Origin of the sequence: Xylophilus sp., from assembly GCA_009914555.1 — a bacterium.
In the GTDB taxonomy this organism is placed as follows: Bacteria; Pseudomonadota; Gammaproteobacteria; order Burkholderiales; family Burkholderiaceae_C; genus WNDY01.
Genome location: WNDY01000026.1, coordinates 1 through 55,264 on the forward strand (window position 1 = coordinate 1; position 55,264 = coordinate 55,264).

General features: G+C 70.7%; 51 protein-coding genes and 2 pseudogenes (1 of these 53 cut by a window edge). 28 read left to right on the forward strand and 25 right to left on the reverse strand.

The window, feature by feature from the left end; genetic code table 11:
* Positions 1-131: pseudogene (locus GAK38_RS12695) on the forward strand (IS481 family transposase); the annotation flags it as partial.
* Here GAK38_RS12695 and cas9 read toward each other — a convergent pair.
* The 5 genes from cas9 to GAK38_RS12720 form a co-directional block, all read right to left on the reverse strand.
* Entirely contained in the window at positions 77-2,929 is a 2,853-nt protein-coding gene (gene cas9, locus GAK38_RS12700; RefSeq protein WP_325344647.1) for a type II CRISPR RNA-guided endonuclease Cas9, read from the reverse strand. The pseudogene GAK38_RS12695 and the gene cas9 overlap by 55 nt on opposite strands.
* Before the next feature lie 228 nt (positions 2,930-3,157).
* Entirely contained in the window at positions 3,158-5,884 is a 2,727-nt protein-coding gene (gene metH, locus GAK38_RS12705) for a methionine synthase (protein WP_325344649.1), read from the reverse strand.
* Positions 5,885-5,891: 7 nt separating this feature from the next.
* Positions 5,892-6,308, reverse strand: a complete 417-nt coding sequence (locus tag GAK38_RS12710; protein WP_325344650.1) for a type II toxin-antitoxin system VapC family toxin — start codon at positions 6,306-6,308, stop codon at positions 5,892-5,894.
* Entirely contained in the window at positions 6,305-6,562 is a 258-nt protein-coding gene (locus GAK38_RS12715) for a FitA-like ribbon-helix-helix domain-containing protein (RefSeq protein ID WP_325344652.1), read from the reverse strand. Before GAK38_RS12715 ends, GAK38_RS12710 begins: the two co-directional genes overlap by 4 nt.
* A 76-nt stretch (positions 6,563-6,638) precedes the next feature.
* Entirely contained in the window at positions 6,639-7,379 is a 741-nt protein-coding gene (locus GAK38_RS12720) for a hypothetical protein (protein ID WP_325344654.1), read from the reverse strand.
* 51 nt (positions 7,380-7,430) lie between these two features.
* On the opposite strand from GAK38_RS12720, the gene GAK38_RS12725 reads away from it, so the two are divergent.
* The 3 genes from GAK38_RS12725 to GAK38_RS12735 all read left to right on the forward strand — a co-directional run bounded on the left by GAK38_RS12725 (position 7,431) and on the right by GAK38_RS12735 (position 9,144).
* On the forward strand, positions 7,431-7,859 hold the full coding sequence (locus GAK38_RS12725) for a YeeE/YedE family protein (RefSeq protein ID WP_325344656.1): 429 nt from the start codon (positions 7,431-7,433) through the stop codon (positions 7,857-7,859).
* Positions 7,856-8,311, forward strand: coding sequence for a DUF6691 family protein (locus tag GAK38_RS12730; protein WP_325344658.1), 456 nt, complete (start codon positions 7,856-7,858; stop codon positions 8,309-8,311). The genes GAK38_RS12725 and GAK38_RS12730 overlap by 4 nt, the downstream gene beginning before the upstream one ends.
* A gap of 80 nt (positions 8,312-8,391) precedes the next feature.
* Complete coding sequence (locus GAK38_RS12735) at positions 8,392-9,144, forward strand: SDR family oxidoreductase (protein WP_325344746.1); 753 nt, start codon at positions 8,392-8,394, stop codon at positions 9,142-9,144.
* Between the two features lie 70 nt (positions 9,145-9,214).
* On the opposite strand, the gene dinG is transcribed toward GAK38_RS12735, so the two are convergent.
* Positions 9,215-11,437, reverse strand: a complete 2,223-nt coding sequence (gene dinG, locus GAK38_RS12740; RefSeq protein ID WP_325344660.1) for an ATP-dependent DNA helicase DinG — start codon at positions 11,435-11,437, stop codon at positions 9,215-9,217.
* A gap of 172 nt (positions 11,438-11,609) precedes the next feature.
* Positions 11,610-13,223 carry a gamma-glutamyltransferase family protein gene (locus GAK38_RS12745; RefSeq protein WP_325344662.1) on the reverse strand — a complete coding sequence of 538 codons (1,614 nt, stop codon included), beginning with the start codon at positions 13,221-13,223 and terminating at the stop codon, positions 11,610-11,612.
* Positions 13,224-13,285: 62 nt separating this feature from the next.
* On the opposite strand from GAK38_RS12745, the gene GAK38_RS12750 reads away from it, so the two are divergent.
* From GAK38_RS12750 to GAK38_RS12760, 3 genes are all read left to right on the forward strand, one after another.
* On the forward strand, positions 13,286-14,011 hold the full coding sequence (locus GAK38_RS12750) for a glutathione S-transferase N-terminal domain-containing protein (RefSeq protein ID WP_325344663.1): 726 nt from the start codon (positions 13,286-13,288) through the stop codon (positions 14,009-14,011).
* An 8-nt stretch (positions 14,012-14,019) separates the two neighbouring features.
* Entirely contained in the window at positions 14,020-14,406 is a 387-nt protein-coding gene (gene crcB, locus GAK38_RS12755; protein ID WP_325344665.1) for a fluoride efflux transporter CrcB, read from the forward strand.
* 181 nt (positions 14,407-14,587) lie between these two features.
* Entirely contained in the window at positions 14,588-15,178 is a 591-nt protein-coding gene (locus GAK38_RS12760) for a uracil-DNA glycosylase family protein (protein ID WP_325344667.1), read from the forward strand.
* A 14-nt stretch (positions 15,179-15,192) separates the two neighbouring features.
* Here the strand turns inward: GAK38_RS12760 and GAK38_RS12765 are convergent, their stop codons facing one another.
* Positions 15,193-16,728, reverse strand: coding sequence for a CoA-acylating methylmalonate-semialdehyde dehydrogenase (locus GAK38_RS12765; RefSeq protein WP_325344669.1), 1,536 nt, complete (start codon positions 16,726-16,728; stop codon positions 15,193-15,195).
* 82 nt (positions 16,729-16,810) lie between these two features.
* Here GAK38_RS12765 and GAK38_RS12770 point away from each other — a divergent pair, with 82 nt between their 5' ends.
* The 3 genes from GAK38_RS12770 (at position 16,811) to GAK38_RS12780 (ending at position 20,032) form a co-directional block, all read left to right on the forward strand.
* Positions 16,811-17,758 carry a LysR family transcriptional regulator gene (locus tag GAK38_RS12770; protein ID WP_325344671.1) on the forward strand — a complete coding sequence of 316 codons (948 nt, stop codon included), beginning with the start codon at positions 16,811-16,813 and terminating at the stop codon, positions 17,756-17,758.
* 104 nt (positions 17,759-17,862) lie between these two features.
* Entirely contained in the window at positions 17,863-18,834 is a 972-nt protein-coding gene (locus tag GAK38_RS12775) for an aliphatic sulfonate ABC transporter substrate-binding protein (protein ID WP_325344673.1), read from the forward strand.
* A gap of 16 nt (positions 18,835-18,850) precedes the next feature.
* Complete coding sequence (locus tag GAK38_RS12780; RefSeq protein WP_325344675.1) at positions 18,851-20,032, forward strand: SfnB family sulfur acquisition oxidoreductase; 1,182 nt, start codon at positions 18,851-18,853, stop codon at positions 20,030-20,032.
* Between the two features lie 38 nt (positions 20,033-20,070).
* Here GAK38_RS12780 and GAK38_RS12785 read toward each other — a convergent pair whose 3' ends face one another.
* The 7 genes and pseudogenes from GAK38_RS12785 to GAK38_RS12815 form a co-directional block, all read right to left on the reverse strand.
* On the reverse strand, positions 20,071-20,322 hold the full coding sequence (locus GAK38_RS12785; protein ID WP_325344748.1) for a DUF3297 family protein: 252 nt from the start codon (positions 20,320-20,322) through the stop codon (positions 20,071-20,073).
* 80 nt (positions 20,323-20,402) lie between these two features.
* Positions 20,403-20,819, reverse strand: a complete 417-nt coding sequence (locus GAK38_RS12790; RefSeq protein ID WP_325344750.1) for a DUF4143 domain-containing protein — start codon at positions 20,817-20,819, stop codon at positions 20,403-20,405.
* A gap of 13 nt (positions 20,820-20,832) precedes the next feature.
* Positions 20,833-21,615: pseudogene (locus GAK38_RS12795) on the reverse strand (ATP-binding protein); the annotation flags it as partial.
* A 46-nt stretch (positions 21,616-21,661) separates the two neighbouring features.
* Entirely contained in the window at positions 21,662-22,639 is a 978-nt protein-coding gene (locus tag GAK38_RS12800; RefSeq protein WP_325344677.1) for a tripartite tricarboxylate transporter substrate binding protein, read from the reverse strand.
* 41 nt (positions 22,640-22,680) lie between these two features.
* Positions 22,681-23,664 carry a Bug family tripartite tricarboxylate transporter substrate binding protein gene (locus tag GAK38_RS12805; protein ID WP_325344679.1) on the reverse strand — a complete coding sequence of 328 codons (984 nt, stop codon included), beginning with the start codon at positions 23,662-23,664 and terminating at the stop codon, positions 22,681-22,683.
* Positions 23,665-23,732: 68 nt separating this feature from the next.
* Entirely contained in the window at positions 23,733-24,542 is an 810-nt protein-coding gene (gene iolB / locus GAK38_RS12810) for a 5-deoxy-glucuronate isomerase (protein ID WP_325344680.1), read from the reverse strand.
* On the reverse strand, positions 24,539-26,509 hold the full coding sequence (locus GAK38_RS12815; RefSeq protein WP_325344682.1) for a bifunctional 5-dehydro-2-deoxygluconokinase/5-dehydro-2-deoxyphosphogluconate aldolase: 1,971 nt from the start codon (positions 26,507-26,509) through the stop codon (positions 24,539-24,541). Before GAK38_RS12815 ends, iolB begins: the two co-directional genes overlap by 4 nt.
* 62 nt (positions 26,510-26,571) lie before the next feature.
* Here GAK38_RS12815 and GAK38_RS12820 point away from each other — a divergent pair, with 62 nt between their 5' ends.
* Positions 26,572-27,513 (forward strand): MurR/RpiR family transcriptional regulator, encoded by a 942-nt coding sequence (locus GAK38_RS12820; RefSeq protein WP_325344684.1) that lies wholly within the window; start codon positions 26,572-26,574, stop codon positions 27,511-27,513.
* Here the strand turns inward: GAK38_RS12820 and GAK38_RS12825 are convergent.
* The gene (locus GAK38_RS12825) at positions 27,446-27,883 is read right to left on the reverse strand and encodes a PACE efflux transporter (RefSeq protein ID WP_325344686.1); all 438 of its coding nucleotides are present in this window, start codon (positions 27,881-27,883) and stop codon (positions 27,446-27,448) included. The two genes, GAK38_RS12820 and GAK38_RS12825, sit on opposite strands and share 68 nt — an antisense overlap.
* A 105-nt stretch (positions 27,884-27,988) precedes the next feature.
* Between GAK38_RS12825 and GAK38_RS12830 the strand changes: the two genes are divergently transcribed.
* Positions 27,989-28,897 (forward strand): LysR family transcriptional regulator, encoded by a 909-nt coding sequence (locus GAK38_RS12830; protein ID WP_325344687.1) that lies wholly within the window; start codon positions 27,989-27,991, stop codon positions 28,895-28,897.
* On the opposite strand, the gene GAK38_RS12835 is transcribed toward GAK38_RS12830, so the two are convergent.
* A complete protein-coding gene (locus tag GAK38_RS12835) occupies positions 28,875-29,948 on the reverse strand; it encodes a homocysteine S-methyltransferase family protein (RefSeq protein ID WP_325344689.1) in 1,074 nt (357 codons plus the stop codon). The genes GAK38_RS12830 and GAK38_RS12835 overlap by 23 nt on opposite strands.
* Positions 29,949-30,250: 302 nt before the next feature.
* Between GAK38_RS12835 and GAK38_RS12840 the strand changes: the two genes are divergently transcribed.
* From GAK38_RS12840 to GAK38_RS12870, 7 genes are all read left to right on the forward strand, one after another.
* Entirely contained in the window at positions 30,251-32,488 is a 2,238-nt protein-coding gene (locus tag GAK38_RS12840) for an NADP-dependent isocitrate dehydrogenase (RefSeq protein ID WP_325344691.1), read from the forward strand.
* Between the two features lie 706 nt (positions 32,489-33,194).
* Complete coding sequence (locus tag GAK38_RS12845) at positions 33,195-33,695, forward strand: YciE/YciF ferroxidase family protein (protein ID WP_325344693.1); 501 nt, start codon at positions 33,195-33,197, stop codon at positions 33,693-33,695.
* 289 nt (positions 33,696-33,984) lie between these two features.
* Positions 33,985-35,046 (forward strand): sensor domain-containing diguanylate cyclase, encoded by a 1,062-nt coding sequence (locus GAK38_RS12850; protein ID WP_325344694.1) that lies wholly within the window; start codon positions 33,985-33,987, stop codon positions 35,044-35,046.
* Between the two features lie 331 nt (positions 35,047-35,377).
* Positions 35,378-36,448 carry an MlaE family ABC transporter permease gene (locus GAK38_RS12855; protein WP_325344696.1) on the forward strand — a complete coding sequence of 357 codons (1,071 nt, stop codon included), beginning with the start codon at positions 35,378-35,380 and terminating at the stop codon, positions 36,446-36,448.
* A complete protein-coding gene (locus GAK38_RS12860; RefSeq protein WP_325344697.1) occupies positions 36,445-37,311 on the forward strand; it encodes an ABC transporter ATP-binding protein in 867 nt (288 codons plus the stop codon). The genes GAK38_RS12855 and GAK38_RS12860 overlap by 4 nt, the downstream gene beginning before the upstream one ends.
* Complete coding sequence (locus tag GAK38_RS12865; protein WP_325344699.1) at positions 37,311-38,294, forward strand: MlaD family protein; 984 nt, start codon at positions 37,311-37,313, stop codon at positions 38,292-38,294. The genes GAK38_RS12860 and GAK38_RS12865 overlap by 1 nt, the downstream gene beginning before the upstream one ends.
* A 20-nt stretch (positions 38,295-38,314) precedes the next feature.
* On the forward strand, positions 38,315-38,989 hold the full coding sequence (locus GAK38_RS12870; protein ID WP_325344700.1) for an ABC-type transport auxiliary lipoprotein family protein: 675 nt from the start codon (positions 38,315-38,317) through the stop codon (positions 38,987-38,989).
* On the opposite strand, the gene GAK38_RS12875 is transcribed toward GAK38_RS12870, so the two are convergent.
* Entirely contained in the window at positions 38,986-39,942 is a 957-nt protein-coding gene (locus GAK38_RS12875; RefSeq protein WP_325344702.1) for a LysR substrate-binding domain-containing protein, read from the reverse strand. The genes GAK38_RS12870 and GAK38_RS12875 overlap by 4 nt on opposite strands.
* Before the next feature lie 115 nt (positions 39,943-40,057).
* On the opposite strand from GAK38_RS12875, the gene GAK38_RS12880 reads away from it, so the two are divergent.
* From GAK38_RS12880 to GAK38_RS12890, 3 genes are all read left to right on the forward strand, one after another.
* The gene (locus GAK38_RS12880) at positions 40,058-40,819 is read left to right on the forward strand and encodes a sulfite exporter TauE/SafE family protein (RefSeq protein WP_325344705.1); all 762 of its coding nucleotides are present in this window, start codon (positions 40,058-40,060) and stop codon (positions 40,817-40,819) included.
* A 9-nt stretch (positions 40,820-40,828) separates the two neighbouring features.
* On the forward strand, positions 40,829-41,323 hold the full coding sequence (locus GAK38_RS12885; protein ID WP_325344707.1) for a DUF1543 domain-containing protein: 495 nt from the start codon (positions 40,829-40,831) through the stop codon (positions 41,321-41,323).
* Positions 41,324-41,510: 187 nt separating this feature from the next.
* A complete protein-coding gene (locus tag GAK38_RS12890) occupies positions 41,511-42,830 on the forward strand; it encodes an MFS family transporter (RefSeq protein WP_325344709.1) in 1,320 nt (439 codons plus the stop codon).
* A gap of 47 nt (positions 42,831-42,877) precedes the next feature.
* Here the strand turns inward: GAK38_RS12890 and GAK38_RS12895 are convergent, their stop codons facing one another.
* Entirely contained in the window at positions 42,878-43,801 is a 924-nt protein-coding gene (locus tag GAK38_RS12895; protein WP_443089212.1) for a LysR family transcriptional regulator, read from the reverse strand.
* Positions 43,802-43,874: 73 nt separating this feature from the next.
* Here GAK38_RS12895 and GAK38_RS12900 point away from each other — a divergent pair, with 73 nt between their 5' ends.
* The 6 genes from GAK38_RS12900 to GAK38_RS12925 all read left to right on the forward strand — a co-directional run bounded on the left by GAK38_RS12900 (position 43,875) and on the right by GAK38_RS12925 (position 51,121).
* Positions 43,875-45,263 (forward strand): acyclic terpene utilization AtuA family protein, encoded by a 1,389-nt coding sequence (locus GAK38_RS12900; RefSeq protein ID WP_325344714.1) that lies wholly within the window; start codon positions 43,875-43,877, stop codon positions 45,261-45,263.
* A complete protein-coding gene (locus GAK38_RS12905; RefSeq protein WP_325344716.1) occupies positions 45,260-45,622 on the forward strand; it encodes an AtuA-related protein in 363 nt (120 codons plus the stop codon). Before GAK38_RS12900 ends, GAK38_RS12905 begins: the two co-directional genes overlap by 4 nt.
* A gap of 40 nt (positions 45,623-45,662) precedes the next feature.
* The gene (locus GAK38_RS12910; RefSeq protein WP_325344718.1) at positions 45,663-46,640 is read left to right on the forward strand and encodes a Bug family tripartite tricarboxylate transporter substrate binding protein; all 978 of its coding nucleotides are present in this window, start codon (positions 45,663-45,665) and stop codon (positions 46,638-46,640) included.
* A gap of 138 nt (positions 46,641-46,778) precedes the next feature.
* Entirely contained in the window at positions 46,779-48,398 is a 1,620-nt protein-coding gene (locus GAK38_RS12915; protein WP_325344720.1) for a tannase/feruloyl esterase family alpha/beta hydrolase, read from the forward strand.
* Positions 48,399-48,425: 27 nt separating this feature from the next.
* Positions 48,426-50,534, forward strand: a complete 2,109-nt coding sequence (locus GAK38_RS12920) for an alpha/beta hydrolase domain-containing protein (protein WP_325344722.1) — start codon at positions 48,426-48,428, stop codon at positions 50,532-50,534.
* A gap of 89 nt (positions 50,535-50,623) precedes the next feature.
* Positions 50,624-51,121, forward strand: coding sequence for a hemerythrin domain-containing protein (locus GAK38_RS12925; RefSeq protein WP_325344724.1), 498 nt, complete (start codon positions 50,624-50,626; stop codon positions 51,119-51,121).
* 85 nt (positions 51,122-51,206) lie between these two features.
* On the opposite strand, the gene GAK38_RS12930 is transcribed toward GAK38_RS12925, so the two are convergent.
* The 6 genes from GAK38_RS12930 to GAK38_RS12955 form a co-directional block, all read right to left on the reverse strand.
* Positions 51,207-51,812, reverse strand: a complete 606-nt coding sequence (locus GAK38_RS12930; protein ID WP_325344726.1) for an OmpW/AlkL family protein — start codon at positions 51,810-51,812, stop codon at positions 51,207-51,209.
* A gap of 89 nt (positions 51,813-51,901) precedes the next feature.
* Positions 51,902-52,189 carry a hypothetical protein gene (locus GAK38_RS12935; protein ID WP_325344728.1) on the reverse strand — a complete coding sequence of 96 codons (288 nt, stop codon included), beginning with the start codon at positions 52,187-52,189 and terminating at the stop codon, positions 51,902-51,904.
* Complete coding sequence (locus tag GAK38_RS12940) at positions 52,081-52,482, reverse strand: hypothetical protein (protein ID WP_325344730.1); 402 nt, start codon at positions 52,480-52,482, stop codon at positions 52,081-52,083. The genes GAK38_RS12935 and GAK38_RS12940 overlap by 109 nt, the downstream gene beginning before the upstream one ends.
* Positions 52,483-52,922: 440 nt before the next feature.
* The gene (locus GAK38_RS12945) at positions 52,923-53,729 is read right to left on the reverse strand and encodes a class I SAM-dependent methyltransferase (protein WP_325344732.1); all 807 of its coding nucleotides are present in this window, start codon (positions 53,727-53,729) and stop codon (positions 52,923-52,925) included.
* The gene (locus GAK38_RS12950) at positions 53,729-53,998 is read right to left on the reverse strand and encodes a hypothetical protein (protein ID WP_325344734.1); all 270 of its coding nucleotides are present in this window, start codon (positions 53,996-53,998) and stop codon (positions 53,729-53,731) included. Before GAK38_RS12950 ends, GAK38_RS12945 begins: the two co-directional genes overlap by 1 nt.
* A 60-nt stretch (positions 53,999-54,058) precedes the next feature.
* Positions 54,059-55,264: the 3' portion of a TonB-dependent receptor gene (locus GAK38_RS12955; protein WP_325344736.1), read on the reverse strand. 978 nt of this gene lie beyond the right edge of the window; 1,206 of the gene's 2,184 nt are visible here — the last part of the coding sequence; its start codon lies beyond the right edge, outside the window; the stop codon is at positions 54,059-54,061.

Sequence of the window (55,264 nt, forward strand, 5' to 3'; positions counted from 1 at the left end):
TGTACAACCAGCAACTGCCGCAGTCAGCGCTGGGCAGCAAGACGCCCATGCAGGCCATGAAGAACTGGTATCAGACTCACCCGCATCTGTTCCATAAGCGGCTATATGATCGTCCGGGATGCGACACGTAGGCTTGAAAAGTGGAAATCACTTCGCCTTCCCACCGCCCTTTGTCGTTCACCGTGATCTCGATGCAGTAGTTGCTGCCGCCGACGTAGCCTTTGTAGGGTAGCGGCCGACCCTCGGCGTCCACGCCGTGGCGCGCCGGCTGGCCGGCTTCGGCGATGCGCACGAGGTTGCTGATCTCGCGCCCGGCGCTGCCGTCGGCCCGGCGGCGCTGCTTGATGGAGCCGTCGCGGCGAATGCCGTACGAGGTTTCCTCCATCATCGCCCCCTCGTAGCCGTGGTCGGGCCGGTGGCTCACCCAGATGTGGCGCACGGCCCGCTCCACGTGCTCGCGGTAGGTAGGCCAGGGCAACGGCATGCTCTCGACCAGCCGCGTCAGCCCCTTGTCGCGGGCTTCGGCACTGGCGCGCGCAAAGCGCTGCAGCAGGCCCTGGTCGGTCACGCCGATCACGCAGGCATCGACCGCATGGTGGCGGTGGTCGTTGCGATTCTTCTCGCCGTCGAGACCCAGCACATCGTTGAGGCCGAACTTGCCGCGCAGCAGCGCCGTCATCTGGCCGGGAATCACACGCGTCGCGCTGCCGGGGCAGACGAGTCGCAGATATTCGGCCGCGACGCGCGAGAGGTAGCGCGTATCGTTGAGAGCACGCGCCAGAAAGCCCTTGTCCTCGCCCAGCCAGCGCTCGTAGCCGTCCGGTGCGAAGCGGTAGCGCTTGCGCAGCGGCATGCGCTCGGCACGTTGCAGGATGCCGTCGTAGTTCCAGCCTTGGGATTCGAAGTCCGCACGGGCCGCCCACGGCGTGCGGTTGCGCTTGATGCGGTTGGCCTGGCGCATCGCCACCGTGCGGTTGTTGAGGCTGTCGTCGAGGGTGTCGGAGAACGGCAGGATGTGCTCGATCTCGACCTGGTCGCTCAGCAGCAGATCCACGCCGATCTGCACGCCGCTGTAGGGGCAGCGACGGTCGGCCACGTCGAAGCTCAGTTCCTCCCACAGGATCCACTTCTGGATGTCGCCGGTGCGCACCTGCTCCTCGTCGATGCCGCGCGCCTGGGCGATGGATCGGCGGATGCGGACATTGCGCCGCTGGTTCTCGGCCTGCTTCTTCTGCGCGTCCTGCTTCTGCTCGCGGCTCTGCTTGAAGTCGCGCGCGAGTTCGATCACCACCTCGGTCGGCCGCCCGTAACGGCGGATCAGCGCGTTGACCACCGTGCGAACCTGGTTCAGCCCGATGTGCACCGTGGGGTTGGCGATCTTGCCGTAGCGTTCCTCCTCGGTCTTTGGATCCTCTTTGGCGAAAGCGACGTGGCGCTGCAGCGCACGACCGTAATAGGGCAACTGTTTGAAGGCGAAGATCGGCTTGATCTCTCCAGTTGAAGCAATGGTCCGCTCGCCGATGCGCTCCACCTCGTCGCCTGCATGCTCGAAGTCGAACCCCAGGTCGCTGTGGTGCGAGAAACCCGCGGCCTGCACGGCCTTGTCGTAGGTGATGACGTCCGCGCGCAACGCGGGCAGGATGCGCGCCAGCGCGTGGCGGCTCAGGCTGCCGTAGCCCTCGGGCAGGCCGGTGTCGGCGATCGCCTGCGCCCGCGCCTCGTCCACGCCGGCGTGCGCTTGCAGCCAGGCGACGAGGGCGGCTTCGCTTTCCTCGGTCACCAGATTCCAGACGATCTCGTCCTGTCGCGCTGCGTCGAAGCGGCTCCAGGCCGGGCCGAACAGTTCCTTGCGGCCCAGCACCGCGCTGGTGGCATTGCCCTTGAGTTCGGTGCGCTTGGCGTCCTCCAGGTTGAACTGCACGCTGCCGCCGAGTTGGAGCAGCTTGCGGATCTGCTCGAAGGTCACCCGGGCGCGGCCTTCCAGCAACGCGGCCACGGCATCGCGCTGCGCGCGGGAGAGTTGCGCTTCACTGAGGTCGTCGCGCAGCAGGCGCAGATGGTTGACCTCCTGGTAGATGCGGAAGCGCTGCGTGCTCGGCAGCGCCAGCGGCGCGCGCGGTTCTTCCGGAATGAGCGTGCAGCGGCCCGGCTTCACCGGACGCAGCGGGCGCTGATGCAGCAGCGTGTCTTTCAGGTCGGCCCGTGCCGCGTCGTTGAACAGCGCTGGGTTGAAGCCGGCCTGCGCGGTCCAGATCGCGTCGAACTCCTGTTCGACCATGCGGCGGTCGATGTACAGGTCGTAGCTCTTGTCGATGCGCTTCTTGCCCTTGTCGGTGGTGTAGGGCGTTTCGCGGTAGCGGGCGCGCACGCCCTGGCCGACGACGCCCTCGGGCTTGCGCTCCAGGCGCTGCGTCCAGAACCATTCGCCCACGGTGCGGCTGCCGCTGGCCTCCAGCTGCTGCCGCAACTGGCCGATGGCCTTCTTGAGCGCGCCGCTGTCGTTGTCCTTGCGGTCCGTCTTGCGGTTGCTCTGGAAGCCGCGCCGCTGGTTCAGGTGGAACAACGCGCGGCCGAATTCGCCCGGCTGCAAGGGTTCGCGCAGTCCGCGCGCCCGCAGCTCGTAGGGGTTGAGCCGCTCCAGCGTCTTGCGCCCTGCCTCGTCGGCCGGGAAGAAGCCATGTTCCACCAGCTTGCGCAGCATGCGGTCCTTGCGCCGCAGCAGCCGGTCGCGCCGGCGCCGCATCGCGCGTGCGGCGCGGCGGGTGACGGCGAGCGAAGAACCGTCCTTGGGATTGCGGCCGTCGCTGAAGATGCGCACACCGGCCTTGATGATGGCTGTTGGCGCATGGTGATCATCGAGCCGCAGGACCGCCCAGCCCAGCGATGTCGAACCCAGATCCAGCGCGAGCCGGTGGCGAAGACTTCCCATACATTTCCCTCCGCGAAAAATACTTGCACTTTGTAACTCAATTCCGTACAGTCGCAAGCATTCAGTTCACTGGGATATGTGCTCTGGACGCTAACAAGCAGAAAGATGCACCAAATGGAAGGCCCCGCATGCGGGGCCTTCGTCTTTCCAGCAGTTGCACATCCCGAATACACGCGGGGGTAGATCCCTGGAGTGCTTATCCCCCAAGGATTATGGGCGCATACTCCCTTATAGATTCGGCGCCAGCGCCCTGCGCAGCTCCTCCTCCGCCACGCCGCGCCGCCGCGCCATGTCCTGCAGCTGGTCCTCGCCGATCTTGCCGACGTTGAAGTAGGTGCTCTGCGGATGGCTCAGGTAGAAGCCGCTCACGCTCGCGGCCGGCGTCATCGCGAGCGATTTGGTCAGGTCCATGCCGATGTCGCGCGCGCCGAGCAGGTCGAACATGCCGCGCTTGACGGTGTGGTCCGGGCAGGCCGGGTAGCCCGGTGCGGGGCGGATGCCCTGGTACTTCTCGGCGATCATCTCGTCGTTGGACAGCGCTTCGTGCGGCGCATAGCCCCAGAGGTCGGTGCGCACACGCTGGTGCAGCGCCTCGGCGAACGCTTCGGCCAGCCGGTCGGCCAGCGCCTTGAGCATGATGGCCGAGTAGTCGTCGAGGTCGTCGATGAACTGCTGCTCCTTCTTCTCGACGCCGATGCCGGCCGTGACCGCGAAGACGCCGACGTAGTCCTTCAGCCCGCTCTCGCGCGGCGCGACGAAGTCGGCCAGGCAGCGGCTCGGGCGCATCACGCCGTCCACCGCCTGCTTTTCGGTCTGCTGGCGCAGGCCGTGCCAGGTCAGCACGCGCTGCTCGCGGGCCTCGTCGGCATAGAGCGCGATGTCGTCCTCGTCCACCGCATTGGCCGGCCAGAAGCCGACCACGCCGCTGGCACTGAGCCAGCGGCCTTCGATGAGGCGCTGCAGCATGCGCTTGCCGTCGCTGAACACGCGCTGGGCCTCGGTGCCGACGATCTCGTCCTTGAGGATCGCGGGGAACGGGCCCGCGAGGTCCCAGGTCTGGAAGAACGGGCCCCAGTCGATGTACTTCGCCAGCGCGTGCAGGTCGTAATTGCGGAACAGGCGCCGGCCGGCGAATTTCGGCGCTGGCGGCACGTAGCCGCTCCAGTCGATCGGCGTCCTGTTGGCGCGTGCCTTGGCGAGCGGCCACAGCGGCGTCTGCTTGCGGTTCGCATGCTGTGTGCGCACCTTCTCGTAGTCGGCCTTGAGTTCGTCGATGAACTTCGCGGCCTGCTCCGAGAGCAGGTTCTGCGCCACGCCCACGCTGCGCGAGGCGTCGGGCACGTAGACGACCGGGCCTTCGTAGTGCGGCGCGATCTTGACGGCCGTGTGCACGCGGCTCGTGGTGGCGCCGCCGATCAGCAGCGGAATCCGCTTGAGGCGGAAATGATCGTCCTTCTGCATCTCGCCGGCGACGTACTGCATCTCTTCCAGGCTCGGCGTGATGAGGCCCGACAGGCCGACGATGTCGGCGCCCTCGACCTTGGCGCGCGCGAGGATCTCGTGGCAAGGCACCATCACGCCCATGTTCACGACCTCGAAGTTGTTGCACTGGAGCACAACGGTGACGATGTTCTTGCCGATGTCGTGCACGTCGCCCTTGACGGTGGCGATGACGATCTTGCCCTTGCTGCGCACGTCGCGGCCCGCGGCCTCGTCGCGCTTCTTCTCCTCCTCGATGTAGGGGATCAGGTGGGCCACGGCCTGCTTCATCACGCGCGCGCTCTTGACCACCTGCGGCAGGAACATCTTGCCCGCGCCGAACAGGTCGCCGACCACGTTCATGCCGTCCATCAGCGGGCCTTCGATCACGTGCAGCGGGCGGCCGCCCCGGGCGACGATGTCCTGGTAAGCCTCCTCGGTGTCCTCGACGATGAAGTCGGTGATGCCGTGCACCAGCGCGTGCGACAGCCGCTGGCCGACGGTGCCGCCGCGCCATTCGAGTTTCTTCGTGTCGTCCTTGGCGGCGCCCCTGGCGCTCTCGGCGATCTCGACCAGGCGCTCGCCGGCGTCGGGGCGGCGGTTGAGCACCACGTCTTCCACGCGCTCGCGCAGCACCGGGTCGAGCTCGTCGTAGACGCCGACCATGCCGGCGTTGACGATGCCCATGTCCATGCCCGCACGAATAGCGTGGTAGAGGAACACCGTGTGGATCGCCTCGCGCACCGGGTCGTTGCCGCGGAAGCTGAAGCTCACGTTGGAGACGCCGCCCGACACCTTCGCGCCCGGCAGGTTCTGCTTGATCCAGCGCGTGGCCTCGATGAAGTCGACCGCGTAGTTGTTGTGCTCCTCGATGCCCGTGGCCACCGCAAAGATGTTGGGGTCGAAGATGATGTCCTCGGGCGGAAAGCCGACTTCGTCCACCAAGATGCGGTAGGCGCGTTCGCAGATCGCGGTCTTGCGGGCGAAGGTGTCGGCCTGGCCGACCTCGTCGAAGGCCATCACCACGGCCGCGGCGCCGTAGCGGCGCACGAGCCTGGCCTCGTATTTGAACTTCTCGACGCCTTCCTTCATCGAGATCGAGTTCACGATGCCCTTGCCCTGGATGCAGCGCAGGCCGGCCTCGATCACCTCCCACTTGGAGCTGTCCACCATGACCGGCACGCGTGCGATGTCGGGCTCGCTGGCGATCAGGTTGAGGAAGCGCACCATCGCGGCCTTGCTGTCGAGCATGGCCTCGTCCATGTTGACGTCGATGACCTGCGCGCCGTTCTCGACCTGCTGGCGCGCGACGACCAGGGCCTGCTCGTACTGGCCGCCCAGGATCATCCGCGCGAACGCCTTGGAGCCGGTGACGTTGGTGCGCTCGCCGATGTTGACGAACAGGCTGCCGGGGCCGATGGAGATGGGTTCGAGGCCGGAGAGCTGGAGCGGCGGGATCGTGGGGGTTTCGGACATGGTGGCTCTACGCTTCCCAGGGATTGATGACGGCCACGCCAGCGGCCCGATAAGGTGATGTGTCGCGGGACGCGACGATGAAATCGCGCGATGCGGCAATGGCGGCGATGTAGCCGTCAGCGATGGGAAAGCCGAGTCCCCGGCTCCTGGCCGTCACGGCCAGTTCGGCGTAGCTGCGGGCCGCGTCGCTATCGAACGGCAGCACGCGCTGGCCGAACAGCGCCAGCATTTCCATCAATGCCTGGTCGAGCAGGTTTCGGCGTTTGCCGTCGGGCATCGCACGGATGCCGAACAGCAACTCGGCCAGCGTGACACTGGAAAGGAACAGGGTTTCGACGGCTTGCGCGTTGAGCCAGGCACGCACGGCCGCATGCGGTTGCGACCGCATCGCCTCGGACACGACGTTGGTGTCCAGGACGATCATTCTTCGAACCTCATCGGCTCGGCAGGCATCTTGTCGCGCACCTGGTTGAAAACGTCGCACTCTTCGTCGGTCAGCGCGAACTTGCGGCCAATGGCTGCCAGCGCATCGCCCAGGCGCACGCGCTCGTCCGGCGTGACCGCGGCGGCCAGGATTTCGCGCACTTCCGCTTCGGTGCTGCGACCGTGTTGGGCGGCCCGCACCCGCAGGGCGCGGTGCACGTTGTCGGGCAGGTTGCGTACGGTCAGCATGGCCATGGTTCAACTCCTGCGGTTGCATTCGGTGCATGCATTATAAGAATGTGCATGCAGCCGCTGGACCGCTGCGGCGTGCTCACCGCACCGGCAGGAACTGAAGGAACGTCCCGCCCACCAGCCCCTGCACGTAGCTGATCGCCGCACGCCGGTACTTCTCGGTGGCGAACTGGGCCAGCAGATCGAGCCGGCCGATGATCTTGCCGAACTCGCGCTCGAAGCTCAGGTTGCGCGCCTGGGCGCCGATCTCGTCGGCCAGCAGCAGCGGCGCGCCGGCGGCGGTGCGGCGCTGCGACAGCATCCACACGGCGCTCTCCACGTTGCGCGCGGCGTTGTAGAGGTGCTGCGCATCCAGGCCGTCGATGAGGAAGAATTCGGTCTTGCCGCCGTGCGCGGCGACGAGCATGTCGGCCGTGGCGTAGATGCAGGCGGCCACCCGGTCGCCGGCGAACTCGGGCGACAGCGCCACCGCCAGCGCGGCGATGTCGCGCCGGCCCTGCAGCGGCGCCCAGGGCTGGCGCTGCAGCACCGCATCGCGCAGCTGCTCCACCGCCTGCTCGCGCGACGCGGCCGGGCCCTTGCGCCACTCGGCCGGGTTGCGGCGATAGAGCTTGCCGGCCAGGGCGAACAGGCTGTCGAGGTTGGCCCGCATCTCCAGCGTGGCCATGCGGTTCACGTCGGACTGGGCCAGCTCGCCGGCGGTGGCGTCGGCGCCGCGCACCTCGCCGCGCGGGGTGGGCGCCGGGGCGGCGCAACCGGCCAGGACCAGGCAGAGCGCGGCCGCCGGCAGGAGGCGTTGTCGCGGGCGGCAGCAGAGCATGGCGGGCATTCTGCATGCCGCGGGTGCGGGCGGCCGTTACCATTTTCGGAAATGCACCACTTCACTCCCTGGACGGCGCTCGCGGGCGGCCTGCTGATCGGCGCGGCGGCCGTGCTGCTGCTGTTCTTCAACGGCCGCATCGCCGGCATCAGCGGCATCGCCGGGCGCATCGCCACGGCCGCGCGCGGCGACCGGGCCTGGCGATGGGCCTTCGTGGCCGGGCTGCTGGCGGGCGCGGGTGTGTGGGCGGCGTGCGGCGGGGCCACGCCGGTGCGCGAGGGCTTTCCGCGCGGGGTGCTGGTCGCCGCCGGCCTGCTCGTGGGCTACGGCACCGCGCTGTCCAACGGCTGCACCAGCGGGCACGGCGTGTGCGGCATGGCGCGGCTGTCGCGGCGCTCGATCGCGGCGACGGCGACCTTCCTCGCGGTGGCGGTCGCGACGACGTTCGTGGCGCGGCATCTGCTGGGCGTGCCGGCATGAGCCGCGTTGTTCAACGCAGCGTGGCCGCGCTGCTGTCGGGCACGGTCTTCGGACTCGGGCTGTCGATCGCGCAGATGACCGATCCGCGCAAGGTGCTCGGCTTTCTCGACGTGGCCGGCGCCTGGGACGCGAGCCTGCTGCTCGTGCTCGGCGGCGCGGTCGCGGTGGCCGCGGCGGGCTTCGCGTGGGTGCTGCGGCGGCGCGCGCCGGTGCTCGATGACGACTTCCAGCTACCGGCCCGGGGCGCGGCCATCGACGCCCCGCTGCTCGGCGGCGCGGCGCTGTTCGGCATCGGCTGGGGCCTCGCCGGCTACTGCCCTGGACCGGCCCTGGCATCGATCGCCTTCGGCAACGCCGAGGCGCTGTGGTTCGTGCCCGCGCTGGCGGCGGGCTGGGCGCTGCGGCGCTGGCAGGAGCGGCGCCGGTCAGCAGCCGGCGGCGGAAGCGGGTAAGTTCGATGGTTCGTTGAACATCCCACCACCCTCGAAGGAGACACCCCATAGACCTGCGTCTGCGCGACCAGCACATCCTCATCACCGGCGGCACCCGCGGCATCGGCCTGGCCTGCGCCAGGCTGTATCTGGAGGAGGGCGCCCGCGTCACGATCAGCGGCCGCTCCGAGGCGTCGCGCGACGCGGCGCTCGCCACACTGGGCCATGCGCCGCCACTCCATGCCCACTTGGCCGACCGGGCCGATGCCGACGCCGCGCGCCAGCTGGTCGAGACGGTCGAGGCGCAGCACGGGCCCATCGACATCCTGGTCAACAGTGCCGGTGCCGCCCAGCGCCGGCCGTTCGCCGAACTCGATGCGGCCACGTGGCATGCCGCGCTCGACGCGAAGTTCTACCCCTACATCCACGTGATCGACCCGCTCATCAAGCGCATGGCCGGGCGCGGCCGCGGGGTCATCATCAACGTGGTCGGCATGGGCGGCAAGTTCCCGCGCGTGACGCACCTGGCCGGCGGCTCGGCCAACGCGGCGCTGATGCTGGCCACGGCCGGGCTGGCGGCGGCCTACGGCCCCTCGGGCATCCGCGTGAATGCGGTGAACCCGTCGGCCACCATCACCGACCGGCTGGTCGGCGGCATGCGGGCCGATGCGCGCCAGCGCGGCGTGTCGGAAGAGCAGGCGCTGCGCGAGGCGGCCGCGCAGGTGCCGCTGGGACGGCTGGCCACGGCCGAGGAGATCGCCGACACGGTGGTCTACCTGAGCTCGCCGCGCGCGTCGTACGTGTCGGGCGCGATCCTCAACGTGGATGGCGCCAGCTCGCCGGCCGTGGTCTGACGGGCGGCATACTCCCCTCGGTGATGGCCCATAGTGGTCGGATGAGGCGCGTCACAGGCATATACCCCCGTCATGCAACGCTGCGCGTGAACGGCGGCAGCCCGTCGAGCAGCCGCTTGCCGTAGGCGCTGCGCACCAGGCGCTTGTCGTAGCAGTAGATGGCCGCGCGGTCGTCCTCGGTGCGGATGGCGCGGCCGACCCACTGCGCCAGGCGGATGGCGGTGGCCGGCACCACCAGTTCGCTGAACGGGTCGCGGCCCTGGCTGCGCAGCCATTCGGCGCGGGCTTCGCTCACCGGGTCGTCGGGCGAGGCGAAGGGCAGCTTGGCGATGAAGACCGTCTCGCACTGCGCGCCCGGCAGGTCCAGCCCTTCGCCGAAGGACTGCATGCCGAAGATGACCGACGGCTCGCCTGCGGCCACGCGGGCGCGGTGCTGCTCCAGCAGCTTCAGGCGCGGCAGCTCGTTTTGCACCAGCACGACGGCGCGCAGCACGGGCGGCAGCGCGGCCACAGCCAGGCGCATCTGCTCGCGCGCGGTAAAGAGGACGAGCGCGCCGCGCCCCACCTGGGCCAGGTCGGCGATCAGGCGGTCGGCCATCTCGGCGTTGAAGCCGGCGTCGCGCGGGTCGGCCCGGGTTTCGGCGGTGACGAAGCGGCCCTGGGCGGCGTAGTCGAACGGGCTGGGCACTTCGAGCGTGGCGGCGTCGGGGTCGCCATGCAGGCCCGATTCGTGCATAAAGAAGCCGAACTGCCCGCAGCTCGTGAGCGTGGCCGAGGTCAGCACCGCGCCGCGCACCGCGCCCCACAGGTGGTTGCGCAGCATGGTGCCCGGCAGCAGCGGGCTGGCATGGGCGGCGACGGCGGCGAACTCGCCGTCCATGCGCAGCGTGAACCATTTGGCATGCGGGGCACCTCCTGCCCCGGATGCGGGTTCGGCATCCTTCAGCAGCAGTTGGGCGGTGGCGTGCACCTGCTCCAGCCGCGGCGCCAGCGTGCCGAGCTGGGCATAGAGCACCGACAGGCGCCGCGCCTCGTCGGGCCTGTCCTGGGAGAGGTGGCGCATCGCCGCGCGCAGCGCCTTGGAGATGGCCTGCAGCGCGGTGAGGAACTCGCCCGCGTGGTAGGCGATCAGGCCGACCGGCTCCTGCAGCTGCTCCGGCAGCTCGCCGCGCGGCACCCGGGCGCGCGCGGGCTGGGCGGCCGCGTAGGCGCCGCGGGCCGGCTGGTGGATGCGCAGCGTCTCGCCGTAGGTCTCCATGACGAGCTTTTCCAGCTCGCCGAGCGTACGGCGCAGCTCGGCCGTGTGGCGCGGCAGGTCGGCGATCTCGCCCACCTCCATGAGCCCGCCCACGCGCAGCGCGTGGCCCGCGAGCTTGTCGAGCCAGGCGAGCCGGCTCAGCTCCATGCGGCCGGCGAAGTGGTCGAGCGCGGTGGCCGGCAGGTGGTGCGCCTCGTCGAGCACCAGCAGGCTGTTGTCCAGGTCCGGCAGCAGCCGGCTGCCGAGCGAGGCCAGCAGCAGGTCGTGGTTGGCGACGACGACCTGCGCGCCGACCAGCTCCTTGCGGCGCTCGTAGTAAATGCAGCCGTTGAACGACGGGCAGTGCCGCCCGGTGCAGGAGCTGCCGTGCGCGGCCATCGGCTGCCAGGCGTCGGCCTCGGGCTGCACGTCGAGCGTGTCGCGGTCGCCGTCCCAGGCGCCGCCGGCCAGGGCCTGCATCACGCCGGCGTAGTAGCGCATGCGCGCTTCGGTCTCGTGGGCGGGGCGCAGCGCGCGGTGGGCGGCTTCCTCCTCGGAGAAGAGGTCGTCGTCGGGGCCGAAGCCGTCGTCGGCCTCGCCGGCGCCGGCCAGGCGTTCGAGCTTGAGCCGACAGACATAACGGCCGCGGCCCTTGGCCAGCGCCCAGCGGAACGGCTGGCCGCCGGTGTGCGCGAACTGCGCGGCCAGCGCCGGCAGGTCCTTGTGGACGAGCTGCTCCTGCAGGGCGACCGTGGCGGTGGAAATCACCACCCGCGTGCCGCGCGCCAGCGCGATGGCGACGGCCGGCGCGCAGTAGGCCAGCGACTTGCCCACGCCGGTGCCGGCCTGGATCACCGCGATGGCGCGGGTGACCTCGCCCGGGTCGATCTCCTCGTCGCCGTCGGCCGCCCTGCCGAGCGTGGCCGTGCTGAACACGCGCGCCACCTCCTCGGCCATGCGCCGCTGCCCGGGCCGGCTGCGGAAGCCGCTGGTCGCGCTGACGACGGCATCGAAGGATTGCAGGGCGGCGTCGGCCCACTGCGCAGGAGAAGACATGGGCGGGAGTGTGCCTGAAACGGCGCGGCTCCATGAGGTTGCATACAGTGCTATAGGAGTATATGCCCACAGTGCCTACCTGACCGGCGAAAAATGCCATTGACCGGGGGAGTATATATTCGCGTCCCCGGCGCTGCCCGGACATGGCGGGACGCCGGGTGAGCCTCGCCGATCAGTACCCGACGGCCTGCCCGTCGCGCCGCGGGTCCGACCCCGCCGCGTAGACCACCTCCTCGCCCGGCAGCCGCAGCGCGAGCTGGGCGCTGCCGAAGTCGAGGTTGCCCGGCGCGGCCACCGCGGGCGCGTAGCCGAGGGCGCGCAGTCCCTCGACCACCGCCGGCGGCACGGCCGGCTCCACGGTGAGCACGGCCGCGTCGTTGATGCGCCAGCGCGGCGCGTCGGCGCAGGCCTGCGGGCTGCGGCCCTCGACCGCGCGGCGCAGCACCATCTGCACATGGCCCTGGGCCTGCATGTTGCCGCCCATGACGCCGAAGGCCATCTCGGGCCGGCCGTCGCGCGACAGGAAGGCCGGGATGATGCTGTGCAGCGGCCGCTTGCCGCCGCCGACCTCGTTCGGATGGCCCGGCGTGGTGACGAAGCCCGAGCCCCGGTTGTGCAGCGCGATGCCGGTGCCCGGCACCACGACGCCCGAGCCGAAGCCTTTGAAGTTGGACTGGATGTACGACACCATGCGGCCCTGCGCGTCGGCGGTGCAGAGGTAGACCGTGCCGCCGCTGGCGGGGCGGCCGGCCGGGTAGCTGCCGGCGCGGCGCGGGTCGATCGCCCGCGCGCGCTCGCGCAGGTAGGCCGCATCGAGCAGCTGGGCCGCGGTCACGCGCATGTGGTCGGGGTCGGCCACATGGGCATGCAGGTCGGCGAACGCGGCGCGCATGGCCTCGATCTCCAGGTGCATGCGCGCGGCCGAGCCCGGCGCCGTCTCGTCGTAGGGCAGGTGTTCGATGAGGCCGAGCGCGATCAGCGCGGCCAGGCCCTGGCCGTTGGGCGGTATCTCGTGGACGCGGCGGCCGCGGAAGTCCACCGAAATCGGCTCGACCCATTCGGCCCGGTGGGCCGCGAGGTCGCCCGCGGTGAGCGCCGCGCCGTGCTCGGCCGCGAAGCCGGCGATGGCCTCGGCGAGCCGGCCGCGGTAGAACGATCCGCCGCGCGTGCGGGCGATCTCCTCGAGCGTCGCGGCCTGGTCGGCGAAGCGCCAGACCTCGCCCGCGGCCGGCGCGCGGCCGTGCGGCATGAAGGCGCCGAAGCCCGGGTGCCCGTGCAGCTCCTGCACCGACTGCGCCCACTGGCCCGCGATGACCGGGCTCACCGGAAAGCCGTCGCGCGCATGGCGGATCGCGTCGGCGAACAGGTCGCCGAACGGCAGCGCACCGAAGCGCTCCGACAGCGCCACCCACCCGGCCACCTGGCCCGGCACGGTCACGCTGTCCCAGCCGCGGTAGGGCATCGCGGCCCGGTCGGCGAAGCGCTGCGGGCTCCAGCCGGCCGGCGCGCGGCCCGAGGCGTTCAGGCCGTGCAGGCGCTCGCCGTCCCAGACGAGGGCGAAGCCGTCGCCGCCGATGCCGTTCATCACCGGCTCGACCACGGTCAGCGTGATGGCCGCGGCCAGCGCCGCATCGATCGCATTGCCGCCGCGCGCGAAGGCCGCGGCGCCGGCCTGCGCCGCGAGCGGCTGGGAGGTGGCGACCACGTTGCGGGCCAGCACCGGCTGGCGCGCCGAGGCGAAGGGCAGCGACCAGTCCTGGCCGGCGAGGGAGGCGTTGGTTGTCATGGGCGGCAGGTTAGCGCAGCACGGCCTGCACGCAAACGCCCACGCCGACATAATCGCCGGCCATGAGCAAGACCGCACCCGCCCTCGACCTGCATGCCTTTCCGGTCACCCACAAGTGGCCCGCGCGCCACCCCGACCGCATCCAGCTCTATTCGCTGCCCACGCCCAACGGCGTGAAGGTGTCGATCGCGCTGGAAGAACTGGGCCTGCCCTACGAGGTGCACCGCGTGGGCTTCGAGAACAACGACCAGTTCTCGACCGAGTTCCTGTCGCTCAACCCGAACAACAAGATCCCGGCCATCCTCGATCCGCACGGCCCCGGCGGCCAGCCGCTCGCGCTGTTCGAATCGGGCGCGATCCTGCTCTACCTGGCCGAGAAGGCCGGCCGCCTGATCCCGGCCGACGCGGCGGGCCGCTACGAGGCGCTGCAGTGGGTCATGTGGCAGATGGGCGGCGTCGGGCCGATGTTCGGCCAGCTCGGCTTCTTCCACAAGTTCGCCGGCAGGGACATCGAGGACAAGCGCCCGCGCGACCGCTACGTGGCCGAGTCGAAGCGCCTGCTCGGCGTGCTCGACCGCCGCCTGCAGGGCCGCGACTGGGTGCTCGGCGACGACTATGGCATCGCCGACATCGCGATCTTTCCGTGGGTGCGCAACCTCGTGGGCTTCTATGAGGCGCGCGAGCTGGTCGGCTTCGACGACTTCGCCAACGTGCAGCGGGTGCTCGACGCCTTCGTGGCGCGGCCCGCCGTCGAGCGCGGTCTCAACATCCCCGCCAAGCCGGACTGAGCTGCACCGTGGGCGCGCAGGGCTTTCTGATCGTCTTCCTGGGCGGCGGCTTTGGCTCGGCGCTGCGCCATGGGGCGAACCTCCTGGCCGCGCGCTGGACCGGCGCCGGCTGGCCGTTCGGCACGCTGGCGATCAACGTGCTCGGCTCGCTGCTCATGGGCGTGGTGGCCGAGGCGTTCGCGCTCAGGAGCGGCTGGAGCCCGCAGCTGCGGCTGCTGCTGGTCACCGGCATCCTCGGCGGCTTCACCACCTTCTCGACCTTCTCGCTGGAGACCGCGCTGCTGCACGAGCGCGGCGATACGGGCCAGGCGCTGCTCTACGTCGCGGCCTCGGTCCTGCTCGGCGTGGGCGGCCTGTTCGCGGGCATGCGGCTCGTGCGGCTGGTGCTGGGCTGAGAAGGTGTGAACGAACCCGTCATGCCCGCTCGCCTCGCCAGAACACGCGCGCTCTGCGTTGTAAATGCTCGCCGTGGCCCGAGCCACGTCTGCGCTTTGCGCCTTGATCGCGCGCGTTCTGACGGGCCATCGGGCTACGCCGGATTCCTTCACACCTTCTGAGTCCGCCATCGGAAACACCGTGCCTGGTCCCGACGCGCGCGCCGAGCTCGAAGCGGCGCGCACCTGCGCCCACTGCGCGCCGAGCCTGCCGCTGGGGCCGCGCCCCGTCTTCCAGCTGCATCCGGCCGCGCGCATCCTCATCGCCTCGCAGGCGCCGGGCCGCAAGGTGCATGAGACCGGCATTCCGTTCAACGACGCGAGCGGGGACCGGCTGCGCGACTGGCTCGGCGTCGGCCGCGACGAGTTCTACCGGCCCGAGCTGTTCGCCATTGTGCCCATGGGCCTGTGCTATCCGGGCCGGGGACCGTCGGGCGACCGGCCGCCGCGGCCCGAATGCGCGCCGCTGCGGCGAGCCGGCCTGCTCGGCCTGCTTGGCAACCTGGAATTGACGCTCGTGGTGGGCCAGTATGCGGTCGCCTACCACCTGCCCGAGGAAACCGGCGGCGTGACCGAGGCGGTGCGCCACTGGCGCAGCACGCTGCCGGCCGCGCTGGCCCTGCCGCATCCGAGCCCGCGCAACAACGGCTGGCTCGCCCGCAACCCCTGGTTCGGCACCGAGCTGCTGCCCGTGCTCCGGGCGCGCGTGGCCGCGGCCCTGGGCCGCGGCTGATCGGTGCGCGCCGGCTACTTCGCCGTCGGCATCACGAACTCGGCGCCCTTGGGCGTGCTCTGCGGCCAGCGCTGCATGATCGACTTCTGCTTCGTGTAGAAGCGCACGCCCTCCTCGCCGTAGGCATGCATGTCGCCGAACAGGCTGCGCGTCCAGCCGCCGAAGCCGTGCCAGGCCATCGGCACGGGAATAGGCACGTTGATGCCGACCATGCCGGCCTGGATGCGGCGGCCGAACTCGCGGGCGACGTGGCCGTCGCGGGTGAAGCAGGCCACGCCGTTGCCGAATTCGTGGTCGTTGACCAGCTGCACCGCCTCGGCGAAATCCTTGGCGCGCACGATGGCGAGCACCGGGCCGAAGATCTCTTCCCGGTAGATGCGCATCTGCGGCGTCACGTGGTCGAACAGCGTGCCGCCGAGCCAGTAGCCGCCGGAGGTGTCGGTGCCCGTCTTCGCGCCGGCCGCGGTGCCGTCGAAGCCGCGGCCGTCCACCAGCAGCGTGGCGCCTTCCTGCACACCCAGGTCGATGTAGCCGGTGATGCGCTCGTGCGCGGCGCGCGTGACGATCGGGCCCATCTCGGCCGCGAGGTCTTCGCCGTCGAGCACCTTGAGCGCCCGGGTGCGCTCCACCAGCCTGGGGATCACCTGCTCGGCCGCGTCGCCCACGAGCACGGCCACGCTGATGGCCATGCAGCGCTCGCCGGCCGAGCCGTAGCCGGCGCCGATCAGCGCGTCCACGGCCTGGTCGATGTCGGCGTCGGGCATCACGATCATGTGGTTCTTCGCGCCGCCCAGGGCCTGCACGCGCTTGCCGTGCTTCGCGCCGGTCTCGTAGATGTAGTTGGCGATCGGCGTGGAGCCGACGAAGCTCACGGCCTTGACGTCCGGGTGCTCGATCAGCGCGTCCACCGCCTCCTTGTCGCCCTGCACCACGTTGAACACGCCGTCGGGCAGGCCGGCCTTCTTCAGCAGGTCGGCGATCAGCAGCGAAGGCGTCGGGTCGGTCGGGCTGGGCTTCAACACGAAGGTGTTGCCCGCGGCGATCGCGACCGGGAACATCCAGGCCGGCACCATGACCGGGAAGTTGAACGGCGTGATGCCGGCCACCACGCCGAGCGGCTGGCGCAGCGTCCAGTTGTCGATGCCGGTGGAGACCTGGTCGGTGAAGTCGCCCTTGAGCAGCTGCGGGATGCCGCAGGCGAACTCCACGATGTCGATGCCGCGCGCGACTTCGCCCTGCGCATCGGTGAACACCTTGCCGTGCTCGGCGGTGATGGCGTGGGCCAGCGCGTCCTTGTGCTGGTTGAGCAGTTCGAGGAACCTGAACAGCACCCGCGCGCGGCGGACCGGCGGCGTGTCGGCCCACTTCGGGAACGCGGCCTGCGCGGCGGCCACGGCCGCGTCCACGTCGGCGCGGCTGACCAGCGCCACGCGGCCGGTCACGCGGCCGGTGGCCGGGTTGGTCACGTCCTGGGTGCGCGTGCCGGCGCCAGCCGTGCGCTCGCCCTGGATGGAGTGGACGATGGGGGTGGGAGCGGTGGAGGCGGTCATGCCGTGCAGTCTAGGAACGCGCCGGCGCGCTGCCTAGGCCGCTGCGGCGAATTGATTGTTCGCCTTGGTGAACAATAGCCCCATGGAAACGCGAAACAACCTGCCTGCCGAAGCGCTCTGGGCCCACCTGCACTGGCTTACGGTGCTGGCCGAGCAGGGCAGCTTCACCGCCGCGGCCGCGCGGCTCGGCGTGAGCAAGGCCGCGATGAGCCAGCGCATCGCCGAGCTCGAGCGCGCGGCCGGCGTACCGCTGGTGCGCCGCACCACGCGCAGCGTGCGGCTCACCGAGGCCGGCGAGCGGCTGGTGGACGACACGCGCGGCGCGTTCGCGCAGATCGCCCACAGCTTCGCGGGCGTGCGCGACCTGGCCGCCGCGCCGCGCGGCCTGCTGCGCGTGACGGCGCCGGTGGCCTTCGCGCGCCAGCAGCTGGTGCCGCGGCTGCCGGAATTCCTGCGCGCCTATCCCGAGGTGCGGCTGGAGCTGGACCTGTCCGACCAGCTGCGCGCGCTCGCGGTCGAGGGCTTCGACCTCGCGGTGCGCCACACCGCCGCGCCGCCCGAGACCCACGTGGCCTGGACGCTCGCGCCCACGCACACCGTGCTCGTGGCCAGCCGGGCCTACCGGCGCCGGCGCGGCACGCCGCAGGCACCGGCCGACCTGGCGGAGCACGACTGCCTGTTCTACCCGCGCGCGCAGGGCGCCTCGGCCTGGAACTTCGTGCCCGCGCGCGGCCCGGCCGACGCCGCGCGCATCACGGTGCCGGTGGCCGGCGGCTTCGCGGCCAACAACAGCGAGGTGCTGCGCGACATGGCCGCCGCGGGGCTCGGCATCGCGCTCATGCCCGATTTCAGCGCCCAGTCGGGCCTCGCGGCCGGGCGGCTGGTGGAGGTGCTGGCGGACTGGAAACCGGTCGACAGCTTCGGCGAACAGCTCTACGCGATCCGGCCGTATGCGAGCCACGTGCCGCGCGCGGTCGGGGCGTTCGTCGCGTTCATGCGGCAGTCGTTCGCGGCGGGGTTCCTGGGCTGAGCCGGCCTCCTGGCGCCTGCCTCATATGTTCAGCCGGTATTGATCGTTGGCAGCCCGCGGCGTTTGCCGGAGCATCTCCAGCCTTTTTTACCGGAGGCGGACAGATGAGCACTCGCAGACATTTCATGGGCCGGAGCGCGGCGGCGGCACTCGCGTGCGCGGCCCCCTGGGCCGTGCACGCCGCGCCGCAGAAGACGCTGCGCATCGGCTACCAGAAGTTCAACACTATCAACCTGCTCAAGGGCACGGGCCGGCTCGAAAAGGCGCTCGCACCGCTGGGCGTGGCCGTCAAGTGGGCGGAGTTCCCCTCCGCGCCGGCCACGTACGAGGCTCTGAACACCGGCAACATCGACATCGCGCACGCCGCCGACACCAACACCGTGTTCGCGCAGTCGTCGGGCATCCGCTTCGCCTACCTTGCCGTGGAGGTCCCCAACCCCAAGGGCCTCGCGATCCTCGCGCGCAAGGATTCGTCCATCCGGGATATCGCCGACCTGCGCGGCAAGACCTTCGTCACCGGCCGGGGCTGGACCCCGCAGTACCTGGCGCTGCGGGCGTTGGAGGAAAAGGGCCTGAGCTACGACGACATCAAGCCCGCCTACGTGTCGGTGGTGGCCGATGCGCGCCTGGCCTTCGAGTCGGGCCGGGCCGATGCCGTGGGGCTGTGGGAGCCGTTCCTCGCCGCGGCGGAGCTGTCGGGCGACGTGCACGTGCTGCGCGATGCGCAGAGGCTGGCGGCCAACCGCACGGTGTACGTCGGCAACCCGGACTACGCCGCATCGCAGGCAGAGGTACTGACCGTCTTCTTCGGCGAGCTGCAGCAGACGCAACAGTGGGCGCAGCAGCATCCCGAGGAGGTGGCGGCCCGGTTCGCGCCGCAGCTCGGCGTGGACGAGAAGATCCTGCTGCGGGCGTCGCAGCGGCGCAACTACGGCGTGGAACGCATCACGCCCCAGGTCATCGCGGAGCAGCAGAAGGTGGCCGACGCCTTCCACACGCTCAAGCTCATCCCCAAGCCCGTCGCCGTCAGCGAGGCCCGGTTCGCCGACGCGTCCCGCTTCCTGCGCGCCATCTGACGGCGGAGCGCGTCGCATGGCTGCACACCGCATCAAGGACGATGCCGAGGCGATCGCGGTCGCCACCTCGCTGGCTGCCCGCTTCGCCGAAGGCGCCGGCCGGCGCGACCGCGAGCGCGCCCTGCCGTTCGAGGGGGTCGAGGCGTTCTCCGCCAGCGGCCTGTGGGCCGTGACCGTGCCTCGCAGCCATGGCGGCGCCGAGGTCAGCAACGCCACGCTGGCGCGCATCGTCGCCCTGATCGCCGCGGCGGACCCCTCGCTCGCGCAGATTCCCCAGAGCCACTTCGTGCTGCTCGACGGCCTGCGGCTGATCGGATCGCAGGAGCAGAAGGTTTTCTTCTTCGGCGAGGTGCTGGCGGGCAAGCGCATCGGCAACGCCTTCTCCGAGACCGGGGGCAAGGACGTGCTGGACATCCGCGCCCGGCTGGAACACACGGCCGACGGCTGGTTCCTCACCGGCCGCAAGGCCTACGCTACCGGCGCGCTCTACGCTCACTGGGTGCCGGTGTCCGCCCGGGACGACGAGGGCAACGTGGTCTATGCCTATCTGCGCCGCGACGCGCCGGGCCTGACCGTGGTGGACGACTGGAACGGCCTGGGCCAGCGCACCACGGCCAGCGGCACGGTCATTGCCGACCGCGTGGCGGTGGAGCCGGGCCACATCCTCCGCCGCCACCTGGCGTTCGCCACGCCCAGCCTGGCGGGGCCGTTCTCGCAGCTGCTCCACGCGTCGATCGACCTGGGCATCGGGCGCGGCGCGTTCGACGCGGCCGTGCGCATCGTGCGGGAGGTGGCCCGCCCCTGGATCGACAGCGGACGCGACCGCGCGGCCGACGATCCGCATTCCATCGCCATCGTCGGCGACCTGCAGATTCGCCTGCATGCCGCCGAGGCCCTGGTGCAGCGAGCGGCCCGCTTCCTCGACGAGCACCGGCACGCGCCCACGGCGCAGCACGTCGCGGAGGCGTCGGTACGGGTGGCCGAGGCGCGCGTGCTGGCCGACGACATCGCCCTGCAGGCCAGCAACCGGCTCCTCGAGCTCGGCGGCACCCGCACGGCCCTGGCGTCGGCAGGCTACGACCGCCATTGGCGCGACGCGCGCACCCATACGCTGCACGACCCGGTGCGCTGGAAGCGCCACCACATCGGCAACCACACGCTCAACGGCACGCCGCTGCCGCTGCACGTGTGGGTCTGAACAGGGCGGCGGCGGTGCGCAAGGGCACGCCCCGCCCTTCAGCCCTTGTAGAAGACCTCGACCGTGCCCCTGAGCTTGATCAGCAGCGGGCGGCCCTTGCGATCCACCGTCTTGCCGGCCGGCACCTTGATCCAGCCTTCGCTGACGCAGTACTCCTCCACGTCGAAGCGCTCGCGGCCGTTGAAGCGGATGCCCACGTCGTGCGCGAACACCGCGGCCACGTGGTGCGGGCTGCGCGGGTCGATCGAGAGGCGGTCGGGCAGTGCGGGGCGGCTGGATGCGTCAGGCATGGAAGGAGCAGTTTCGAGAAAGGACAGCCGCCTATTGTCCCGCAAGCGCCCCATGGAGAGATATTCACATACTCCCGGACCTACCAGCCGAATGCAACTTTGGATAGAGCGCTGGAGAGGCATACTCCCTGGCTGCCGGCAAGCTCGGCCGCGATCTCCGCCAATGGCATGACCGTAATGCCGTGCGCCTGCGGAAAGCTGTCCTGCCCTGGATAGACGACGATGCGGCGGGCCGGCGCGAGATCTTCGCAGGCGGCATGGAAGCCACGTTCCACCTTGGGCGCCAGGCTGCGCTTGACCTCCACCGCCCACAATGCGCCCCCGGGCCAGGCCAGCAGCAGGTCGATCTCGGCCCCGCCGGAGGTGCGGTAGAAGAAGCCCTGCACGCCGGGCGGCGCGCAGCCCAGCAGCGTTTCGACGACGAAACCTTCCCAGCTCGCGCCAACCACCCGGGTGCGACAGCAACGCATCGTGGGTGCCGATGCCGAGCAGCGCATGCACCAAACCGCTGTCGCGGATGTAGACCTTGGGCGACTTCACCAGCCGCTTGCCGGTATTCGCATGCCAAGGCGGCAGGCGGCGCACCAGCAGCAGGTCGCACAGCAGGTCGATGTAGCCGTGCGCCGTCTTGGCGTCCACGCCGAGATTGCGCGCGAGCTGCGCCACGTTGAGCAGGCCGCCCTGGTGATGGGCCAGCATGGTCCAGAAGCGGCGCAGCGTCTCGGCCGCGATGCGCGGGCCAAACTGCGGCACGTCGCGTTCGAGATAGGTGCGGATGAAGTTCTCGCTCCAGCGCAGGCTGCGCGCATCGTCCGGCGCCGTGAAGCTGTCGGGAAAGCCGCCGCGCAGCCACAGCGCGTCGGCGGTGCCGGTGCCGGTCTCCAGCACGTCGAGCGGCGCCAGTTCCAGGCAGGCGATGCGGCCGGCCAGCGTTTCGCCCGGCTGCTGCAGCAGATCGAGCGAGGCCGAGCCCAGCAGCAGGTAGTTGCCGGCGCGCCGGCCGCTGCGGCGGGCCTGGTCGATCAGGCCGCGCAGCACCGGGAACAGGCCGGGAGCGCGGTGCACCTCGTCGAGGATGACCAGCCGGTCCAGGTGCTGGGCCAGATAGAGTTCCGGCTCGGCCAGCCGGGCGCGGTCGCGCTCGGATTCCAGGTCCAGGTACAGGCTTTCGCCCTGCGGCGCGATCGCATGCGCCAACGTCGTCTTGCCAACCTGGCGCGGGCCGAGCAGCGCCACCGCAGGTGCGTGGCGCAGTTCTTCCTGGAGGATCGGCGTCAGCCGGCGATCAAGCATCCTTGCAATTCCGGAGTCTCACTCCAGGATTTCCAAGGATGAAAGCTCAGGCCTTGATGCCGAGCTTCTCCACGAGCTGCTTGAACGTGGCGTTGTCGCGGTCGATCACCGCCTTGAACGCGTCCTGGTCGAGGTAGCCCTCGCCCATGTTCTGCTTGGCCAGGGTCTCGCGCAGCGCGGGCTCCTTGAGCGTTTTGGCCATCGCGGTGCGCAGCGTGGCGACGATCTCCGGCGGCGTGCCCTTGGGCGCCGCCAGGCCGCGCCAGCCGCCGATCACGAGGTCGATGCCGCGCTCCCGCAGCGTGGGCACGTTCTCCCAGCCGGCCCGGATGCGCTGCTCGCCCATGACGGCCAGCGGGCGGATCTTGCCGGCGGCCACGTAGGTGGCGACTTCGACCGGCGTGACCGCCACGGCCTCGATGTGGCCGCCGAGCAGGTCGAGCACCGCCGGGTTGGCGCCGCGGTAGGGCGCGTGGTTGAACTTCACGCCGGTCCTGTCCTCCAGCGCCGCGGCCGCGAGGTGGCCGAGCGAGCCGGGGCCGGCGTTGCCCACGCGCACGCCGCCCGCGTCCTTGCGCGCGGCGGCCAGCAGGTCTTCGAGCGTGCGGTAGGGCGCGTCGGCGCGCACCGCGATCGTGGCCGGGTCGGCGTTGAGCCGGGCGATCGGCGTCACCGCGTCGGCGGTGATCTTGGTGAGCCCCATGTGCGGGATCATCGTGAGCTCCACCGTGATGATCGCGAGCTTGTAGCCGTCGGGCTTCGCGTTGGCGAGTTCGGTCCAGCCGAGCGCGCCGCTCGCGCCGGCCTTGTTGAGCACGATCAGGTCCTGCGGGAAATGCTTGCGCGCCTGCTCGGCCAGCGCACGGGCGAGCACGTCGGTGCCGCCGCCCGCGGCGAACGGCACGATGAGCTCGACGGGGCGGTTCGGATAGCCGTTGCTCTGGGCGGCGGCCGGCAGCGCGGCGGCGGCCGCCAGGGAGGCGAGCGAGGTGCAGAACGCACGGCGTTGCAGGTCGAAGGTCATGGTTCGGAAGTCTCCCGGAGGTTGAAATGGAATCGGAACCGTCAGTCCAGCCGGATGTTGGCGGCCTTGATCACGCCGCTCCAGAGCTTCTGCTCGCTGGCGACGAAGGCGCTGAACTCCTGCGGCGTGAAGAGCATCGGCTGGATGCCGATCTCTTCGAGCTTGGCGCGCACGGCTGGGTCGCGCAGCGCGGTGCCCAGGTCCCTGTTGAGCCGGGCGACCACCGGCGCGGGCAGGTTCGCCGGCCCGACGAGGCCCTGCCACGCATAGGCCTCGAAGCCGGGCACGCCGGCTTCGGCTATCGTGGGCACGTCGGGCAGGATCGCAAGGCGCTGCGGCGTCGCCACGGCCAGCACGCGAACCTTGCCGGCGCGGATGGCCGAGAGGCTTGGCGGCAGGTCCACGAACATCGACTGCACCTGCCCGGCCATGAGGTCCTGCAGCGCCGGGGCCGAGCCCTTGTAGGCCACGTGCAGGATGTCGGTGCGGGTGCGCTGCTTGAACAGCTCCAGCGCCACGTGCAGCGGCGAGCCGGGGCCCGACGAGGCCGACGAGACGCCGCCCGGCTCCTTGCGCGCGAGCGCGAGGAACTCCTGCACGTTCTTCGCCGGAAACGACGGATGCACCGCCAGCACGAGCGGCATGCGCCCGAGGCCGCCGATGAGGCTGAAGTCCTTCCGGGCGTCGTAGGTGAGGCTCGAATACATCGCCGGGTTGAAGGCCAGCGTGCCCGAATCGGCCGTGCCCACGGTGGTGCCGTCGGCCGGCGCGCGGGCGATGAAGGTGGCGCCGATGATGCTGGCCGCGCCGGGCTTGTTGTCCACGATGACCGGCTGGCCCAGTTCCTGGCCCATGCGCACGGCGAGGTGGCGCGCGATCACGTCGGTGGTGCCGCCGGGCGCGTAGGGCACGACCCATTTGACGGGCTGGCTCGGCCAGGCCGGCTGGGCCTGCGCGCCAGCGGTGGCGCCGGCCGCGAGCGCGGCGGCCAGCAGGCGAAGGAGGGTGCGTTTGTGCAGCAGCATGGTCTTGTCTCCGGTTGCGGTGGTGGAAAGCGGTGCGCCTTCTGCGGGCGCTCGATGGGCCAGAGGCGCTAGCGCGGCGCCAGCATCCATTCGTGGGCCGGGTCGTTGCGGAACGCCCAGCGGCGCTCGGGCCCGGCCATGGTGTTGAGGTAGTACAGGTCGTAGCCGTGCGGCGCCACGCAGGGGTGGTAGCCGCGCGGCACCAGCACCGTGTCGCGGTGCTCCACGGCCAGGGCCTCGTCGATGCTGCGGTCGTCGGTGTAGACGCGCTGGAAGGCGAAGCCCTGCGCCGGGTTGAGCAGGTGGTAGTAGGTCTCTTCAAGCACCGTTTCGGCCTCGGGATGGGCCGCGTCGGCGCTGTCGTGCTTGTGCGGCGGGTAGCTCGACGCATTGCCGGCGGGCGTGACGACTTCGACCACGAGCAGCGATTCGGCCGGCGCGGTCTCGGGCAGGATGTCGCAGACGTGGCGCGTGTTGCTGCCCTGGCCGCGCACGCTGCGGCGCATCTGCGCCGGGTCGATCGCGCGCGCCGGCAGCCGGCCGGTGGCGGGCGCGGTGCTCAGGCCCAGTTCGGCCGCGCCGTGGGCCGCGACGATGCGCACCGCCTGCCCCGGCGGCACGTAGACCGCGCCGGGCGCGCGCTCCTCGAACGCCGAGGCGCGGTTGCCGACGGCGGTGAAGCGCCGGGCGCCCACCTGCACGTCGACCGCGCCGGCCAGCACGGTGATACAGAGTTCGCGCGCGCCGGTGCCGAAGGCTTCCTCGTCGCCCGGGGCGAGCCGCAGGGCCTTGAAGCCGACGTGCGTCCAGCCGGCCGATGCGGGCGTGATGTCGGCCACCACGCGGCCATGGCGCGCGGCCTTGACGAGCAGGCTCATGCCACGGCTCCTTCGGGGGTATATACCGACTGCGCCCGGCTGGCGCGCCAGCCGGCGACCAACTCCCGGAAGTTTGCGGCGATCTGCGCCTGCAGCGCCGCGTCGTTGATGCGCCCCTGCAGCCAGGCGAGCGCCGGCTGCGCCCAGACGCTGCGGCCGATCATGAAACCCTTGACCAGCGGCACCTGCGCTTCGGCGAACGACGCGACCAGCTGCGGCAGCGGCTGCGACAGGCCGAGGATGACGGCGCCGCGGCAGTACGGGTCGCGCTCGTTCACCAGCGTGTCGAGCGAGCGCCACTGCGCGGCGGCCATCGCGCCGACCTTCCACCATTCGGGCTTCAGGCCGATGTCGTAGAAGTGGCGGATCGCGGCGACGACCGCCTCGCCGCGATCGCCGGGCGCGAGCGCCTCCTTGGGCGGGATCACTTCGAGCAGCAGCTCGTGGCCGCTGGCGCGCGTCGCTTCCCAGACCTGCAGGAGCCACGCGTCCTGCTCGGCGCGCAGCGCCGCGGCGTCGTCGGGGTGGTAGAAGACGAGGCACTTGACCGTGTGCTCGCGCGGCCAGTGGCGCAGTTCGGAGGCCAGCGACGCGGTGCCGTCGAAGCGCAGCGGGCGCGAGCCCGGCCGCTCCACCGGCCGGCCGATCCACCAGCCGCGGCCGGTGGCGTCGTGCAGCGCCGTTTCGCCCAGGGACGGCCGGCCGTCGATCAGCACGCCGATGCGGCCCTGGTTGCCGGCGTCGCGCTCCACGTCGGCGACCACGCCGTTGATCAGGCGCTTGAGCGCGGGCAGGCGCGATGCCTCGGCGCCGGCCTCGCGCGCCAGGTCGTCGAACTGGCTGCGGTGGTCGTAGGCCAGCACGCAGAGCTCGGGCCACTCGGCACGTTTGGCGCTCACCCGGTGCAGGTGCGACAGCACCGGGTCCTGGTCGGGCCGCGGATGGCGGTGGCCGCTGAACCAGTGGTCCAGCTCGGCCGGTGTGGGCATGGCCGGCGCGCAGCCGTGGCGCGAGACGACGATGGCGCCGCAGGCGTTGGCGATGGCCGCCGATTCGGTGAGCGTCCTGCCGCGCAGCAGCCCCGCGAGCAGGCCCGAGGCGAAGGCGTCGCCCGCGCCGAGCACGTTGAGCACCTCCACGCGCTCGCCGAGCACCGTGGGCGCGTCGTCGATCGCATCCGGCACCACGCCTTCGACGATGGAGCAGCCCAGCGGCCCGCGCTTGACGACGAACACGGCCTGCGTGTGCCCGCGGGCGCGGCGCAGGCTCGCGATCAGGTCGCCCTCCACGCCGCCGGCGATCAGCCATTCCTCCTCGGTGCCGATGATGAGTTCGAACTGGCCGATCTGCGCCTGCAGGTGGCGCGTGACCGTGTCGCTGGCGAGGTAGCGCGTCTCGCCGTCGCCGCGCGAGGTCAGGCCCCAGAGCACCGGGCGGTAGTCGATGTCGAGCACGCGCACTAGGCCGTGGCGCCCGGCGATCTCCAGCGTACGGCGGCTCGCGGCCAGCGTGCCGGCCGTGCTCAGGTGGGTGCCGGTGACGACGAGGCTGCGGCACTGCGCGAGAAAGCCCTCGTCGATCGCGGCGGCGTCGAGCGCCATGTCGGCGCAGTTCTCGCGGGCGAACAGCAGCGGGAAGGTGTGCTGGTCCTTGATGCCCAGCAGCACCATGCCGGTCAGGCGCTCGGGGTCGATCTGCACCTGGCTGGTGTCGCAGCCCTCGCGCTGGAGCGTCTTCAGCAGGAAGCGGCCGTTCTGCTCGTTGCCCACGCGCGAGACCATGGCCGAGCGCAGCCCGAGCCGCGCGGTGCCGAAGGCGATGTTGGCCGAGGAGCCGCCGAGGTACTTGGCAAAGCTCGTCGCGTCCTCCAGGCTGCAGCCGAACTGCTCCGCATACAGGTCCACGGCCAGGCGGCCGAGGCAGGCCACGTCGAAGCGGCGGTCTCCGGGAAAATGCAGCGTGCTCATGGTCTCCTTCGGTCGTTCGCGCTGCGGATGATAGCCGACAATAGAAAATATTTTCTAAAAATATGACTCTTAGAAAAACCCAGCCAACCACTCCCTTTGCCGACGCGGCCGCCTTCCTCGCCGCGGTGCGCGCGGGCTTCGCGCCGCTGAGCCGGCAGCTCAAGGCCATCGCCCGCCATGTGGAGCAGCACGGCGAGCGGCTCGCCATCGAAGGCGTGCAGGCCACGGCCGCGCAGTGCGGCGTGCAGCCGTCGGCGGTGGTGCGCTTCGCCAAGCACTTCGGCTTCTCGGGCTACAGCGAGATGCAGGCGCTGTTCCGCGCCGGCGCGGTGCGCCAGCTCTCGCCCAACCGCGACTACCAGGACCGCATCCGCGAGCTGATCGTGCCCGGCGGCCCGGCGCTGGCCGGCACGCGGCTGGCGCACGAGGTGATCCAGGGCAGCATCGACAGCCTGCAGGCCTTGCAGCGCAGCCTGCCCGATGCGCCGTTCGACGCGGCGGTCGATCTGATGCTCGCGGCGCCGGCGCTCTGGCTCGCGGCCTCGCGGCGGGCCTTTCCGGTCGGCGCCTACCTGGCCTATGCGCTGCAGCACACGGCCCGGCCGGTGCACTGGCTGCATGGCCTGGGCGCGATGCACAAGGGCGAGCTGCGCGCGCTGCAGCCGGGCGATGTGATGCTGGCCGTGTCGTTCGAGCCCTATGCGGCCGAGACGCTGGAGCTGGTGGACGATGCGCTCGCACGCGGCGCGCGGCTGGTCGCGCTGACCGACAGCCAGCTGAGCCCGCTGGCCGCGCGCGCCGATGCGACGCTGCTCGCGCAGGACGGCGCGACCTTCGGCTTTCGCTCGCTCACGAGCACGCTGTGCCTCGCGCAGTCGCTGTTTCTCGCGCTGGCCTACCGCATGGAGCTCGCCTACGAGCCCCGCCCGGCGCCCGCTACCGCGCCGCCGCCGGCCCCGCCGCCGAGCGCGGCAGCCCGAACACGGCGTCGAAGGCCCAGTTGAAGACGAAGGTGTAGACCAGAAAGAACACCACGAGCCCGAGGTCGGTCAGCAGCGCCTGCCACAGGCCGATGCCGAGCCACCAAGCGATCACCGGCACCAGGAAGAAGATCAGCCCGCCCTCGAAGCCGATCGCATGGGCGACGCGCCGCCGCAGGCTGCGCCCGCGCACCGCCTGGCGGGCCTCCCAGCGCTCGAACAGCGCGTTGAACACCAGGTTCCAGACGACGGCGATGGCCGACGCCATGACCGACAGCGCACCCGCATGGGCCAGCCCCTGGACCGCGAACGCGGCCAGCGCGAAGCTGGTGACGATGATGGCGATGCCTTCGTAGAGCGTGACATAGACGACGCGGCGCAACGGGCCTTGCATGCGGAACTCCTGGACAGACGGGCGACAGACGAGCCGAGACTGTATGTGTGTGTCGCTGACATATAAAGTCAGCTTCTTTCAATTGGATTGAAAGAGGCGCCGGCCATGGCCTTCGACTCCGACAGCGTGCAGGTCTTCCTCGCCGTGATCGACAGCGGCTCGTTCTCGGCCGCCGCGCGCCGGCTCGGCCGCGTGCCCTCGGCCGTCAGCATGGCCATCGCCCAGCTGGAGGCCGCGCTGGACCTGCCGCTGTTTGACCGCAGCGGCCGCGAGCCGCGTCCCACGGCGGCTGCCCGCGCGCTGGAGCCGCAGGCCCGGCTGCTGGCCGCCCAGCTCGGCGCGCTCAATGTGCATGCGCAGGCGCTGCGCCAGGGGCTGGAGCCGCGGCTGACGATCGCGATCGCGCCCGAGCTGATCACCGCCCGCTGGATCGCGCCCCTGCAGGCCGTCGCGGCTGAACACCCGGCGCTGGAAGTCGAGATCCTGGCTTGGCCCCAGGCCGACGCGCTGCGGCTGCTGCACAAGGGCTATGCCCAGCTGGCCCTGGTGTTCGAGCGCCCGAGCATGGACGGCCGCGAGGCCTTCGAGGAAGTGGGCCGCGAGCGGCTGACCATGTATGCCGCGCCGCAGCACCCGTTCGTGGCCGACGGCGGCCCCGCCGGCGGCCTGCGCGAGGCCCACCTGGTCGCCACGCGGCAGATCGTGGTGGCGGCGCGCGACGCCCGGGTGCTCGACCCGCGCTTCGTCTTCGGCCGCCAGCACTGGCGCACCGACAGCCCGGTCGCCGCGCTGGGCCTGCTGACCGCCGGCCTCGGCTGGGGCTGGCTGCCGCGCAGCTTCGCCGCGCCCCACGTGGCGGCCGGTACGCTGCGCGAGCTGCGCCTGGCCAACCTCACAAACGGGCTGGACCTGTGGGTGGACGTTGTCTGGTCGAAGGAGCGCCCGCTCGGGCGGGCAGGGCAGGCGTTCGTCGCGCGGATCGCCGAGCTGGCTACGCCGCAGCCAGCGCCGTGAACAGCCCGCGCCCCACGCCGCGTGGCGCTTCGCCGCGCACGGCCTGGCCGATCGCGCCGATGTGCTCCGGCGTGGTGCCGCAGCAGCCGCCGACGATGTTGACCAGCCCCTCGGCCGCGAACTCGTGCAGCAGCCGGCTCGTGACCTCGGGCGTCTCGTCGAAGCCGGTGTCGCGCATCGGGTTGGGCAGGCCGGCATTGGGATAGCAGCTGATGAAGGTGTCGGGCGCGGCCTTGTGCAGCTCCTGGATGTAGGGTCGCATCAGGGTGGCACCGAGCGCGCAGTTCAGGCCGACGGCCAGCGGCTGGGCATGGCGCACGCTGTGCCAGAAGGCGGTGACCGTCTGGCCGCTGAGGATGCGGCCCGAGGCATCGGTCACCGTGCCGCTGATGAGGATCGGCAGCCGCTCGCCGCTGGCCTCGAACCATTCGTCGATCGCGAACAGCGCGGCCTTGGCGTTGAGCGTGTCGAAGATGGTCTCGACCAGCAGCACGTCGGCGCCGCCCTCGGCCAGGGCCTTGGTCTGGTCGTAGTAGGCGGCGCGCAGAGCCTCGAAATCGACGTTGCGCGCGCCGGGGTCGTTCACGTCGGGGCTGATGCTCGCGGTCTTGGGCGTCGGGCCCAGGGCGCCGGCGACGAAGCGGGGCTTGTCGGGCGTGCTGAACTTGTCGCAGGCGGCGCGCGCGAGCTTGGCCGAGGCGAGGTTCATCTCGTAGGCCAGGTCGGCCATGCCGTAGTCCTCCTGCGCGATCGTGGTCGCGCCGAAGGTGTTGGTCTCGATCAGGTCGGCGCCGGCGGCGAGGTAGCCCTCGTGGATGTCGCGGATCACGTCGGGCCAGGTGATCGACAGCAGCTCGTTGTTGCCCTTGACGTCGCGCGGGAAGTCCTTGAACCGGGCATAGGCTTCGGCCGGGCCGCCCTCGCCGCGGTACTGCGCCTCGGTGAGCCTGAAGCGCTGGATCATCGTGCCCATCGCGCCGTCGAGGATGGCGATGCGCCGCGCCAGGATGGCGGGCAGTTCGGCGGCGCGGGTGTAGGCGGGCGTAGGCATTCTGCGATTGTAAAAAGCCGCAGCGCGTCGGGTGCGCACGCGGGCATGCGGCAAGCCGCCGCGCGGACGTTGCGCCATCGCCCGCATGCTAGATATTAAAGCGGGTAGTATGGCTTCACAGTGTATCAATGTCAAGCGCTATGGTGTATTACAGGCGGGGGTATTTGGTTTGCCAGCCGCATTCGCTCCAAGGCCCCGGCCGCGGGAAAACACCCCATCGGCAAGGTTGGGCATGCGCTGCCTTCAGAAAGCGCGAAAATCGGTAGGTAAACCTCCTTCCCATCCTCTGAAAAAGCACGCGCATGAGCACAACGCAACCGACCATCATCTACACGCTGACCGACGAAGCGCCGGCGCTGGCGACCGCCGCCTTCCTGCCCGTCGTGCGCACCTTCGCGGCACCGGCCGGCGTGAACGTGGAGACCAGCGACATCTCGGTGGCCGCCCGCATCCTGGGCCAGTTCCCCGAGCGCCTGACCGAGGCCCAGCGCGTGCCGGACACCCTGGCCGAACTCGGCAAGCTCACGCTCCAGCCCGAGGCCAACATCATCAAGCTGCCGAACATCAGCGCATCGGTGTCGCAGCTGCAGGCCGCCATCAAGGAACTCCAGGGCAAGGGCTACGCGATCCCCGACTTCCCCGAGAACCCGAAGACGGACGAAGAGAAGGACATCCGCGCCCGCTACAACAAGGTGATCGGCAGCGCGGTGAATCCGGTCCTGCGCGAAGGCAACTCCGACCGCCGTGCGCCCAGGGCCGTCAAGGAATACGCCCGCAAGAACCCCCACAGCATGGCCGAGTGGAGCCAGGCCTCGCGTTCGCACGTCTCGCACATGCACCACGGCGACTTCTACCATGGCGAGAAATCGCTCACGCTCGACAAGGCGCGCGACGTGAAGATGGAGCTGGTCGGCAAGAGTGGCAAGACCACCGTGCTCAAGCCCAAGGTGTCGCTCAGGGACGGCGAGATCATCGACTCCATGTTCATGAGCAAGAAGGCCCTGCTGGCCTTCTACGAAGAGCAGATCGAAGACGCGCACAAGACCGGCGTGATGTTCTCGCTGCACGTCAAGGCCACGATGATGAAGGTCTCGCACCCCATCGTGTTCGGCCACGCCGTGCGCATCTTCTACAAAGACGCCTTCGCCAAGCACGCGGCGCTGTTCGACGAGCTCGGCGTCAACGTCAACAACGGCATGGTCGACCTGTACAACAAGATCGCCACGCTGCCGCAGAGCAAGCAGGACGAGATCAAGCGCGACCTGCACGCCTGCCACGAGCACCGCCCCGAACTCGCGATGGTCGATTCGGCCAAGGGCATCACCAACTTCCATTCGCCCAACGACATCATCGTCGATGCCTCGATGCCCGCGATGATCAGGAACGGCGGCAAGATGTGGGGCGCCGACGGCCGCCTGAAGGACGTCAAGGCCGTGATGCCCGAATCGACCTTCGCCCGCATCTACCAGGAGATCATCAACTTCTGCAAGTGGCACGGCGCGTTCGACCCGAAGACCATGGGCACCGTGCCCAACGTCGGCCTCATGGCCCAGCAGGCCGAGGAGTACGGCTCGCACGACAAGACCTTCGAGATCGCCGAGGACGGCGTGGCCAACATCGTGGACCTTGCCACCGGCGAGGTGCTGCTGTCGCAGAACGTCGAGCAGGGCGACATCTGGCGCATGTGCCAGGTCAAGGACGCCGCGATCCAGGACTGGGTCAAGCTTGCCGTCACCCGCGCGCGCCAGTCCAACACGCCGGCCGTGTTCTGGCTCGATCCGTACCGCCCGCACGAAAACGAGGTCATCAAGAAGGTCAAGAAGTACCTCAAGGACCACGACACGACCGGCCTGGACATCCAGATCATGAGCCAGGTGCGCGCAATGCGCTACACGCTGGAGCGCGTGATCCGCGGCCTGGACACCATCTCGGTGACCGGCAACATCCTGCGCGACTACCTGACCGACCTGTTCCCCATCATGGAGCTGGGCACCTCGGCCAAGATGCTCTCGATCGTGCCGCTGATGGCCGGCGGCGGCCTCTACGAGACCGGCGCCGGCGGCTCGGCGCCGAAGCACGTGCAGCAGCTGGTGGAGGAGAACCACCTGCGCTGGGACTCGCTCGGCGAATTCCTGGCGCTGGCCGTGAGCCTCGAGGAGCTCGGCATCAAGAACGGCAACGCCCGCGCCAAGCTGCTGGCCAGGACGCTCGACGCCGCCACCGGGCGGCTGCTGGACAACAACAAGAGCCCGTCGCCCAAGACCGGCCAGCTCGACAACCGTGGCAGCCAGTTCTACCTGGCGCTGTACTGGGCACAGGAACTGGCCGCCCAGACCGAGGACGCCGAACTGGCGGCGAAGTTCGCGCCGCTGGCCAAGACGCTGGCCGACAACGAGCAGAAGATCGTGGGCGAACTGGCCGATGTGCAGGGCAAGCCGGCTGACATCGGCGGCTACTACCAGCCCGACGCCGCCAAGCTCGCAGCCGTGATGCGCCCCAGCGCCACGTTCAACGCCGCGCTGGCCGCCGTCACGGCCTGAGCAGTCCCGCCGGCCACCGGGCCGGCGCCTTAAGAAAACACCACGCCTGCTGCCCGGCACGCGTGGTGTTTTTTCGCGTGTGCGGCTGTCATGGCCATGGCGGACCACTCCATACCGCGCGGGTATTCTGCGAGATGCATCCGATATTGGACGCCTGCCCGGGGCCGGTGTGACCATCCCGCCGCCGCTTGCGCTCGGCACCCGCCGATGCGGCGCGGATCCATCACACAGGAGAAAGACATCCCATGACAGCGATTCCATCGCCGTGCGGCAGGTATCGCCGCGCGCGCCCTCCCGCTCCAGCCCGTTGCGGCGCCCGCCACCGCCCGGCTTCTACGTGCTGGAGTACGTGACCATCTACTCGGCCAGCAAGGTGCGCGACGGCGCGGGCCACGTGGCGCCAGTTGCGGATTCGACCCCGACGCCAAGGCCGCGGCCACGCGCTTCGTCTGGTCGCCCACGTGATGAGTGAGCCGCTGGTGGGATCTGCACACCCGGGCCGGCGGTGCCTCGCAGGGCAAGACCGGCGTGGGCAACAGTGGCTGCTGGCTGGCGGTTGCAAGGGAGCCGGGAACGGGGAATTGTCCTACAGCCCGGTCAGCCGATGGTGGGCGCCCGGCGCCGGTGCCCCTGGTTGGAATCGTAGGCCGGCTGCGCCCCGCGCGGGCGCAGCCGCTCATCCTCAATACCAACCCTGGAGCAACCGATGGCCAAACGCAAGACCCTCGAAGACGTTTTCGTGCACCTGCTGTCCGACATCTACAGCGCGGAGAAGCAGCTCACCCGTGCGCTGCCCAAGCTCGCCCGGGCCTCGACCTCGCCCGAGCTGGAACAGGCCTTCACCACCCACCTGGAGGAGACCCAGGGCCAGATCGAGCGCATCGACCAGGTCGTCGAGGCCACCGGCCTGCGGCTCAAGCGCATGAAGTGCGCGGCGATGGAAGGCCTGATCGAGGAGGGCCAGGAAGTCATCGACGAGATCGACAAGGGGCCCGTGCTCGACGTGGCCCTGATCGCCGCGGCGCAGAAGGTCGAGCACTACGAGATCGCCAGCTACGGCACGCTGATCGCGGTGGGCAAGCAGCTGGGCTTCAAGCTGCCGGCGCTGCAGCCGCTACTCGACACCTTCGAAGAGGAAAAGCGCACGGACGAGAAGCTGAGCGCGCTGGCGAAGGCCGATGTGAACCCGACGGCCGCCGCCGGCTGACCGGCGGCGGATTCCCAGGGCCGCTTCGGCGGAAACGCCGTGGCGCCTTCGGCCGCGGTCACGTTCGCGTGGCGCAGGCGTTGGGCACGTCCACCGCTGCTGACGCGGCCCTGCACTGGCGCGGTGCCGAGGAGGGAAAGCGCCTGCGCGCCGCCGCGCCCTCCGCCAGGCCCATGAGGCCGCCGCCCCCTGCAGAAGGGGTGAAACCCCGAGCCGGGCAGCCGAAACGGATTGCTACACTTGTCGGTTTTCAGCCGCCTCCGGGCCCCTCCACCCACCCGATCTGCCGGTGACGACCGACCCGACCCTGCCCGCCAGCGGCCGGGAGCGCCTGCTCCAGGCCGCGCTCGACATCGCGAGCGATGCCATCCTCACGCTGCACCCGCCCGCAGACGGGAGCCGCGGCGGCTGGACGGTGGCTGCGGTCAACGCGCAGTTCGCCCGCCTGGGCGGTGCGGCCGGCAGCGCAGGGCTTGAAGGACTGCCGGTGCAGGCAGCCCTGCCGCTGTGGCCCGCGCTCGGCCTGGATGCCTGGGCGCACGCCGCAGCCCGGTCCGTGCATGGCGAGCAGAAGGACGTGGCCCTGCCGGGCGCCGACGGCCAGCAGCGCTGGTACGCGGCCTATGCCGGCCCGGCCGAAGGCGGCGGCTGCGTGCTGCGGCTGGCCGACATCACCACCGTGCGGCAGACCGAAGAGAGCCTGCGTGCCGACACGCGCCGTCTGCAGCAGGACAACGCGCAGCTGCGCCAGCTGGCCTGGATGGACGGGCTCACCGGCCTGGCCAACCGCCGCGCGCTCGACACCATCCTCGATCGCGAGATCGCCCGCGCGCGCCGCCGCGGCGAGCCGCTGGCCGTGGTGATGTGCGACATCGACCATTTCAAGGCCTTCAACGACTTCTACGGCCACCTGGCCGGCGACGACTGCATCCGCGAGGTCGCCCGCGTGCTGGCCGCCACCTCGGCCCGCGCCACCGACGTCGTCGCCCGCTATGGCGGCGAGGAATTCGCGCTGGTGCTGTCGAACACCGACGCGGTCGGCGCGCTGGATCTGGTGCGCCGGGTGCAGGACGCGCTGCATGCGCGCGCGCTGTCGGACGCCACCTCGCCCAACGGCAAGCTGCTGACGCTGAGTTTCGGCCTGGCGGCCTTCGTGGCGGCGCTGGACGCCGATGGCGCGGCGCTGGTGGGACGGGCCGACGCGGCGCTCTATCGCGCCAAGCACCTGGGGCGCAACCGCGTGGCCACGCATGCGGCCAATCCGCTGCCGGGCATCCCCGACAGCAGTGCGCCGCTGCCGCCATCGGCCGTGGCGCCGCGGTCGGCCGTGTCGTTGCGCATTTCCAGCTGATTGGATTGCCGCCAGGGCTGCCGGCGGAGTTCACCGCAGCCGGCTTCCAGCAGCGGCACGCCATGCCCTCCAGCGCATCGCGGTGCGCGCCGGGCACCTGGCGCGCGCGTGGGGAGAGGCCAGCGGGAGCGCCCCCCGGGGCGCAAAATTATAGGCAGCACCTCGCAGTGCTTGTGACGAATGGCGAGCAGACGGTCACGGCGGGTTCTACCCGGGTAGGATGTGGCTCCTTCTCCTGTTGCCGCACGCCTTGCCACCGCCGTCGCCGCCATCGCCCGCCCAGAACACCCGCCCGGATGTCGTCCGCCGCAGCGAAGCGGCCCGCACGCGGATGGAGCTGCAAGGCGCCTGGGATGCCGCCTCGCTGGCGGGCCACTGGCGGCGCCTCGCACGCACGCTCGGGGAGGCCGGCGCCGATGCCGCCTGGGACTTCGAATCCGTCACCCGCTTCGACCACCTCGGCGCCCAGCTGCTCTGGGACCGCTGGGGCCGCGACTGGCCGCGCGACGTGGCGCTGACCGATGCGCAGCGCAGCATCCTCGAGCGGCTGGAGAAGCTGGGCGGCGAGGCGCCGAAGCCGCAGCGCGAGCGCGCCGGCGCCTGGTGCGCGCACCGCATCGACCGGCTCGGCGTGCTGGTGCTGCACGCGGTGGACCATGGCCGCGCGCTGGTCGCGCTGATCGGCCAGCTCGCACTGGACATCGGCCGCTTCGCCCGCGCGCCGCGCGAGGCGCCGTGGCGCGACATCTCCGGCCACCTCTACAGCATGGGCGCGACGGCACTGCCGATCACCGCCATGGTGGGCGCGCTGATCGGCGTGGTGCTGGCCTACCTGATGTCGATGCAGCTGCGCCAGTTCGGCGCGGAGTCGTTCATCGTCAACATCCTCGGAATCTCGCTGATCCGAGAACTGGGACCGCTGCTCGGCGCGATCCTCGTGGCGGGCCGCTCGGGCTCGGCCATCACGGCGCAGATCGGCGTGATGCGGGTGACCGACGAACTCGACGCGATGAGCGTCATGGGCATATCGCACGGCTTCCGGCTCGTGATGCCGCGCGCCATCGCGCTGGCCATCGCCATGCCGCTGGTCAGCGTCTGGACCACGCTGTGCGCGCTGGTGGGCGGCATGGCCGCGGCCGACATCGCGATGAACATCACGCCGGCCTACTTCTTCCAGGCGCTGCCGAACGCGGTGCAGATCTCCAACCTGTGGCTCGCGCTGGGCAAATCGGCCGTGTTCGGCGTGCTGATCGCGCTGATCGGCTGCCACTGGGGCCTGCGCGTGGAGCCCAACACCCAGAGCCTGGGGCAGGGCACGACGGCCTCGGTCGTCACCTCCATCACTGTGGTCATCCTGGTGGATGCGCTGTTCGCCGTGGCCTTCAAGAGCATTGGCATATGAACGCTGCCGTCCTGCCGCCGCCATCCCCGCGGGCCGCCGGCGAACCGGCGGTCGAGATCCACGGCCTGTGGACCGTGTTCGGCAGCGGCGCCAAGTCCTTCGCCGTGCACGAGGACCTGGACCTGACCATTGAGCGCGGCGAGGTGCTCACGCTCGTCGGCGGCTCCGGCACCGGCAAGACCGTGCTGCTGCGCCAGATGCTCGGTTTGCAGACGCCCACCCGCGGCACCGTCACCGTGCTGGGCGAGCCGGCCGCACGGCTTGGCCGCAAGGGCGCGGCCGCGCGCGTGGGCATGCTGTTCCAGCAGGGCGCGCTGTTCTCGGCCTTCAGCGTGCTCGACAACATCGCCTTCCCGCTGCGCGAGCTGCATGCGCTGCCCGACGAGCTGATCCGCGAGACCGCGCTGCTCAAGCTGCGTATGGTGGGGCTCAAGGCCGAGGTGGCCGACCGCATGCCGGCCGACCTGTCGGGCGGCATGATCAAGCGGGTGGCCCTGGCCCGCGCGATCGCCATGGACCCGCCCCTGCTGATGCTCGACGAGTCCACGGCCGGGCTCGATCCCCAGGGCTCCGACGAGTTCTGCGACCTGCTGCGCGAAGTGCACCGGGAGCTGGGCCTGACCGTCGTCATGGTCACCCACGACCTCGACACGCTGTTCGCGCTGTCCACCCGCGTGGCGGTGCTGGCCGAGAAGAAGGTGATCGTCACCGGGCCGCCCGCCGAGGTCGTCGAGTTCGACCATCCCTTCATCCGCACCTTCTTCCTGGGCGAGCGCGGCCGCCGCGCGCTGGCGCCGCTGCAGGACGAAGGCACGCCGCCGCCGGCCAAGGCGCCGGCGCTCCCCTCCCGCGAGGCCTCCTGATGGAAAACAAGTCCCACGCGCTGGCCGCCGGCGCCTTCGTCATCGCCGTGGCGGCGCTGCTTGTCGCGCTGTCGTTCTGGCTCACGCGCGACAGCCGCAGCTACAAGCGCTACGAGCTCTCCACCAAGGACGGCATCACCGGCCTGCAGCCGCAGGCGGCGGTGCGCTACAAGGGCGTGGCCGTGGGCAAGGTGCAGTCCATCGGCTTCGACCCGCAGGCCGCCTCCAACGTGCTGATCCGCATCGCCGTGGACGACCATGCGCCAGTCACGCCCAAGACCTTCGCCACGCTCAATGACCAGGGCGTGACCGGGCTGGCCTACGTGCTGCTCGACGACGCGGCCGAGCCGCTGCCGCCGGTGCCCTCCGGCGCCAGCGGCCTGCCGCGGCTGCCGCTGCGCACCTCGCAGCTCGGCAAGCTGACCGAGCAGGCGCCGCTGATCCTGGCCCAGATCAAGGAGGCCACCGAGCGCATCAACACGCTGCTGGGCGACGACAACCAGAAGACGCTGGTCGGCGCCATCGCCAACATCGGCCGCGCGGCCGACAGCATCGCCACCCTCAGCGCCCGCATCGACGCCACCGTGTCCCAGCGCGTCGACCCGGCGCTGGCCACGCTGCCGCAGATCGCCGCCGACGTGAGCCGCACGCTCGGCACGGTGCAGACCGCCGCGGCCGATGTCGGCGGCATGTCGCGCGAGATCGCCACCACCGCCCGCCGCCTGAACGAGAAGGACGGCGCGCTCGACCGCCTGGCCCAGGGCACGCAGGCGCTGGCCCATGCGGCCGACGCCTTCGGCGCCGCCACGCTGCCGCGCGTCAACCGCGTGACCGACGACGCCTCGCGCGCCGCGCGCCAGCTGAGCCGCACCGTCAACGGCATCAACGACAACCCGCAGTCGCTGATCTTCGGCAACGGCGCCGCCGTGCCCGGCCCCGGCGAGCCCGGCTTCGCCGCCCCTGCCCGCACTGCGGCGCACTGACTGACTTTCGGAGACTGCCCGTGTCCACCCCTGCTGCCCTGCCCCTCCTGATCCGCCGCGCCGTGCTGCTGGCGGCGACCGGTTCCGTGCTGCTGGCCGGCTGCGCCTCGGTGCTGCCCGACAAGCCGGCCCGCCCCACGCTCTACGACTTCGGCCCCGGCGCCAGCGCGCCCCGGCCCGCCGCCGACGGCACCGCGCAGCTGCCGCCGATTGCACTGGCGGAGGTACAGCCCGCCGGCGCGCTCGACGGAAGCACGGCGCTGTGGTACCGCCTGGGGTATACCGATGCGCGCCAGCTGCGTCCCTACAGCCAGGCGCGCTGGAGCACGCCGCCGGCCCAGCTCGTGGGCCAGCAGCTCGCGGCCGAGCTGGGCCGGCGCCGGCCGGTGCTCGTGGCCGGCGAGAGCGCCGCGCTGGTGCGCACCGAAGGCCGCCTGCCGCTGGTGCTTCGCACCAACCTGGAGGAGTTCAGCCACGTCTTCAGCAGTCCGACCGACAGCGCCGGGCTGATCCGCCTGCGCGTGACGCTGGTGGACGACACTCCAGCCGGCGAGCGCCTGCTCGGCCAGCGCCAGGTCGTCGTGCAGCGCCCCGCGCCCAGCGCCGACGCGGCCGGCGGCGTGCAGGCGCTGGTCGAGGCCACGCAGGCGGCCGTGCGCGAGATCGCCGACTGGGTCGAGCAAAGCGGCCGCTAGCCGCGGCGCCATGGCGCGCAGGCCGTCCGCAGCGCATCGGCGAAGAGGGCCTGCTCCGCATACTTCGCGCCTTCGGCCCGCTGGAACAGTGTGATCGGCGGCAGCGTCCAGCCGAAGCGGTGCGGCACGATGCCGACGCCGGCGATGCGGGCCAGTTCCTCGGCGATGTCCGCCGGCACGATGGAGACCGCCCGTTCGCCGGCCGCGACCAGCTCGCCGACCAGCCGGGTCGAGAGGCTTGCCACGAAGGGCTGCGGCGGCGCCACGCCGGCGCGCAGGAAGAAGTCGGTGATTTGCTCTCGCATCGGCGTGCCGCGCGCGCCCAGCACCCAGTCCAGGCCCGCGAGCTCGGCCCAGGCCAGCGGCCGGCGCGCCAGCCGCGCGGCCAGGCGGCGGTGGGCGATCAGCCGCGGCTCCTGCGCATAGAGCACCTCGTGCACCAGCCCGCCCATGTCGAGCACGGCCGAGATGCGGCCCACCACGCAGTCGAGCCTGTGCGTGCGCAGGCGGTCGAGCAGATGGTCGCTGGTGCCTTCGTGCAGCGTCACGTCGACCGGCAGCCCGCCCGAGCGGGTGGCGCCGATGGCCGCGGCCAGCAGCCGTCCGGGCAGGAAGGGGATCACGCCGACGTGCAGGTGCGCGGCCCGGCCGGCGCCCACGGCTTCGATGTCGCGGGCCCAGTGGTCCAGGTCCTCCAGCATGGCTTCGGCCCGCACGATCGCCGCCGCACCCAGGGCCGTGGGCGCCATGCCGCGGGGCGAGCGGACGAACAGCGGCGCGCCGAACAGCGATTCCAGCTCCGCCAGCGCCTGCGTCACTGCCGGCTGGCTGGTGGACATGCGCTCGGCCACGCGGGTGAGCGAGCCGTGCGTGCGGATCAGCCGCAGCAGCACCAGGTGCCGCATGCGCAGGCGCGCGGCCAGCCGAAGGGCGAGGCCGTCAGCGGTGGCCATGGAGGAGGCATAAGTGGGATGGCATGAGGTGATACTAATTTCAAATGATCTGCTTATGGCACACCCGCACAATCCGCAGCCGTCGCAACCAACGAATGCAGGGAGGGGCACCGCCATGGAGCTGGGCAGCAGCACGCAGATCGCCGTGATGGCGCTCGGCGCCGCCTGCGCGGGCTTCGTGCAGGGGCTCTCCGGCTTCGCTTTCGGGCTGGTGGCCATGTCGTTCTGGGCCTGGGTGCTGGACCCGCGGCTCGCAGTGGCACTGTCGGTGTTCGGTTCGCTGACCGGGCAGCTGATCGCGGCCTTCTCGGTGCGCCGCGGCTTCAACTGGCGCCGGCTCGCGCCCTTCGTGCTGGGCGGCCTGGCCGGCGTGCCGCTCGGCGTGGCCGCAGTGCCGTGGTTCGACATGGACTGGTTCAAGGCCGTGCTCGGCGCGCTGCTGGTGCTGTGGTGCCCGACCATGCTGGTGGCCCGCCACCTGCCGGCCGTGCGCGGCAGCCGCGCGGCCGACGCGGTGGTGGGCGTGGCCGGCGGCGTCATGGGCGGGCTCGGCGGCTTCACCGGCACGCTGCCGACGCTGTGGTGCACGCTGCGCCGCATGGAGCGCGACGCACAGCGCGCCGTCATCCAGAACTTCAACCTCGCGATGCTGGCCGTCACCATGGCGATGTATCTGGCATCGGGCGTGGTCACGCGCGCGATGCTGCCGTCGTTCGCCATCGTGGCACCGGCCATGCTGGTGCCCTCGCTGCTCGGCGCCCGGGTCTACACGGGGCTCAGCGAGGCGCGCTTCCGCCAGATCGTGCTCGGGCTGCTGACGGCCTCGGGCGTGGCGCTGCTGGCCTCGGCGGTGCCCCGGCTGCTGGCCCGTGTCTAGAATCGCGCAATGCTCTTTGTAGTCCTGCTCGGCGGCAAGCACCCGCGGGCCAAGATCGAAGTGCACGACGTCGTTTTCGTCGTGGCCGATGACCTCGCCGCGGCCCACGGCGACCTCAAGGCCCAGTGGTTCGGCGACCCCCACGGCGTGCACATCGATGCCTGGATGCGCGTCGAGGGTGTGGACGGCTGGCGCGTGTCGTTCGGCCACCAGGCGCCGGCCGCGGGCGCGCCGCGCCTGTTCTTCCTCAACCTCGGCGGCTACCTGCCGGGCGATTTCGGCGAGTCCCACCAGTACCTGCTGGTGGTTGCGCGCGACCGGGCTGCGGCCAGGGCGCTGGGCAGGCAGCGGTACGCCGCCACGCGCTGGCACCAGCCGCATACCGACGCGCTGCTCGACGTGGACGACTGCGTGCCGATCGACCAGGTCGGCGGCCGCTACGTGCAGCTCACGCCGGGCGGGCACGCGCCCATCGAGCGCCGCAGCGACTACACCGTGCTGTAGCTGCGCGTCCCGGGCCGCGCCGGTGCCCCGCGCGGGCCGGGGGTTGTCTACAGGTCGTTGCACCCGGCGACGCAAGTTGCGGGAGGATGCGGGAAAACCACGACGCGGGTCTTCCGTCGCCAGCCCCGCGGCTGTTGCGGCGGCGGTAGCGCAGGCGCCGTGTCGCATACCAAAGGAAGGTCTCCGCATGTCCACCCCTCTTACCTCCGAGGCCGCGGCCGCACCACGCGCCTACAGTGCCGAGGAGAAGCGCCACCGCGTCTTCGCCATCGTCGCGGCCTCCTCGGGCAACCTCGTCGAATGGTTCGACTTCTACGTCTACGCGTTCTGCGCGATCTATTTCGCCGGCGCGTTCTTTCCCAAGGCCGACCCGACGGTGCAGCTGCTCAACACGGCCGGCGTGTTCGCGGCGGGCTTCCTCATGCGGCCGATCGGCGGCTGGCTGTTCGGCCGCATCGCCGACCGCTATGGCCGCAAGCGGTCGCTGCTGATCTCGGTGGTGATGATGTGCGCGGGCTCGCTCGTGATCGCCGGCCTGCCGACCTATGCGGCCATCGGCGCCTGGGCGCCGGCGCTGCTGCTGGCCGCGCGGCTGTTCCAGGGCCTGTCGGTCGGCGGCGAGTACGGCGCCACCGCCACCTACATGAGCGAGGTGGCGCTGCGCGGGCAGCGCGGCTTCTTCTCGTCGTTCCAGTACGTCACGCTGATCGGCGGGCAGCTGCTCGCGGTGCTGGTCGTGGTGGTCATCGAGGCGCTGCTGAGCGAAGCCGAGATCCGCGCCTGGGGCTGGCGCATCCCGTTCGTGATCGGCGCGGTCACCGCCGTCATCGCGCTGCTGCTGCGCCGCACGCTGACCGAGACCCAGACCGAGGCCGCCCGCCGCGACAAGGACGCCGGCACGCTCGGCGGCCTGTTCCGCCACCACAAGGCCGCGTTCTTCACCGTGCTGGGCTACACCGCCGGCGGCTCGCTGATCTTCTACACGTTCACCACCTACATGCAGAAGTTCCTGGTCAACACGGTGCACCTGCCGATCAAGACGGCCAGCTACATCATGACCGGCGCGCTGTTCCTCTACATGGTGATGCAGCCGTTCTTCGGCATGCTGTCCGACCGCATCGGGCGGCGCAACAACATGCTGCTGTTCGGCGCGCTCGGCGCGCTGTTCACCGTGCCGCTGCTCACCGCCCTGCAGCACGTGACGAGCCCCGTCGTGGCGCTGGTGCTGATCGTGCTGGCGCTCGCGATCGTGAGCTTCTACACCTCGATCAGCGGCATCGTGAAGGCCGAGATGTTCCCGCCCGAGGTCCGCGCGCTCGGCGTGGGGCTGGCCTATGCGGTGGGCAACGCGATCTTCGGCGGCTCGGCCGAGTACGTGGCGCTCAACTTCAAGGCCGCCGGGCACGAGAGCGGCTTCTACTGGTACGTGACGGCGATGATGGTCGTGGCCTTCCTCGTGAGCCTGCGGCTGCCGCGGCAGGCCAGCTACCTGCACCACGACCACTAGGGCCGAGAGTATGTGCCCACAGCGGGTGCCAGGTGGGCGCTGTGGGGCTATACCCCTCCCATGCCGAGCGCCTTGAGCCCCTGCACCACCCGGTCGTGCAGCGCCTGCGCGGCCGGCGACAGGCTCTCGTCGCGCCGGCGCACCAGCACCATCTGGCGGTGCAGCTGCGGCAGCGCCAGCCGCCGCCGCACCAGCTGCGGCGACTGGAACTGGTAGAGCGACAGCCCCGGCACCACGCTGATGCCCAGGCCGGCCTCGACCATGCCGGCCACGGTGGCGAGCTGCTCCACCTCCAGCACCGTGTTCATCGGCTGCGGATGCAGCGCGGCCTCCAGCGCCTGGCGCACGCTGCTGTGGCGCGCCAGGTGGATGAACGGCCAGGGCGCCAGCGCCTTCAGCGACAGCCGCCGGGCCGCGGCGAGCGGATGGTCGGCGCGGCAGACCAGGTGGCAATGCTCGGAAAACAGCGGCAGCGCCTGGAGCACGGCCGCGTCGTCGGCGCGCAGCCCGCCGGCGGCCAGCGCGAAGTCGGCCCGGCCCCGGCGCACCAGCTCGACGCACGGGTCCGACAGCAGGTCGCTGAGCTCCAACGCCACGCCGGGCCAGGCGGCGCGGAACTCGGCGAACACGGCCGGCAGCCAGCCCGCGGCCAATGAGGGCAGGGCGGCCACGTGCACCCGCCCGCTCGCCAGCCGCGCATGGTCGGCCAGATCGCCGAGCGCCGATTCCATGTCGGCCAGCAGCCGCCGCGCGGCCGGCTCGAACAGGCGCCCCGCCGCCGTCGGCCGCACGCTGCGCGTGCTGCGGTCGAACAGGCGCGTGCCTACGGCGTCTTCGAGCGCGCGCACCAACGCGCTGAAGGCCGGCTGCGACAGGTGACAGGCCGTGGCCGCGCGGGTGAAGTTCTGGAGGTCAGCCAGCGCGAGGAAGGCGCGCAGCTGGCGGGCGGAGAGGTCGGTCATCGCTTCGATTCGAGAGTCAGATGAATCTATCCGAACTTTCTATTTCTCCGATTAATGGCAAATGCCTACAGTGGGCCGCGACATGACCGTTTCCGCAAACCCTTCCGCCGCCGCCCCGCTGCTCGTCGGCTGCGCCGCCGGCTTCTCGGGCGACCGCACCGACGCCGCCGGCCCGGTGGTCGACACGCTCATCCAGCGGCTCGCGGCCGGCGTGCCGGGCCAGCGCGCGTTCCTGATCTTCGAGACGCTGGCCGAGCGCACCCTGGCCCTGGCGCAACTGCGCCGCCGCGCCGACCCCGACGCCGGCTACGAGCCGCTGCTCGACGCGATTCTGCGGCCGGTGCTCGCGCGCTGCCTCGCGCACGGCATCGGCATCGTCAGCAACTTCGGTGCGGCCAACCCGCGCGGCGCAGCCCGGCGCATCGCAGCCATCGCGCGCGAACGCGGCCTGCCGGTGCCGCGCATCGCGGTGGTCGAGGGCGACGATCTGTCGAGCCGGCCCGAGCTGCTGCACGACGCGCTCGGCGCGCAGCTCGACGGCTCAAGCATCGTGAGCGCCAATGCCTACCTCGGCGCGCAGCCGATCGCCGACGCGATCCGCGCCGGCGCCCAGGTCGTCGTCTGCGGCCGGGTGTCCGACCCGTCGCTCACCGTCGGCCCGGCGCTGGCCCACTTCGGCTGGGCCGCGGACGACTGGGACCGGCTCGCGCGCGCCACCATGGCTGGCCATCTGCTCGAATGCGGCGCCCAGGTCTGCGGCGGCTACTTCGCCGACCCGGGTTTCAAGGACGTACCGGTGCCCGAGGCCATCGGCTTTCCGGTCGCCGAGATCGACGCCGACGGAAACTGCACCATCGGCAAGGCCGACGCGCCCGGCGGCATCGTCACCGCGGCCACGGTCAAGGAACAGCTGCTCTACGAACTGCACGACCCGGCCGCCTACTTCACGCCCGACGTGGTGGCCGACATCACCGAGGCCGAGGTCGCCGAGGTCGGCCCGAACCGCGTGGCGCTCACCGGCGTGCGCGGCCATGTGCGGCCGGAGCACTACAAGGTCAACGTCTGCCACGAAGGCGGCTGGCTGGCCGAGGGCGAGATTTCGTATGCCGGCGCCCGCGCCGAAGGCCGCGCCCGGCTCGCGGCCGATACGCTGCGCAAGCGCCTGCCGCAGCTTGCGTTGCGCGCCGACCTGATCGGCGTCGTCAGCGTCTTCGGCGACGATGCCGGCCGCACGCTCGCGGCCACGCCCGATGGCGGTGCGCGCGACGTGCGCCTGCGCGTCGCGGCCGCCCATGCCGACCGCGCCACGGCCGAGCAGCTCGCGCGCGAGGTCACCGCGCTCTACACCTGCGGCCCGGCCGGCGGCGGCGGCGTGCGCGCCGCCCTCACGCCGCGCCTGAATACTCTCTCCTGTTTGGTGCCACAAAGCGCTATTCAGCATCGCTATGAGATTGTGGAGGGGGGAGTATGAACGCTGTGCAAGACATCACCGTCCCGCTCTGGCGCGCTGCCCACGGCCGCACCGGCGACAAGGGCGACCGCTCCAACATCAGCGTGATCGCCTGGCATGCCGACCTCTGGCCGCTGCTGGTCGAGCAGGTCACGCCCGCGGCCGTGGCCGCGCAGTTCCGCCACCGCCAGCCAGCCGAGGTGCAGCGCTTCGTGCTGCCGAAGCTGCAGGCGATGAACTTCGTGCTCGACGCGGTGCTCGACGGCGGCGTCAACGATGCGCTGAACCTCGATGCGCACGGCAAGGCGCTGTCGTTCCTGCTGCTCGATCTGCCGATCCGCGTGCCGGCCGCGCTGGTCCACCGCCTGGCCGGCGCCTGAGTCCTTCCCAGCCCCCTGCCAACGAGAAGACATAGAAACCATGAACCGATTCACGCTGCACCGCCGTGGCTTCGCCGCTTTCGCCGCCGTGGCCCTGCTCGCCGCGCCCGCCTTCGCGCAGCAGAACTGGCCGGCCAAGCTGATCACCTTCGTCGTGCCGTTCGCCGCCGGCAGCGCGACCGACCAGCTCGCGCGCGCGCTCGGCAATTCCGTCGCCGACCAGACGAAACAGGCCGTCATCATCGACAACCGCGGCGGCGCCAGCGGCATGCCGGCCGCGCAATTCGTCGCCCGCGCGCCGGCCGACGGCTACACCGTGCTCATCACCACCAACACCACGCATGCGGCCAACGAGTTCCTCTACAGGAAGCTGCCCTACGACCCGGTCAAGGACTTCATCCCGGTCACCGGCCTCGGCAAGGGCGGGCAGGTGCTCGTGGTCAACGCCTCGTCGCCCTACAGGACCGTGGCCGACCTCGTGGCTGCGGCCAAGAAGAGCCCGGGCAAGCTGAGCTTCGGCAGCGGCAGCTCGTCGAGCCGCACCGCCGGCGAGATGTTGAAGCAGCTGAGCGGCACCGACATCCTGCACGTGCCCTACAAGAGCAACCCGCAGGGCCTGACCGACCTGCTCGGCGGCCAGATCGACTTCATGATCACCGACGCCGCCACCGGCGTGCCGCAGGTCAAGGCCGGCAAGCTGCGCGCGCTTGGCTATTCGACGACCAAGCGCAGCCCGCAGCTGCCCGACGTGCCGACGATCGCCGAGGCCGGCGTCAAGGGCTACGACATGGGCTACTGGTTTGCCGCCTACGTGCCGGCGCACACGCCCGCGCCGATCGTCGCGCGTCTGCACGACCTGCTGGTCGCGGCCGTCAACGGCCCGGCCGCGCGCAACTTCTTCGAGACCACCGGTTCCGAGCCGTGGACCACGAGCCCGGCCGAACTCGCCCGGTTCCAGGCCGAGGAGACGGCCAAGTGGGGCCGCGTAATCAAGGCCGCCGGCATCGAGCCGGAATGAGGCGCCGCCGGTAGCGTCACCGCGGCGCGCCGGTGAGTTGCGCCGCGGGCCGAGGGCCTGCCACAACGCACGGCAGCTTCCCGGCCGGGCCGCGTTCGTCCGTCCGCGACCCGTTTGCACACCATGAGGAGACAACCCATGCGACATCACCTTGGCCGGCGCACACGCACCATGGCCCTCGGTGCCGGCATCGCGGTCGCCGCAGCGCTCTCGGCCTGCAACGGCGGCCGCGGCGCCTCGGGTGACGGCATCGCCAAGGCCTGCGACGCGGCCAGCTTCGCGCGGCTCGATCTCGCGGGCGCCACCGTCGCCTCGGTGACGGCGGTGGCCGCCGGCAGCTACACACCCGCGGGCAGCACGACGGCGCTGGCCGATCTGCCGGCGTTCTGCCGTATCGACGCCAATGCCACGCCGAGCAGCGATTCGTCGATCAACTTCCAGGTCTGGGTGCCGCAGGGCGCGCGCTGGAACGGCAAGTTCGTCGCCACCGGCAACGGCGGCTACAGCCCGCAGCTGAGCTACGGCGACATGGCCCATGCGCTGCGCCAGGGCTATGCGGTGGCCGGTGGCGACACCGGCCACACGACCGAGGACATGGCCTGGGGACAGGGCCATCCCGAGAAGATCATCGACTGGGGCACGCGGTCGATCCATGCCATCACCGAGCCTGCCAAGCGCCTCGTCGCCGCGCTGCAGGGCAGCCGGGCGCGGCGCGCGTACTACTACGGCTGCTCCACCGGCGGCCACCAGGGTTATGCCGAGATCCAGCGCTATCCGCAGGACTTCGACGGCGTGATCGCCGGCGCGCCGGGCAACAACCGCACGCGGCTCAACGTCGAGTTCATGCACCGCTTCCTGTCGAACCGGCAGCCCGACACCAATTCGCCGGTGATCCTGTCGGCCGCCAAGGCCGCCGGCATCACGGCCGCCGCGGTCAAGGCCTGCGACGCGCTCGACGGCGTGCGCGATGGCGTCATCGAGGATCCGCGCGCCTGCACCAGCGCGGTCTTCGACGTCGCGTCGCTGCAGTGCACCGGCGGCAGCGGCGACGCCGCCAGCTGCCTCACGCCCGACGAGCTGGCCGTGGCGCGCAAGATCTACGCCGGCCCCCGGAACCCGCGCACCGGCGCGCAGCTCTATCCGGGCCTGGTGGTCGGCACCGAAGCAGGCTGGTCCGGGTATTGGGGCAGCACCAAACCGGTGCGGGCCGACTACTGGCGGCTGTGGACTTTCGACGACCCGCAGTGGAACTGGTGGACCTTCGACTACGACAGCGCCGTGCAGCTGGCCGACGAGCGCGTGGGCCCGCTGGTCGACCAGGTCAACCCCGACATCGCCGCCTTCAAGGCGCGCGGCGGCAAGGCCATCGTCTACCAGGGCTGGGCCGACCCGGTGGTCAACGCGGCCGACACCATCGGCTACTACGAGCAGGTGCGCAGCCGCCAGGGCTCGCAGGCGGCGACCGACGACTTTTTCCGCCTGTTCCTCGTGCCGGGCATGGGCCATTGCTCGGGCGGCAGCGGCACTGCCAACTTCGGCAACCAGGGCGGCACGTCGCCCGTGGTCAGCGCCGACCGCGACGTGCTCATGGCGCTCGACCGCTGGGTCGAGCAGGGCAGCGCGCCCGAGCGCATCGTCGCCAGCCGCGTCGAAGGGGGCAATGCGGTCCGCACCCGGCCACTGTGCCCGTATCCGAAAAAGGCGGTCTACAGCGGCAGCGGCAGCACCGACGACGCGGCGAACTTCGCCTGCCGCTGAGCCCTTTTAAGAAAACAGGAGACAACCATGAACCGATTGCACATGGCCGGCGCGCTGGCCACGGCCGCCGCGCTCGCCGCCTGTGGCAGCGGCGGAGGCGGCGGCACCTCCGCACCGCAGCAGCACCTGACCATCACCGCCACCGAGAGCTTTCCCGGCAGCTACGGCAGCGTCGGCGCCTACGAGAAGGTCAGCGGCACGCTGGCCGGCGAGGTCGACCCGAACGATCCGAAGAATGCGGTCATCCAGGACCTGGCGCTCGCGCCGCGCAACGCGCGCGGCATGGTCGAGTACAGCGCGGACTTCGTGCTGCTCAAGCCGAAGGACATGTCCCAGGCCAGCGGAGTGCTGCGCTACGACGCGCCCAACCGCGGCAACATCCTCACCATGCCCGACCCGACCGCGACGCCCGGCGACGCGGTCTACCTGGAGCGTGGCATGGTGCTGCTGTACTCGGCCTGGCAGGGCGACGTACCCAAGAGCACGCCGCAGCGCCTGACCGTGACCGTGCCGGTCGCCAGGAACGCCGACGGCAGCAGCATCACCGGCACGTACCGTTCCGAGCTGGTGCCCAGCGTGCGCTCGGCCGCGATGACGCTGCCCGGCGGCGTGTTCAACGGCACGATGATTCCCTACGAGCCGGCGAGCCTCGACAACACGCTGCCCGGCTATGCGCTCACCCGCCGCGCCAACGAGACCGATGCGCGTGTGCCGGTGCCCGCGAGCGACTGGAAATTCGCCACCTGCGACGACGCGGCCAACCCCTTCCCCGGCACGGCCAGCGCCACCAGCGTGTGTCCCCAGGGCGGCTTCGACCCCGCCTACCTCTACGAACTGGTCTACGTGGCCAAGGACCCGAAGGTCATGGGCGTGGGCCTGGCCGCGCTGCGCGACACCGTGAGCTTCTTCCGCAGCAAGGCGGCCGATGCCGACGGCACGGCCAACCCGCTGGCCGGGCACATCCGCTACGCGATCGGCCAGGGCACGTCGCAATCGGGCAACGCGATGAAGACCTTCCTGCACCTGGGTTTCAATCAGGCGCTGGACGGCAGCCGCGTGTTCGACGGCATCTATGCCCACGTGGCCGCGCGGCAGACCAACGTCAACACCCGCTTCGCCGTACCGGGCGGCGGCGGCGGCCTGCGCACCGACCACACGGCCTTCGGCCAGACCGCGCCGCGCGGGCTCGACAAGGACTACGTGGACGACGTGAGCGGCCGCAAGGGCGGCGTGATGGCGCGCTGCGCGGCCAGCGACACCTGCCCGAAGTTCTTCCTGGGCCTCTCGGGCACCGAGTTCTGGCAGCTGCAGGGCTCGCCGGTGCTGACCGACGCCAACGGTACGCGCGACATCGCCCAGCCCGACAACGCCCGGGTCTACTACTACGCCAGCACCCAGCACAGCGGGGCCGGCGGCACGGCCAGCATCACCTACGCGCCAGCCTCCAGCGTCTATCCGGCCGGCACGGTCGTGCACTTCAACGACACCTTCCGCGCGCTCTTCGTGGCGCTGGAGGACTGGGTCGTGCGCGGCACCGAGCCGCCGGCCAGCCAGGTGCCGCGACTGGACGACGGCACGCTGGTGCGGCCCGACAAACTCGTCTTTCCCGCGATGCGCGGCCTGCGCTGGCCGGTGGCCGGCGTCGACACGGCCATCCCGGCGTTCGACTACCTGGCGCGCTACAACGGCTTCTCGCTGCTGGACTTCGGCCCGCAGTACCTTCCGCAGGACGAGTCGGGCATCGCCACCGTGCTGCCGCCGCGCGACACCGGCCGCAGCTACGCCATCCTGGTGCCGCAGGTCGATGCGCAGACGGGCCTCACACAGGCCGGCATCCGCAGCGTGGAGGCGCGCGCGCCGCTGGGCACCAGCATCGAGTTCAACTACGTCGCCACACCGGGCATCGTGGACCTGTCGAACCTGACGGGCAGCTACATTCCGTTCCACCAGACGCGGGCCGAGCGCGTCGCCGCCGGCGACGGCCGGCCGTCGCTGGAGGAGCTCTACGGCAACCAGGACGGCTACGTGGCCGCAGTGGCCGCGGCGGCCGACGATCTGGTGGCCCAGCGCTTTTTGCTGCGCGCCGACGCCGACCGGGTGGTCGCCCGCGCCAAGGCCACCGCCGTGCTGCCGTGAGGGACCGCGCGGCTGACGTGGATCAACCTGGCAACGGTGCGGGCCGCCTAAGCTGGCCCGCACTTTTTCATCTGCACGGAGATCCCGCCATGGCCGCACTCGAATGGTCCGACGCGCTCGCGCTCGACCTGCCCCTGATGGACGACACGCACCGCGAGTTCGTCGACCTGCTCGCCGCCGTGGAGCATGCCGGCGACGTGGCGCTGCCCGCGGCCTGGCAGGCGCTGGTCGACCACACCGACGACCACTTCGGCCAGGAGGACCGCTGGATGCGCGCCACGCGCTTCTCGTCGACCAACTGCCACTCCACGCAGCACCAGGTGGTGCTGTCGGTGATGCGCGAAGGCGCCGCGCGCGGCGACTTGGCGGTGATCCGCCAGATGGCGCGCGAGCTGGCCGTGTGGTTCCCGCAGCATGCGCAGACCATGGACGCCGCGCTCGCGCTGCACCTGCGCCGCGCCGGCTTCGATCCGGCCACCGGTATCGTGCATGCGCCCGATGCGCTGCCGCGCGAGGCCATCCACGGCTGCGGCGGCGCCAGCTGCGGTGACCACGAGGTGGACGAAGCCGCGTCCGTCGCCGGCTGAACGCGCGAGCGATCGTCGGGCGAACGAAGAAAAGGACACGGCTTGCGCCGCGCCCTTTTCGCTTCGCCTCCCTGTTGTTATGCGGTCAGAAGCGGTAGCCGATGCCCACGCCGACGAGCACCGGGTCGACCTTGAAGGTGCCGGCCTTCACGCCGGCGGCAAACACGTCGGTCTTGAGGTAGACCTTCTTTACGTCGAAGTTCAGGTAGATGTTCTTCGCGACGGGTACGTCCACGCCGACCTGCAGCGCCGGGCCCCAGCTGTTCTTGTCGATGGTCACGCCGGCGGGCAGGTGCACGCTGCTGAACCGCGTGTAGTTCACGCCCGCGCCGACATAGGGCTTGAAGCCGTCGAAGTTCGTGAAGTGGTACTGCGCGGCCAGCACCGGCGGCAGGTGCTTGAGCGTGCCGATCTGGCCGCCGAGCACGCTGGAGGAGAGCTTCTGCTTCTGCGGCACGGTCAGGATCAGCTCGGCCGCGATGTTGGGTGTGAAAAAGTAGGTGCAGTCCGCCTCGGGCAGCCACTTGTCGTTGATCGACAGGTCCAGGCCGGTGCTGTCCTTGTTGGAGGAATCGAGATGCACGGCGCGGGCGCGCACGAGCCAGGGGCCTTCGGCCTGCTGGGCCTGGGCGGGGCCGGCCACGGCGGCGAGCAGGGCGGCAGCGGCGGCGAACAGGGTCGTCTTCTTCATGGTCGGTCCTCTTTCAGTGCAATCGATGAATGGATGCGTTGGGGTGCTTCCATTACAGGACCGCAGCGGCACAGCGGTCTTGCGCGAGATCAAGGCTGGCGACCTGGATGCCGTACCGTGTGCGCTTCTTGCGATGGATCAAGCTGGGGCGGAATGCGCAGCGTCCTCCACCAGAACGCTGCGAAGACGGGTGCGAACAGCAGGAATACCGCCTGCAGGCCGACGGCTTGCCCGGCCAGCCCGCCGAGCAGCCCGACCGTGCTGCAGGTCAGGCGCTCGCCTGCCCCGGCGAAGGGCACGCCGTTGAGCGAGATCGGCTTGACGGCGCCGGCGCTGTTGTTCTGGCCATAGAGCGTGCCCTGGGGGCCGCGCAGCACTGCGATGCGGTCGAGGTCGGGAAACGCGCCGAAAAGCCCAGGCCGAAGGCGCGGGCGAGGTACATGTCGTCGAGGTAGAAGCCGACGGACGGGTTGCCGATCGTGCGCGAGATGCCGATGCCGCGGATGAAGATATTCACGGCGGCGGGCTGCGCATCAGGAAAGCGCACACCCGCGAATTCGCCTGCGAGGGAGGTCAGGCCGCGGTTGGCCTTCTCTTCCACCGCCTGGCCGCCGACCACACCGACCGACACGACACGGGGGTGCGCTGCACCGGCCTCGCGCTTCTTCACGGTGACCGTGATGGTGGGGAGCGCCTCGGCGGCGGCTGCTGCCGCCTGCTGCTGCCGCCTTCTGGGCCCGGCTCGGCATGGGCCATGAAAGCGCGGCCGGCGCCAGCCAGGAAGTGCGGGGACGAAGACGGCGCGGAGCTGCCTGGGTCAGGTGAATGGCGGCTCTGCAGAGACCGGCGAAATTGCACGAGGCATGGAAGCTTCGATGAGAGATGGCAGGAATGCCGCGGCGTGGTGTGTGCGTCTGCGCGAACGGCGGTTGCGGCAATGTGCTTGGGCAAATTGCATGCCTGCCTGAAATCGGATGCTCACGGTGTTCTGCGCCCGCCGATGCGCATATCTGCACACCGGACGTCTGACGCGCCGCCGTCTGCCGGCGCGCGCTGCTGCGCGCTTGTCCTGTTTGAACAGGCGGCCGCCGGTGGGCGGCCATGCCTGGCCTACCGCGTGGACGCGACCGCGAGCAGTTGGGCGCCGCCCTCGTGGATGCCCTCGGGCTGACGATGGCGCTCCAACTCGGCCCGTATCTCTGCCTGTGCCAGCATGCGCAGCGGTTCGGGCAGGTGGCCCAGAAAGTTGCCGAACGTGGCCGCCTGCGAGGCGGCGATGGCGGCATCGGCCGTGGGCTGGATGCTGGTGTTCGGACAGAGCTCGATCTTGTGGATGGTGAAACCCGTCTCCTCGAGCAGCGCGCCGAGCTCGGCTGCGCTCACCCGGTACAGCCCGCCCTGGCGCGACTCGGCATAGGTGCTGTACGGCGGGCGTGCTAGCACCTGGCGGCGGATGACCTGCGTCAGCTTGGGATGGCCCTTGGAGCCAGTCCAGATGCCCAGGCGGCCGCCAGGACGCAGCACCCGGTGGATCTGCTGCAGCGGTCGGATTTTCTCGGCGAACCAGTGGAAGACCGCATTGAGGTAGACGACGTCATAGCCGCCCGGGGGATGGCTGCCGAGGTCGTACACGTCGCCGATGTCGAACGACAGCGTGGCGTGGCTGCGGCTCCGGGCGATGTCGATGCGCGTGGCGAGTACGTCGATGCCGCGCACGCTGCCCTGCGGCCCCGCGAGCTGAGCGACGTATTCGGTCAGCAGGCCAGTGCCGCATCCCACGTCGAGCACACGGTCGCCCGCATGCACGCCGAGGGCTTCGATCAGCATGCGCCCCACCCTGAACTGGCGCGTGACGCTGGTTTCCTCGTAGTGCTTCGCCAGCGCCGGCGAATCGAGGGAAAAGATGGACTTTTTCATCATGTCTGGTGGGAGAGGCTGCCAACGGCTTGCGACAGGTGCGTTCCCTGCGGCGCGGGGCCATACAACACCGGCCGCCTGTCACACGAGCGGCCCCAGGGTTGCCAGCATAGCTGGTGAATGACCGCATCGGCCGCATAGTACGCATACGCCGCCACCGGGCCGGTCGGGTTGTAGGCGGAATTGTGCGGATCGCGGTGCGACATCATCGCGACCGTGGCCGCGATGCCGGTCGAGCGGTGTACCACCGGGCCATCGCCTGCTTCCAACCCATGCTCCAGGCCGGCGTGCCGGGCGGCACGCGGCGAAGCAGCGGCGGTCCATCGCCATCAGAAGAAGTCGTAGCGCACGCTCGCCTGCACGGTGCGGGGCCAGTTGTAGCGCTGCGAGTTCACGCCCTGAGACGGCCGGACGTTGTTGTTGACCACGTAGCTCTTGTCGAAGAGGTTCTTGACTTCGAGCGCGAAGGTCCAATGGCTGTCCGGCGTGATATAGCTCGCGCCCGCATCGACCAGCGTCTGGGCGCGCACGCGGCTGTCCGCGCTGTTGTCGATCTCGGTGAAATAGGCGCCGGTGTGCCGCAGGTTGGCGTTGAGCTGCAAGGCCGCGCCGCTGGACAGCGGGACAGCATAGGTTGCGCCCAGACCGAACGTGACACGCGGCGTATAGGCTAGGCGGTTGCCGGTGTAGTCGGTGGTGGATGCCAGCGCCGCCGAGCTGAACTCCACGAACTTGGCCTGCAGCAGCGTCAGGGCCGTGTTCAGCGTCAGCTGGCGCGTGGGCCGGGCGGATGCCTCGAACTCCAGGCCGTAGGTTTTGGCGCGCGCCGCGTTGAGCGTGACGGTCCCGGGGATGTAGACGCCGTTGATCGTCGGCGTGCTGATCGACGCCTGGTAATCGTCGAAGTCGTTGTAGAACAGGGAGGTGTTGACCTGCAGACGGTTGCCGAAGGCCGAAAACTTGGTGCCGAGCTCGTAAGTCGTGACCTTCTCGGGGTTGACCGGCACCTGCGCGACGGCCAGCGAGGCCGCCACGGGGTTGTAGCTGCCGGCCTTCTGGCCGCGCGAGAGGGTACCGTAGGTGAGCAGTACCGGTGTCCACTGGTAGTCGAGGCCGACCTTCGGCGTGACGCCGGAGGTGCGCTGGTGCAGTTCGCCGGTGTCGTAGGTCGTGGAAACGTGTTCGAGCGCGGCGTTCGACCGGTAGCCCGCGTTGCGGTAGTCCTGTCGGTCGCGGTTGGCGCGTGCGCCGACGGTCACGCCCAGCTCCGGGGTGATGCGGTAGTTCGTCTGGCCGTAGATCGCATAGCTGGTGTTGTCGATCCAGGTATGTGCGGCGGCGTAGGTGGTGGAGGTGCCGCTCGCGTTGCCGGTCCAGGTGGGGCGCTCCACCTGCCACTTCTCGCGGAAGTAGATGGCGCCGATGGTGTAGGTGAAGCGGTTGTGCGTGCCGATGAACTGGACCTCCTGCGAGGCCTGCTTCTGGTCGTTGTTCTGCAGCCAGCCGTAGGCATCGGTCGGCAGTCCGTCCTGCAG

Bases quoted from the DNA above. Each gene is read 5' to 3' on its own strand.
- cas9 (WP_325344647.1), bottom strand. From the start codon at position 2,929: ATGGGAAGTCTTCGCCACCGGCTCGCGCTGGATCTGGGTTCGACATCG.
- metH (WP_325344649.1), bottom strand. From the start codon at position 5,884: ATGTCCGAAACCCCCACGATCCCGCCGCTCCAGCTCTCCGGCCTCGAA.
- GAK38_RS12710 (WP_325344650.1), bottom strand. From the start codon at position 6,308: ATGATCGTCCTGGACACCAACGTCGTGTCCGAGGCGATGCGGTCGCAA.
- GAK38_RS12715 (WP_325344652.1), bottom strand. From the start codon at position 6,562: ATGGCCATGCTGACCGTACGCAACCTGCCCGACAACGTGCACCGCGCC.
- GAK38_RS12720 (WP_325344654.1), bottom strand. From the start codon at position 7,379: ATGCTCTGCTGCCGCCCGCGACAACGCCTCCTGCCGGCGGCCGCGCTC.
- GAK38_RS12725 (WP_325344656.1), top strand. From the start codon at position 7,431: ATGCACCACTTCACTCCCTGGACGGCGCTCGCGGGCGGCCTGCTGATC.
- GAK38_RS12730 (WP_325344658.1), top strand. From the start codon at position 7,856: ATGAGCCGCGTTGTTCAACGCAGCGTGGCCGCGCTGCTGTCGGGCACG.
- dinG (WP_325344660.1), bottom strand. From the start codon at position 11,437: ATGTCTTCTCCTGCGCAGTGGGCCGACGCCGCCCTGCAATCCTTCGAT.
- GAK38_RS12745 (WP_325344662.1), bottom strand. From the start codon at position 13,223: ATGACAACCAACGCCTCCCTCGCCGGCCAGGACTGGTCGCTGCCCTTC.
- GAK38_RS12750 (WP_325344663.1), top strand. From the start codon at position 13,286: ATGAGCAAGACCGCACCCGCCCTCGACCTGCATGCCTTTCCGGTCACC.
- GAK38_RS12765 (WP_325344669.1), bottom strand. From the start codon at position 16,728: ATGACCGCCTCCACCGCTCCCACCCCCATCGTCCACTCCATCCAGGGC.
- GAK38_RS12770 (WP_325344671.1), top strand. From the start codon at position 16,811: ATGGAAACGCGAAACAACCTGCCTGCCGAAGCGCTCTGGGCCCACCTG.
- GAK38_RS12775 (WP_325344673.1), top strand. From the start codon at position 17,863: ATGAGCACTCGCAGACATTTCATGGGCCGGAGCGCGGCGGCGGCACTC.
- GAK38_RS12780 (WP_325344675.1), top strand. From the start codon at position 18,851: ATGGCTGCACACCGCATCAAGGACGATGCCGAGGCGATCGCGGTCGCC.
- GAK38_RS12785 (WP_325344748.1), bottom strand. From the start codon at position 20,322: ATGCCTGACGCATCCAGCCGCCCCGCACTGCCCGACCGCCTCTCGATC.
- GAK38_RS12790 (WP_325344750.1), bottom strand. From the start codon at position 20,819: ATGCGCTGCTCGGCATCGGCACCCACGATGCGTTGCTGTCGCACCCGG.
- GAK38_RS12800 (WP_325344677.1), bottom strand. From the start codon at position 22,639: ATGACCTTCGACCTGCAACGCCGTGCGTTCTGCACCTCGCTCGCCTCC.
- GAK38_RS12805 (WP_325344679.1), bottom strand. From the start codon at position 23,664: ATGCTGCTGCACAAACGCACCCTCCTTCGCCTGCTGGCCGCCGCGCTC.
- iolB (WP_325344680.1), bottom strand. From the start codon at position 24,542: ATGAGCCTGCTCGTCAAGGCCGCGCGCCATGGCCGCGTGGTGGCCGAC.
- GAK38_RS12815 (WP_325344682.1), bottom strand. From the start codon at position 26,509: ATGAGCACGCTGCATTTTCCCGGAGACCGCCGCTTCGACGTGGCCTGC.
- GAK38_RS12820 (WP_325344684.1), top strand. From the start codon at position 26,572: ATGACTCTTAGAAAAACCCAGCCAACCACTCCCTTTGCCGACGCGGCC.
- GAK38_RS12825 (WP_325344686.1), bottom strand. From the start codon at position 27,883: ATGCAAGGCCCGTTGCGCCGCGTCGTCTATGTCACGCTCTACGAAGGC.
- GAK38_RS12830 (WP_325344687.1), top strand. From the start codon at position 27,989: ATGGCCTTCGACTCCGACAGCGTGCAGGTCTTCCTCGCCGTGATCGAC.
- GAK38_RS12835 (WP_325344689.1), bottom strand. From the start codon at position 29,948: ATGCCTACGCCCGCCTACACCCGCGCCGCCGAACTGCCCGCCATCCTG.
- GAK38_RS12840 (WP_325344691.1), top strand. From the start codon at position 30,251: ATGAGCACAACGCAACCGACCATCATCTACACGCTGACCGACGAAGCG.
- GAK38_RS12845 (WP_325344693.1), top strand. From the start codon at position 33,195: ATGGCCAAACGCAAGACCCTCGAAGACGTTTTCGTGCACCTGCTGTCC.
- GAK38_RS12855 (WP_325344696.1), top strand. From the start codon at position 35,378: ATGGAGCTGCAAGGCGCCTGGGATGCCGCCTCGCTGGCGGGCCACTGG.
- GAK38_RS12860 (WP_325344697.1), top strand. From the start codon at position 36,445: ATGAACGCTGCCGTCCTGCCGCCGCCATCCCCGCGGGCCGCCGGCGAA.
- GAK38_RS12865 (WP_325344699.1), top strand. From the start codon at position 37,311: ATGGAAAACAAGTCCCACGCGCTGGCCGCCGGCGCCTTCGTCATCGCC.
- GAK38_RS12875 (WP_325344702.1), bottom strand. From the start codon at position 39,942: ATGGCCACCGCTGACGGCCTCGCCCTTCGGCTGGCCGCGCGCCTGCGC.
- GAK38_RS12880 (WP_325344705.1), top strand. From the start codon at position 40,058: ATGGAGCTGGGCAGCAGCACGCAGATCGCCGTGATGGCGCTCGGCGCC.
- GAK38_RS12885 (WP_325344707.1), top strand. From the start codon at position 40,829: ATGCTCTTTGTAGTCCTGCTCGGCGGCAAGCACCCGCGGGCCAAGATC.
- GAK38_RS12890 (WP_325344709.1), top strand. From the start codon at position 41,511: ATGTCCACCCCTCTTACCTCCGAGGCCGCGGCCGCACCACGCGCCTAC.
- GAK38_RS12900 (WP_325344714.1), top strand. From the start codon at position 43,875: ATGACCGTTTCCGCAAACCCTTCCGCCGCCGCCCCGCTGCTCGTCGGC.
- GAK38_RS12905 (WP_325344716.1), top strand. From the start codon at position 45,260: ATGAACGCTGTGCAAGACATCACCGTCCCGCTCTGGCGCGCTGCCCAC.
- GAK38_RS12910 (WP_325344718.1), top strand. From the start codon at position 45,663: ATGAACCGATTCACGCTGCACCGCCGTGGCTTCGCCGCTTTCGCCGCC.
- GAK38_RS12915 (WP_325344720.1), top strand. From the start codon at position 46,779: ATGCGACATCACCTTGGCCGGCGCACACGCACCATGGCCCTCGGTGCC.
- GAK38_RS12920 (WP_325344722.1), top strand. From the start codon at position 48,426: ATGAACCGATTGCACATGGCCGGCGCGCTGGCCACGGCCGCCGCGCTC.
- GAK38_RS12925 (WP_325344724.1), top strand. From the start codon at position 50,624: ATGGCCGCACTCGAATGGTCCGACGCGCTCGCGCTCGACCTGCCCCTG.
- GAK38_RS12930 (WP_325344726.1), bottom strand. From the start codon at position 51,812: ATGAAGAAGACGACCCTGTTCGCCGCCGCTGCCGCCCTGCTCGCCGCC.
- GAK38_RS12945 (WP_325344732.1), bottom strand. From the start codon at position 53,729: ATGAAAAAGTCCATCTTTTCCCTCGATTCGCCGGCGCTGGCGAAGCAC.